Consider the following 56,032-nt stretch of genomic DNA (forward strand, 5'->3'; position numbering starts at 1 on the left):
CCCCTACCGCACCGAACTGCCCCTGCGGGTGCTGACCGAGCCGGACTGGGACCCCTTTCTCGACGCGGTCGCCGCCCGCCCCGGTCACCTGGCCGCGCTGCGGTTGCCGGGGGTGCTCGGTGATGCCGGTCGAGCAGGTCGCGATTCTGGCGACGTTCGGTGTGGTGTGGGCGGTGCTTTCGGTTGGCCACAATCTGGCGGATCACGTGTTCGGGCAGAGCGACCACCAGGCCGCGAACAAGGGAGCCCCGTCAGCGGCTGAGGTTGCCGACGGAGTGAGCCCGCGACGAGGCTGGGGCTCCTGCCTGGCGCACGTTGCCCAGTACCACCTGGTCATGGCGGTACTGGTTGCGCTGGCGTGGCTGGCCCTCCCGCTGTCCCTGTCCTGGACTGGGCTGGTGGCCGGGCTGATCGTCTCGGCGGTGACGCACGCGTTCTTCGACCGGCGGTGGCCGGTGCGCTGGTTGTTGCAGCACACCGGCTCGCCGGACTTCGCGGAGCTGAGGGCGGCCGGGATGAACGGGATGTACTTGACCGATCAGGCCCTGCATCAGAGTGCGCTTCTGGTGTCCGCGCTGCTGATCACCCGTCTGTGACCTGTGGATTCTGATGAGGAACCACAGGAATGCCGAGCGAGACGGGGCTGGTCCGCTGGATGCGTCGGGCCTGGTCCCGCTTGCTTCGCAGGAAGGTGAGGGTGAGGTCGAGTCCCTCGACCTCACCCCGCCAGTCCTCGTCGATCGCTCGACGGCGGCGAGTGACGAGGTCCTCCTCCAGCTCATCGAGCCGGGGCAGCATCTTCGGGTTGATGCTCAGCATCGGGCAGCGGACGCACGCGTGTTCGTGAGCGCAAGGGGTGCCGTAGGGCCGACCGCAGGAGCCCAGCTCGACGCGCCGCTTGTCGAAGTGGTCCTGGAAGTCGTCCCACTCGGTGGGGGTGGGCTCGCGGTATTCGTCTGCGGGCCGCTCGGCCCGGCGCTGGGCAAGGAACTGCTGGTAGTGGCTGATCACGTCTTCTTCGAAGACCGCGACGTAGCCGCGGGTGGTCTGGATGTTCAGGTGACCGAGGAGTGCGGCGCCGATATGAATGGGAAGCCCGTTGTTGACCAGCTCGGTCGCGAACAGTCTGCGGAAGTCCTGGGGCGAGAACTTGATGTCCGCGAACTCCGGGTGAGTGGTGGACGCGAGTTCCTCGGTGGCCCGGCGGATCATGCGCCAGACGCTGGTGGTCGACATGCCGCGCTGAGTGCCGCTGTGAAGGGTCTGGAACAGGAACGGCATCTTCTCGCTCCAGACGCATTCGTGCAGGTCGTAGCGCTGGCAGACCGGGACGGTGCCGTTCTCGTCGCGGTGGCGGCGGATGACCTGGGCCAGGACGTGGAACAGCTCGGCCGACATCGGGATGACGCGTTCGCGGTCGCTCTTGGAGGGGCTGACGACCAGCAGGGCCACGACCTCGCCGCTGGGCCGCTGGTATTGCCGGATGCTCAGGTGGGTCAGCTCGACCAGTTCCTCGGCTCTCAGGCCGGCCAGCCGCAGGGTCTCGATGATCGCCCACTGCCAGAACGCGAGGTTCTCCAGGACGGAGATCCTCATCAGTTCGCCGGTTGTGCGGTTGACGGCCCGGACCGGGGGGCGGGCGTGCTTCTCCTGGGTGGAGACCCGCAGCCAGGTCGTGCCCTCGAAGGTGAACTCCTCGCCCTCCGGGACGTTCTTCGCGGTCGTCATCATGTCCCGCAGCCGGTGCCAGGTGTCGTTGACGTGCTGGGACAGGATCGGCAGCAGCGGCTGGCGGGCCCGGGTCCGGCCGGCGGTCCGTTCCTGGATCTTGCGTCTGCGCAGGTGGAACCAGCGCAGGTCAGAATCCCGGACCGGGTTCGGCGCCACCCAGACCGCCCAGCGTTCCGGCTCGGCGACCGCCCAGGTGTGAAGGTCCAGATAGAGGGCTCGGACGGCCAGCAGGGGGGCATCGACGGCCAGGCGGGGCTTGCCGTTGGGCAGCACCATCAGCCATTCCTTCCACTGCTGGAAGGTCTCCTCCGAGAGGTGCAGGTCCGTCTGGTCTGGGTTGATCTCCTCGATCTGCTTCCACCACAGCTTCGCCAGGTTGTGAATGACGTTCCGGCGGGTGGAGTAGTCCTGTCCGACGCATCGGCGGTGGAGGTAGTCGACCAGGAGGTCCCGGACGGCCTGGTTGCGCAGGCGGAGGCGGTCCACGAGTTCCTCGGTCGTCTGCTGTCCGCGGGTGACCGCCCCGCGCAGGGTGCGGGGAACGGACTCGGGGAAGTGGCCCATGTCGTGCAGGATCGGCCAGGCCAGCGTCCCGGAGAAGGACCCCGACCGGATGTCCTCGCCGGCCAGGCCGTGGGTGCGGCATTCGACGGCGTAGTGCAGCAGGGCCTCGGCCGTCAGGTCGCGGAACTCGATCCCGAACACGGTCAGCGCGGAGACGACGTCGAGCCGGGCCTTGGCCTGGCGGGGCACCGAGACGGGAACGGCCTCGGTGCGACGGGCGAACTCTTCCAGCTTCGGGTCCGCGGCCAGGCTGCGGAACCAGATCGCGTAGCGGGGGAACTTGTAGGACTTCAGGCCGAACAGGCTCGGCCGGACGACTCGCGCGGCGAAGAGCAGGGCGACCCCGGCAAGGACGATCTGCCTGAACGAGTTCGACCGGCCTTCGGCGATCACGGTGGCCGGGCGGTCCCGCTCGTTGAAGCCTGCTGCCTCCCATCGCTCCTGCCAGGTCTGGCCGGGGAAGGTGTCCAGGTGGGCGAGGAGGTGTCCGACCCCGCGGCGGAAGTCACTGACCCGCGAGGGGCCGACGTCTCGCTCGAAGTGGCGGCAGATGGCGTCGACGACGTCCTGGGCCGAGGCACGGGACAGGTCTCCGAGCGGCTGCGGCGGGCGGGCCGGGATGGGCGGTGGCGCCGGGAGGATCGCCGTGGGCGCGAGGACGATCCGTTCCTCGGGCGCCGTCTCGGCGGTGTGCCGGTGGACCCGGTTGGTCGTCGGGCCCTTGATGCGGAAGCTGTTGCCGACCTTACTTCCCGGCACCGAACACCGCCTCGACGTCATCGGAGGCGTACTTCTGCGTCCAGGCGGTGGGCTGCGGCGGGCGGCTGTAGTGCTCGGCGAGCTTGTCGATCAGGTCGTCCAGGCCGACCGTCGTGTAGAGGGCGGTGGTGGTGATATGCGCATGTCGCAGGATCGACTGCACTTCCACCAGCGTCAGCTTCGGGTCCCTGGCCATCCGCGTCGCGGCAGTGTGCCGCAGATCGTGGAGGGTCCAGTTCAGCCCGAGTTTCTCGTCTGCCCGCTGGATGATCCGCCGGGCCGCCCAGTAGGTCAGCGGCCTGGACTCACCTCGTCGGGTCCGCCAGATCACACCGCCCGCATCCGGCAGGCCGCCTTCCTCCAGGTAGACGGCGAGGTAGGCCAGGGCCTCCGGGGAGACCGGAACTGGCTGCCGTTCCCGGGTGCCTTTGGAGATCACCCAGAGCTGTCCCTTGGTCCAGTCGATGTCGCCGAGCTGGACGCCCAGCAGTTCCGAAGCGCGGGCGCCGGAGGTGACGTAGCAGGCGAGCAGAGCGCGGTCCCGGGCGCATCGCATCTGGCTGAAGAGGTCGTTCCACTGCTGGTCAGGGATCGCCTTCGGCCTACGGACCGGAACTTTCGGCCGGAGCCGGCCACGGCGGAACTGGCCCCGGATCTCGTCCGGTGCCCGGTGGGCGAGCGAGGCCCGGCGGGCTCGGTTCTCCGGGACCGGATTGATCGCGGGCCCGCGGCCGTAGTGCAGGTGGAAGGCGTAGAAGCCGTGGATCACCGACAGGTTGTGCGCGATCGTCGCCGGTGCGTAGCCCGAGCGGAGCGTCTGTTTGCCGGTCTTCGGGTTCACCGTCCCCGCCGCGTACTGGCCTTGACGCCGCTGGCGCTGCGGATTGCCCGCAGACCTGAGCCAGCCCACCAGAACCGCGGCCTCCGACTCGGTGGCTTGCTCCCACCCGGTGTCCACGGCCCACAGCACGCGAAACCAGCGAAGCAGATCGTACGCGTAGCTCCGGCAGGTCAGCGGGCTGACGTCGCCCAGCATCCGGTCCAGCAGATAGCTGCTGACCGATGGGATCGGCCGGTCAGCCCCGTCGATCACCACCCACGGAAGCGAATCTCTCTCCCCGGCGACCACCACCCCGATCTGGGGCAGCCGTACACGCCCATCCATTACGTCCCTATGAACCCTGGAGGTCTCATGTCGCATCACGCCGCGATCTTCGACAGCCCCCATCGCCAAGTCGATTCGATCACCAACCGGACATCGACGCCCGGTTCGAGCGGCTCTACGGCTACCTCAACGACGACCTCACCCGACGAAGGCCGACCATCGGCCTGGCACTCGAACTCTGCGGGCTGCCCGCCGCGAGCTCCGGCCGCTTCCGGTTCTCGTCGTCCGCCCCGCNCCGGCAGGTCAGCGGGCTGACGTCGCCCAGCATCCGGTCCAGCAGATAGCTGCTGACCGATGGGATCGGCCGGTCAGCCCCGTCGATCACCACCCACGGAAGCGAATCTCTCTCCCCGGCGACCACCACCCCGATCTGGGGCAGCCGTACACGCCCATCCATTACGTCCCTATGAACCCTGGAGGTCTCATGTCGCATCACGCCGCGATCTTCGACAGCCCCCATCGCCAAGTCGATTCGATCACCAAGTTGGTGCAGTCAATTGACCAGTCCTGGCATCTGCTGTGGCTCGGTGTCGCCGCGCTCCTGATCGCAACCGTCTAACCCACTCCACCGCTGGAAGGAACCCCATGAAGATCTTCGGATTCGTCCAGGACAAGACGACCGGCACCACCCACCGCGCTCCCCTGCCCGACGACGTCCAGGAGCGGGCCGAGACGGTCACCCTCAGCGGCGGCCAGTCCTGGACCGACGCCAAGGGCCGCACCTACACGACCGGGTCTGACGAGGACTGACCCCCGGGCACGACCTCTCCGCGGCTCACTGCTGCGGCCGGTTGCCTCCCCTGCCCGTCCAGCCCTCTCGTGGCTGTACGGGCGGGGCCGAGGGGAGCCGGACTCCCGGACGACTCCATTGCTGTGGACAGGTACCGCACGGCGGGTCCGGTGTTGCAGCGCCGGACCCGCACCCCACACACCCCATAACGGCCGCAGCCCCGGTGCTGGAACACCGGGGCTGCTCTTCGGGCCGTTCCTCTCTGGAAGGAACACACCCAATGAAGCACATCGTCACACTTCAGGCCGCTGTTACGGTCCCTCCGCCCGGCGGCGGGCCGTCGGCTGCTGATCTGGCTGCGATCGAGCGGGAGATGCCGCTCATCTCGGCGGAGGTCGAGTTGCTGGACGTGCAGATCGCGTTGCTGGACCGGGCTCCGTCCGAGCTGGACGAGCGCCGCATCCGCCGGGCCCGGAACCGGGTCATGGCGGCCCGTCGGGACCTGACCAACCGCGCCGAGCCGCTGATGGGCGGTGCCGCATGAACCTGATCGCTTTCTGGTTCCTGGCCCTGGTCTGCATCGCCGTAGAGGTCCTGGGCCTGGTCATCGGCCGTCAGGACGTCCACTACGCCGGGGCCCTGGCTGCGGCCGGTGTGGTCGCCGTGCACCTCCTCCTCACCCGTGCGGAGGGACGTCATGAGTAACACCGGTCTGGATGAGGCGGTCAGGGATCTGCTGGCCGCTGTCGTCGCCGCCCTGGATCTGCCCCTGCCGACGATCGACGCGGCGGACGAGCGTGCTCACCACCGTCTCCTTGAGCTGCGTGCTCTGGACGTGCGCGTCGTGCTCGACGTGCTGGCCCGCTCCCCGCACTACCCGGGGGCTGTCGCGGATAGCGCGGCGGAGGTTCGGCGCCGCACCGAGAGGGAGCCCATCGACTACGCCCCGTTCGTGCTCCGCGAGGAAGAGGCGACGGGATGAGTACCTACGCCGAGGAGATGCGCGCGGCCCGGGCCGCCGATGCCGAGCAGCGCCGTATCGACCTGACCGCCGCCGACAACCGCCGTATCGAGCGGGAGAAAGCGGCAGACGAGCGTGCGGCACGGCTCCGCGCTGAGAAGCGGGCTGAGAAGGACCGGGCCAGGCAGGACCGGGCCGCGCGGCGAGCGGCCCGCGGCGCGGCACTGACCGCGGGCAACGTGTACCGCAAGGGCACCCTCGCCCTGGTCACCGCGTCCGCGCTGGGATCCCTGCCCGCGCAGGTACTGCACTTCGTCAGCATCTCCCCGATGCTGCTCCCGCTCCCGTTGGCGATCGAGGGAGCGGCGTGGGTGATGGCGGCCGGTGTCGCCTACGCCGACGAACGTCATCTGCCGGGCTGGGTGCGCTGGTTCCTGCGGGCCCTCGTGGTCGCCGCGGCCGGGTTCGCCGCGTCCGTCAACTACGACTACGGCACGCACCTTCCGGGCCTGTCCGAGGCGAACGCGCGGGCCGCAGGCGTCGGGCTAGCGGCGGTGACCCTGCTCGGCCCGGTCCTGTTCGAGATCCGGCAGTGGGTGACCACCCTCTCGGCGGCCTCCGGTGACGCCGAGGACAGGGCGCGGCGCAAGCACGAGCGCACGCGCCGCCGCCAGCACCGCTCGGTTGCCCGGCTGGCTGACCGGCTGGTGTCCGCCGCGCCGTTCGGCGAGGTGTCGTTCGAGGACGCGTTCACCCGCGCGTGGGAGATCGAGACGGGCACGGCCACCCCTGGCATGACCCCCGCGCTTCACCGGCGCGCGGCCCGGTCGAACGCCGCTCTCGCGCAGGCCCGGCACCCGTCCGCGGGGCGGTCCCGGGCGGGAGCGTGGTGGGGGGGCCGGTGGCGGGGCACCCCGGTGCCGGTGCCCGCCCTGGTGTCGCACCCTGCCGAGGGTGCCCCGGATGCCGCTCCGGAGGTGACCGAGCCCCCGGCCCCGGCCGAGGTCCCGTCTCCTGCCCCCGAAGCGGTATCCACGCTGGTCATCTGCGGTGACCGGCAGGTGTGGCCCCTGGTGGTCCCCCCGCTGGACACCGATGAGGGGGTGCCCGATGACAAGGGCGGGAGGTTGCCGACCGACGCGGCAGCGTCCGTGATCCGTGCCTGCTGGATGACGGGCACCCCGGTTCCGGAAACCGCCCGCCAGGCCACCCGCAGCACCTCGTACGTGAAGAGGGTGTTCAAGCGCCTGGAGACCGACAGGGGCCCGCGGCCCTCACCCGGCCAACTCGCCCTCGTCCCCTCGGAGGAGTCCGCGTGAGCAACCTGCGCATCGGGTCGGTCTGCAGCGGCTACCGAGGCTTGGACATGGCCGTCGAAGCCGTCTTCGGCGGGACCACCGCATGGGTCTCCGACATCGACCCCGGCGCGAACCGCATCCTCGCCCACCACTGGCCGGACGTCCCGAACCTCGGCGACATCACCACCACCGACTGGTCCGCCGTCGAACCGGTGGACATCTTCTGCGGCGGCTACCCCTGCCAGCCGTTCAGCCTCGCTGGCCACCTGAAAGGAACGGATGATGAACGACACATCTGGCCCCACATTGCCCGTGCCCTTGGGGTTCTACGACCCCGACTCGCAATCTTTGAGAACGTCGCAAACCACCTTCGACTTGGGTTTGCCGACGTCCTCGCCGACCTTGCCCGCCTCGGGTTCGATGCGGAGTGGCGCCTTGTACGTGCGTCGGAGGTCGGCGCTGCCCACCAACGCAATCGGCTCATCGTCCTTGCCTGGTCTACCGACGCCGCGAGCTCGGGACGGAAAAGGGAAGGGCTACCCGGATGGCCTGCCGTCCGTGGTGTCGCTACTGCCGACACCGACAGTGTCCGAAGCAACAGGTCCAGGGCATGCGGCGGATGGCGGAATGAACCTGAGGCACGTCATCTCGCTCCTGCCCACGCCGCGGGCGTCGGAGAACGAGAACCGACAAACGAAGCGGACTCCGTCACAGATCGCGGGGACGCACGGCAAGTGCCTGGCGGCCGAGGTCTGCGAACTCCTGCCGACACCGGTCGTGGCGGACGCACGGGACACGGCGAACTTCAGGCCGGACGGGACGCCGTACGGCCAGGGGTACGGCAAGACGCTGACGGATGCCGCACGGCTCCTGCCGACGCCGACAGCGACGCCGTACGGGAACAACCAGTCGGACAGCCCCGGCGCAGCGGTACGGCCATCGCTGAACTCCCTTGCTCCGTCGCTTCTGGCCACGCCGCGGGCGACGGACGGGGAGAAGGGCGGGCCGAACCAGCGTGGGAGCAAGGGCGATCTGACGTTGCCCTTGGCGGCGCACCGAATTGGGGCGGGTACGGCCCGGCGATCGCCCGGTGGGAGCACGTCCTCGGACGCCCCGCACCGAGCCCAACTAACGATCTGGGACGCCTGAACCCAGTCTTCGTCGAATGGCTCATGGGTCTGCCCACCGGCCACGTCACCGCCGTCCCCGACCTGTCCCGAACCGCACAGCTCAAAGCCCTGGGCAACGGCGTCGTCCCGCAGCAAGCAGTGGCCGCACTACGGCAGTTGGCTGCCCGCCAGGAGCCCGAAACCCGGCTGCCCGAGGCCGCCTGACTCCTACAGCCCCGGAACACGCCGTGAGGGCGCCGGATCGAATCCGGCCCGGGGCACTCACCAGCACAGCCCGCGCCGACGCCGCTTCCCGCCGTCGGCGGCTCATCCCTGCCCGCATCCGAGGAGACCTTTGTCCCGCGACCGTGACAACGAGTTCATCGCCTACATGCAGGCGTTCGAGGCGTCCACGACGCACCTCGGAGCCTGCACCGCCTGCCAGGACGACCAGCCCTGTGACGTAGGCGAGCCGGTCCACTCCGAGTTCATCGCCCGTCAGGACGCCTGGACCAACCGCGTCCGGGCCGAAAGGAAGCAGCCGTGAACAACCTCCCCATCCCCGAGCCGGTCCGGGTGGTGCAGCTCCCGGACGGCACCTACACCTACACCGACCACCTGCCCGCCCCGCAGGTGCCGCCGCAGCAGATCGTGCAGCACATCCACCACGCCCCGCCCGACCGCACCGTTCAGCGCGTCGCGCTCGGGTCCGGAGTCGGGGCCGGCGCGGTAGCCGCGGGCGTGTACTTCGGCCCGCTCCTCGTCGGCGCCCTGACCGCCATCGCCGCCAACCTCGCGTTGCTGGCGTTCCTGGCCGTGGCCCTGGCCTGGGGCGTCGTGACCGTCGTGAAGTCGGTCGGCGGCACGGACGGCCAGGCCGCCGCCAAGTCCCTCACCAAGACGCGCCGCTGACCGGAAGGAATCCCGCATGTTCAAGGCAGGCGACAAGGTGCTGATCGTCGCGTGTGACGACGACCCGCGTGCGATCGGCAGGACCGGCCGCATCGTCGACGAGATCCCGCCCGGTCCGCTGACCGAGGGGCGATGGACGGTGGACCGGATCAGTTGGCTGATCGCTCCCGTGCTGTGCCACACCCACGAACTGCGGCTCGCCTGACGGTTCCCTGTCCGCCCCGGTCACCCCGGGGCGGGCGGGGAGCCGGACAGTCCGGCCCGCCCGAGGAGGACACCGTGGAGAGCTACACCCGAGCCGAGAAGCGCGAGCGTGCCCGCCTGTTCCGCAAGGGCTTCCGGCAGGCCCTCGCGGACTGCGTCGACCCGAAGGTCGAGAAGGCGATCGAGCGGATCGACCAGCGGGCCGCCGAGCGTGGCGCCCAGGAGTTCGCCGCGCTGCTGAAGGTCCAGGCCGACGCCCGTCAGGCCGTCGCGAACGCCAAGGCCACCGAGCGGACCGCCACCCGTGAGGACCGGGCCGCCGCCCGCCAGGCCCGCAAGACCGCCGAGGACCACTTGCGCCGCGCCGAGCGGGCCGTGGCCCGTGCGGAGAGCTGAAGACACCACCCCCGCGCCCGTGTCGTCGGGGCGGCCGGACCCGGCCAAGGAAACCGGCCGCCCCTCACCTCAACCCAGACAACGGAGAGGCACGTTCATCATGACCGAGACCGTCGAGACCATCCGCTACACCGCCGACGTCGTGTGCATCCGGGGGCGCGACGTGCTGCTGATCGAGCGGGGTTGGGACCCGCACGCCGGGATGCTCGCTCTCCCGGGCGGGCACGTCGACCCCGGTGAGACCTCCCGTGCCGCCGCGGCTCGTGAGCTGCTGGAGGAGACCGGGGTGCGCGTCGACGCGGACGGCCTGGTGCAGGTCGGCGTGTGGGACGAGCCGGACCGTGACCCCCGGGGCCGGTACATCACCGCCGCCTACGCGATCGTCGTCCCGGACGACACGACTGCCCAGGCCGGGGACGATGCCGTCGACGCGCGATGGGTACCGCTGGACGCCCTTCCGCAGCTGGCTTTCGACCACGGAGCGATCGTGACGGCCGCGTGGCGGCAGCAGATCGCCGCCGGGTACGCCCGCCAGGTTGAGGCGGAGACCAGCGAGGGCCGGTGCCCCGCCGCGCACCCGTCCGACCCGAGCGCCTGCCCCGGACCGGTCGCCGTCACGGTCGTCGACCGGACCGGGGCAGGGGTGGACGGGTGCGAGCACCACGCCGCGCGCATGCTCGCCAGCCTCACCGGCGCCCGCGTCTACCCCCTGACCCCCGCCGACGGCGACGCGGCCATCCGCACCCACACGGCTGCCGCCGCCCTCCCGCCCTACGCCTGGCGGCAGCCCATCACCCGCTAACCCACCCGATCCAGGCAGGAGTACACCCGATGACCGAACTCGCCGTGGGGGCCGACATGGGCACCCTGCACCACCTCGACGACCACCGCCCCGCCCAGCCGTCCACCGCCACGCCGGTGTCGCTGGTCAAGAACACCCCGGACACCGCGACCGCCCCGGCCGAGCACAAGGTGGAGGCGGTGGACCGGGCGGACAACCCGCTCGCGGACTGGCTGACCGTCCCCGACGTGCCGGTCCTGCCGGTGTGGGCCCGGTCCGCGGCGTCCGTGAAGGCGAACGCCGCCGCCCTGGTCCGGCTGTCGTGGTGGCACGCCCGCTACCACGGTCTGCGGACCCCGAAGTACCTGGTGAAGACCGTGCTGCTGGCGGCCCGTGGTTTCTTCCGTGCCACTGTCGGCCTGTGGCCGACCCTGTCCGCCCAGGACCACAGTGCGGCGGTCAAGGCCCTGCGCGCCCAGGTCAAGACCCGGCCGGAAGACGTCGAGCTGGCGACCCGGTTGCAGATGGCCCACGCGGAACGGACCCGCACCCGCCGTTGGCGGTTCGGGGCCGCCGCCGTCGGGGTGGCCTCGGCCGCGATCGGCTTCATGCTGGTCGACCCCGCGGTCCAGGCCGGAATGGCCACCGCCGTCGTCACCCCGCTCGCCTACCTGGGCCGGGGCAAGGAAACCCGCCTCTTGGACCAGGCCGTCCCGCCCCTGCGGATCGACATGTCCGCCCAGCAGCTCAACGACGCGCTCCGCGCCGCCGGTCTCCTCAAGAGCGGCAAGGGCGACGAGGAAGGACCGCGCGTTTCCTGCTCGATGGGCCCGGTCCGTGACGGCCGCGGCTGGGCCGTGATCTTCGACCTCCCCCGGGGCGGCGGCAAAACCGCCTCCGACGTCCTGGCCAAGCGTGAGGTCATCGCCCAGGAACTCGGGGTGGACGAGATCCAGGTCATCATGTCCCGCGTCCGCGCCGCCAAGGGCGGCAACGCCGGCCGCGTCTCGATGTGGGTCGCGGACGATGACCCCTACCTCGGCACGCCGAACCCGTCCCCCTTCGAGACGGCAGAGCGGTTCTCCATCTGGGAGCCGGTCCCGTTCGGCCAGGACGCCCGCGGCGTCCGCGTGAACATCCCCGTCATGTGGCAGTCGATGTTCTTCGGCGGACTCCCGCGCCGCGGCAAGACGTTCTCCCAGCGACTGCTCACCGCCGCCGGGCTCCTCGACGCGTACGTGCGGCACTACGTCGCCGACGGCAAGGGCGGCGCGGACTGGATGCCCATGAAGGCCGTCGCACACCGCCTGGTCATGGGCGCCGAGGACGACGCGATCGAAGCCCTCAAGGCCATGCTCGCCGAACTCCTCACCGAGATGGAGCGCCGGTTCGCCCTGCTGCGGGATCTGCCTACGTCGGTCTGCCCCGAGGGCAAGCTGACCCCGGACATCGTCGCCAAGTACAACCTGCCGGTCATCTTCGTCACCATCGACGAGTTGCAGGAGTACTTCACCGCGATGGAGAAGGAGGATCGCGAGCAGGTCATCAACGACCTGTGCCGCATCGCCCGCCGCGGCCCGGCCGCCGGGTTCATCAGCAACTTCGCGAGTCAGCGGCCCGACGCCGACAGCGTTCCGACGAAGCTGCGGGAGATCATCACCATCCGCTACTCGACCCAGGTCGTCGACCGGGCCAGCAGTGACATGGTGCTCGGCAAGGGAAAGGCCGCCCAGGGCGCCGACGCCTCCGTCCTGTCCGAGGAGCACAAGGGCGTCGGCGTCCTCGTCACCGGTCCGGCCTCGTACGTGACCGTGCGGGCGGACTACCTCGACGGGCCAAGCTTCGCCGCCCTGTGCCGCAAGGGCCGCACCCTGCGCGAGGCGGCCGGACAGCTCACCGGGGAAGCCGCCGGCGACGTCACCGCCGCCGCCGACGCCGCCGGGATCACCGTGCCCGCGATCGTGTCCGACGCGCTGGAGGTGATGCGGCACAGCCCGCGCATGTTCACCACCGACCTGATCAACGGACTCGTCAACCTCGACGAAGACGTCTACGGCGACTTCAACGCCGAACAGCTCGCCGCCGAGCTGGAGGCCGCCGGAGTGAAGCGCACCAGCAAGCAAGTCAAGATCAGCGGAGCCAACGGAGCCGGGTACCAGCGGCGCGACATCGAAGCCGCCGTCCCCGCCGAAATCCTCCTCAGCACCGGCAGGTAAAGGGCACCCCCACTACCCGGACCCCACCGAACAACCCCTCCACCACCCGTTCCGCAGCCTCCGTGAGGGGCTGCGGAGTAGAGGGGGCCCTTTACCCCGGTCATGGGGCAGGTAAGGGCCCCTGACCTGCAAGGTAAGGCCGGTAAAGGGGGGTGCCCGCCACCCGCCCGCACCCCTCCACAGGCCGGAATCCAGCACCCACACCCCTGAAGGAATCCCATGCCCTACACCCCTGAGCCCGAGTCGATGCCGTGCGGTGAGTCCGGCTGCTACTGCCACGGCGCCGGCCCCGAACACGACCAGTGCGCGTGCGGCTGCGACTGCCCCCGCTGCTGGGACTGCCTCCAGAAGTCCGACAACTGCGACTGCTGACCACCCCGACGCACCAAGGGCGGCCCCCATCTCACGCCAATGAACCGGGGCCGCCCTCATCCAGCACAACTCAGAACTGGAGACCCCAGCATGACTCAACCCACCCCGATCCGGCGAGACCATCGCCGGTCCGCCCTCGACCTGGCGGCAGCCGACGTGCCCGTCCTGCCCCTCCGCGCGGGCAAGCGCCCGGTCGGCAACTGCCCCGACTGCACCGGGAACGCGTGCGGCGGGCGCCCGAACATGAAGGCGCCGGGCTCCTGCCAGTGCCCGCGGCCGTGTCACGGCTGGGCCGCTGCCACCACCAACCCAGCCGTCCTCCGGTCCGCTGCGTGGGCCGAGGCGTGGCGGGAGGCGCACGCGGTCGCCTACCACCCCGGCGGCGCCCGGCTCACCGTCGTCGACCTCGACAACGCCGACGCGATCACCTGGGCCCGCCAGGCACTGCCCGCCACCCGGACCGTGCCCACCACCCGCGGGGAGCACTGGATCTACCTGGGTGCGATGCAGTCCGCGAACGCGGTCCGGCCCAGCGTCGACATCAAGTCCTGTATGCAGTACGCCCGGTGGCTCGGGCCCGGCACCGGCACCATGACCCACCTGCCGGACGCCGTGCGCGCGCTGGTCGTCAAAGAGCCGTCTCCGGTCCGGGCCGCATCGCACGCCGTCACGGCGCCCGTGCCGGCCGGTGGCGGGGAGTGCCGTCACCGCACACCCACCTACCTGGACCGGGGCATCGCCATGGCCGAGCAGCGCATCACCGAGGCCCGCAGCGCGGTGCACAGCACCGTGTACCGGACGTTCCTCGCCGTACTGTCCGCCCACGGCCGGTGCGGCTGCCTCACCGAGGCGCACATGGACCGCCTGTTCGCCGCCGCTCAGGCCAAGGGCGAGGGCCCCCGGCACTGCGCGGTTGCCTGGTCCAACGCCCGCGCCGCGCTGGGGATGTGAGCCATGTCCGAGGACGAGAAGACCCCGGCCCGCGAAGTCATCACCGACTACGCGCAGGCCCATTTTAGGTACTTCCGCACCATCGACGGGGCCGTCTACGCCCAGCGCAACGGCCACCCCGTCGCCCGCCCCATCCGCTCCCAGGGCACGACCGGTAGCCACCGCCAGGAACTCATGGTCGGCCTGTTCAAGGACGGGCTTGGCGTCTTCAACGGAACCGCCTTGAAGGAGGCACTCGACTTGATCGAAGCACTCGCGCTCACCGAGGATGTCCAGCCCGTCCACATTCGCGTCGCCCCCGGGTTCGACGGCGCGACGTGGCTTGACCTGGGCCGCGACGACGGCAAGTCCGTCCGCATCCACCCCACCGGCTGGGACATCCTCACCCCCGACCCCCGCGAGGTCTGCTGGCGCCGCACCCAGCTCACCGGCGAACTCCCCCTTCCGGCCAAGGACACCGACGGCAAGGGCATCGATCTGCTGATGCGGCTGTGCAACTTTACCGATGCCCGCGCCGAGAGTCTCGCCCTGGCCTGGCTGATCGGCTGCCTCGGCCCCGACGTGCCGGTCCCCGCTCCCTTCCTCACCGGCCCGCAGGGCGCGGGCAAGTCCACCGCTGGCAAGATGCTCGTCCGGATCATCGAGGGCATGAGCGGCGACCTCCGTCGGGCCCCGAAGGACGAGGAGAACCTGATCACGGCTGTGGCCGCCGGATGGGTCACCGGCCTGGATAACCTCTCCCACCTCGGCCCGGACCTGTCCGACCTCATGTGCTGCATCGTCACCGGCGCCGAGAACATCAAGCGCGCCCTGTTCACCGATGGCGACGTCGTCCGCGCCCGCTACCGTCGGCCGATGCTGCTGACCGGCATTGACGTCGGCGTCATCCGCCCCGACCTCGCCGAACGCCTCCTCCCCCTCCGCCTGGAACGCCCCCGGGTGCGGCGGACCGAGGCGGAGCTGTGGGCCGACTTCGCCAGGAACCTGCCCGTGATCCTCGGGTCCGTGCTCGACCTGGCCGTCAAGGTCCGCGCGACCGAGGCCGACATCCCCACCGACCTGCGCATGGCCGACTTCGCCCACCTGTGCGCGCAGCTCGACGCCGCCGCCAGCATGGGCGCGCTGGACGCCTACCGCGCCAGCCTGGACGACCTCAACGACGACGTCATCGAAGGCGACCTCCTCGCTCAGACCGTCCTCAAGCACGCCGCCGACATCGACCCGGGCGTGGAGGTCCGGATGACCTCCGCCGAGTGGCTGCACGGCCTCACCCAGCTCTACACCGGTGAGGACTTCCGTCCCCTGCCCAAGGGGTGGCCCACCACCGGCAAGGTCCTCTCCGACCGCCTCAAGCGCCTCCAGCCCGTCCTGGCCGCCCGAGGCGTCCTTGTCGACTGGGGCCGCACCAAGCTCGCCCGCTACATCGAAATGACCCGGCCCAAGCCCCCGCAGGACGAACAGCGCCAGGTGTTCTAGCCCCCGCGCCACGCGGCCCGCCGCACAAGCAAGAGGAGCACCCCTCCCCGGCGCGGGAGGCGGTGCTCCTCTTGTTGTTCGGCGGACGCCGCCCAAAGAACGCGCCGCGACGCGACTCCGCATTCACGCCTTCCAACGCACTACCACAACAGACACCCCTCTCTTTTTTCCTAAGAAAGGGAACGCTGCGTCACCTGCGTCACCAGACGGCCCGAAACACTCCCTGAGCTGCTGCAACGAGGGTGACGCAGAACAACTTCGCCTGCGTCATCCTGCGTCACCTGCGTCACCACGCGCGTCACCGATGACGTATGCCTGCGTCACCGATGACGTACCCCCACGCCTCTGCGTCACCGCAAATCCGCAGCTCAGCACCCGCGAATGACGCAGATGACGCGGTGACGCAGAAATCCGCACCTCGGACAGGCGCGGCCCGGACCACCCCCAAAAGACTCGCCCCTGGAGGCCGCAGTGAGTTCTGCCCTGCCCACCACTCACCGAGCACTCACTGTCCCGGAAGTTATGGACGCGCTCGCCCTCAGCCGGTTCAAGGTCTACGACCTCATCCGCTCACGTCAGCTCAAGAGCATCAAGATCGGCCGATGCCGCAGGGTGCCCGCTGACGCGCTCCGAACCTTTATCGACCACCAGTTGGAGGACGCTGCCTGATGGCACGCAAGAGGAATCCGAACGGCGCCGGCAGCATCTGGCAGCGCAAAGACGGGCGATACGAAGCCCGGGTGTACGTTCCCCAGCCCGACGGCACGCGCAAGCGCAAAACCGTCTACGGGTCCACTTGGGATGAGTGCGACGCCAAGCGACAGGAGTTGGTCCTGCGGGACCGCCAAGGCGTCCCCACCCCCACCCGCTCGGCCAAGCTCTCCGAGTGGTTGCCGTACTGGCTGGACGAGTTCGTCAAGAACGACCGCAAGAAGACGACGTACGCCAAGTACGAGACGCACGTCCGCCGCTACCTGATCCCGCACATCGGCCCCAAGCGCCTGGAGACCCTGGGTGCAGCCGACGTGCGCCGCATGCTCACAGCAGTAACAGCACAGGCGTCGGCAGCCACAGCCAAGGAGTCGCACCGCGTCCTACGCAGCGCGCTCACGGCCGCATGCCGAGAGGAGCTGATCAGCCGGAACGTGGTCAAGCTCGTTCCTGCCCCTCGGGTGCAGTCTCGGGAGCTCAAGCCGTGGGATCTGGACCAGACGACAACCTTCTTGGAGGCTGCGAGGAAGGACCCGCTGTACGCGGCGTTCGTGCTGGCTGTGGCTCTCGGACTGCGGCGAGGAGAGGTCCTGGGGCTGCGCTGGTCAGACATCGATCTGGAGCGTCGCACTCTCACCGTGCGCAACCAGATCCAGCGGGTCCAGAAGGAGCTCTATGCGGACTCCACGAAGAACCGGCGTACCCGTGCCATCCCCGTCCCGCTCATGTGCGTGGCCCCATTGCGTTGGCAGCGCCTACGACAAGCCGCACAGCGCCTCGCGGCAGGGCAGGCGTGGCATGACAGCGATTACGTGTTCACGACTCGCACCGGTCGCACGATCGAGCCGAGAAACCTCAGCCGTTCGTTCGAGCGCATCACAGAGGACGCAGGGCTCCCCCGCATCAGGCTCCACGACGCCCGGCACGGATGCGCCACACTCCTATTCGCCGCAGGTGTACCGGCGCGCGTCGTGATGGAGATTCTGGGTCACTCACAGATCGCCGTCACGATGAACATCTACACCCACGTCTCCGACGACAATCGAAGAGAGGCGATGGGTCACATGGACCGCCTGTTGCGGCGTCGTCGCCCGTCCGACTGAGCGACTGCCGTCAAGAACTACCGTCAACGCCCCCGCAGCGGCTCGCTGCGGGGGCGTTCTGGCTGGTGGGCGCGGACGGTTTCGAACCGCCGACATCTGCTTTGTAAGAGCAGCGCTCTACCCCTGAGCTACGCACCCGTGGATGAACCAACAGGGTACATGGCCGATCGACCACGGTCACAAGCGGTCCCGAGCCGACCGGACGCGGGGCCTGAGCGGTCGTCCCGTCGGCAGTGGCGGCGCGGGGGACGGCAAGTGAGGCTTCGGGCCGGGGCCGGGGCCGGGGCCGAGGCCGGGGCCAGGGCCGGGGCCGGGGCCGGGGCCGGGGCCCAGGTGGTGGGGGGGTTATCCCCACCCCGATCATGGTGGCCGACCGGATTCCGGCGGGTGGGGTCGCCTACGTACGGTGAGGTCACACCGTTGGGGACCACCCGGCGTAACCATGGGGGATGGAACATCGTGACAGTCCGCACTCGTGCTCTCATCGCGTCCGGTGGGGCCCTGCTCCTGGGGCTCGCCGTCAGTGGCTGCGGAAGCTCGGATCCCGGTGACGCGCCCGCCGAGCACAAGTCGTTCGCCCTCGGAGGGGCAACTGGAAAGGCGCTGACCATCGACGCCACCAACACGACGCTGGAACTCACGCCCGCCGATGTGCGCGAGGTAGAGGTGACCCGGCGCGTCGACGGCTGGGTGTTCGCCGGGAGCGGGCCCGAAGCGCAGTGGGGGCTGCGGGACGGCACACTGACCCTCCGGGTGAAGTGCCGGGCCCTGATCAGCGACTGCTCCTCGCGTCACCAGGTGAAGGTGCCGCGTGGCGTGGCGGTGACCGTCGAGGGCGGCAACGGGAAGATCACCGCGTCCGGCTTCGACACGCCCCTCAAGCTGCGCAACAACAACGGCACCGTCACCGTCCGGGACTCCAGCGGGCCGCTCTCGTTGGAGAGCCACAACGGAACCGTCGACGCGGAAGGGATCTCGGCGGCGTCCGTCTCGGCGCAGTGCGACAACGGCAGGATCCGGCTCGGCTTCGCCTCCGCCCCGGACCTCGTCAAGGCCCGCAGCCACAACGGGAGCATCACCATCGGGCTGCCGGGCGGTTCCGTGAAGTACGCGGTGAGCGCCACCGCCCACAACGGAAGGACCTCGGTGGACGTGCCGCGCAGCGACGACAGCTCTCATGTGGTGGAGGCTCGGAGCAACAATGGCCGGATCACGGTTCGAACCGCGAACTGATCGGCCCGTGTGTTCGTCCATACCTGGTGGGACAATGTACCGGGCAGGGCGGAACGGCACGGGAGAGGGATGTGACGGCGACACACGCGCGGCCGCTGGCGAGAGCGGGTGGGGATTCCGCCGTCGGTGACACCACCACCAAGGGCACCACCGCCCGGCGTTCGAACTCCAGGAGTTCCGCCGCCGCACGTTCCGGGGGCAGGGCTCCCGGAACGCTCAGGGACGTTCTCGCGCTGGCTCTGCTCCCGGTACCGCTGCTCGCGGCGGCCCTGCCTGCCGCGTTCGCCGGCGGGGGCACGAGGCGTTGGTTCGGCGGGCGCGGCGGGAACCAGCGCGCCGACGCGCAGGCCGCGAAGGACGCCGCGGCCGCCGCCTTCTACGAGCTGGACACGGCCCAGCGCGATCTGCGGATCTCGATCGAGACGATCACCGCCGTCGACAGTTCGCCCGACGCGCGCAAGGCCGTCGACGACTTCGACGCCCTCGGTCGGCGGATCGACGAGGTCAGCCACCGGTACATCACCGCGGTCGACGCACACGATCTCGACCGGGACGATCTGGAGCCGGCCGTCGCCGCCAGGGCCAGGACGGAACTGACCGCGGCGAAGGACGACCTGGTCCGGGTCAAGGGCGAGCTGGACCGGTTCGCGCGGGGCCTCGGGCCGCTCCTGGGCAAGGCGGAGACGCAGCTCGCCCGGCTCGCGCCGGCCGTGGAGCGGGCACGGCAGGCGCTCCTCGGTGCGAGCAACGCTCTCGACGCGGTGCGGGCGTCCGCGCTGCGAGCGGACGACCTCGCCGCACGGCTGGCGGCCCTCGCCCCCGAGCTGACCAGGCTCAACGAGGGCGCCGGGCGACACGGTGTCCAGGAGACCCTGCAACGCGCCGACCGGGTGATGCGTGATGCCGAGGCGGTACGTGCCGACGCGGACCGGTTGCCCGCACGGGCCGCGGAGATCGACCACCGGCTGGTGTCGCTGCGTACGCGCGCCCAGGCGCTGACGACCCGGGCGGCCTCGGTGGAGCCGGTGCTGAGCGAATTGCGGCGGCGTTTCTCGGCCGCGTGCTGGCAGGACCTCCAACCGGTCCCCGAGCAGGCGGCGGGCAACGTGCGGCAGGCCGAGGAGAAGCTGAAGGAGGCCACCCGGGCGCGGGACGAACAGCGGTGGGCCGACGCCACCTCCCGCCTGAGCACGGCACGCGCACTGCTGAACGCCACGGACGAGGCGGTGTCCATGGCCGGCGACCGGCTGAACCGGCTGAACGACGTGGCCAAGGATCCGCAGCAGGAGATCCAGCGGACCAGGTTCACGATCAGGGACGCCCAGCGTCTGGCCATGGCCGGACGCAACACCCCCGATCCCCGGCACGCCCGCCCGCTGGACGACGCGGTGGCCCGGCTGGAGCGCGCCGTCGCCGGACTCGACGAGCACCACCCGGACTACTGGCACTTCCTCACCGAGACCGAGGCGGTACGGCGCACGGCCGCGCGGGTGGTCTCGGAGATCCGCGAGGAGCGCGGCGCGGGCGCCTGATCCGGACCATCGGAGAGGCGCCTCCCCCGTCCAGCCCGTCCGGCCCGTCCGACCGTGGTTCCCGTCCGCCCAGGGCTCCGTTCAACCGGGGCCCGGTGGTCCGACGGGGTCCGGTGCGCGCGCCGCCTCACGCCCTGGCGCCCTCCCTCGCGCCCCCGTGGCCTCCGGGGGCATACGTGCCCTTCTGGATGCGCACCCGTGCTGATGTACACCTGTGCTGATGTGCACCCGCGCCACCCTCGGCGGATCCTGGGAGTACGTCTGAAGGAGGCACCCAAGGAGGCCGACATGGCCACCCACGCACTGCACGCCACCGGACGCCGGAATCCTCGACGCCGCCGCCCGGGAACCACCCGGTTCGACAAGCACCTCCCGGTCGATTACCGGCTCAACCGCGTCTACCGGGTCGGGGCCGGGCTGATGGGACTGGTGCTGCTCGCCTTCGGGATCCTCGGGCTGATGGACAGGATCGGCTTCTTCAACACCGGAGGCGCCACCGTCGCGGGCCTCAACACGAACGGGGCGCTCAGCGTCCTGTCCATCTGCGTCGGTCTGCTGCTCTTCGCCGGAATGGTCGTCGGCGGCAACTTCGCCTCGACGCTCAACATGATCCTGGGCGTGGCCTTCATCCTCAGCGGCTTCGTCAACCTCGCACTGCTCGACACCCGCTTCAACTTCCTCGCCTTCCACCTCCAGAACGTGCTGTTCAGCTTCGTGGTCGGCCTGATGCTGATGATCTTCGGGATGTACGGGCGGGTCAGCGGCGGGCTCCCTCACAACAACCCGTACTGGCGGGCCCGCCACCCGGAGGAGGTCGAGCGCGAGCTGCGGGAGAGCCGGAGAACGGCGACGATGCCAAGCGTCCACCGCCCCTGACGCACACCCGCACGCCCTTCCGCTCGCTTTTCCGCACGCCTCTCCGTGTGCCCCGTACGCCTGCCCGTGCACCCGCGCCCGCCACCGTCACGGGCCGGAGCCGAGTCCGACCGCCGTCGGCGGGTGCCGGATAGCCTGGGGGCATGCCTCGTTACGAGTACCGCTGCCGCTCCTGCGGAGACACGTTCGAACTCAGCCGTCCAATGGCCCAGTCCTCGGACCCGGCCTCCTGCCCCGCCGGGCACTCCGACACCGTGAAGCTGCTCTCCACCGTCGCCGTGGGAGGGTCGTCCGCCAGGTCGGCAGCACCTGCCGCCCCGTCGGCGGGCGCCGGGGGCGGAGGCTGCTGCGGGGGCGGCTGCTGCGGCTGAGCGCGCTTCGGCGATGCGGTGACACAGCGACGGGGCGGGGGCGCGTGGTACAGCCCCCGCCCCGGATCCGCCCCAGGCCCCCGTTCTCCCGCGTCCGCCCCGGCCCCTAGCGCCTGCGGGAGAGGCTCAGCCCGTCGGACACGGTCAGCATGACGCTGTCCATCCGGGGATCGGCGGCCACGTGATCGTTGAACGCCTGGATCGCCGCCGCACTGCCGGTTGCCCGCGGATCGGTCACCAGACCGTGGAAGAGCACGTTGTCCGCGACGAGGAGGCCACCCGGCCGCATCCGGGGCACCAACTCCTCCCAGTACGCGATGTAGTTGCCCTTGTCCGCGTCCAGGTAGGCGAGGTCGATGTGCGGCTCGGCCGGCATCGCCCGCAGCGTGTCGAGCGCGGGGGCGATACGGAGGTCGATGCGGTCGGCGACTCCGGCCCGCTCCCACGCCTCACGGCCGTAGGCGGTCCACTCCTCCGAGATGTCGCAGGCGATCAGCAGCCCGTCGGCGGGCAGTGCGCGCGCCATCGCCAGGGCGGAGAAGCCGGTGAACGTGCCGACCTCCACGATGTGCCGGGCCCCGGTCAGCCGGACGAGGAAGGCGAGCAGCGGGGCCTGCTCCTCGGCGGACTGCATGCCCGCCTGCTCGGGCAGACGGGCGTACGTGGTCTCGACCAGTTCCCGCTGCACCGCGTCGAGCGGCGGGTTGTGGGCCAGCATGTACGCGTACAGCTCGTCCGTGATCTTGGTCTCGTTGCCCTTGGTCATCACGCGCTCCTGTTCGGTCCCACTGTTCGGCCCCCCGGGTCCTGGGCCTCCCGGACCCCGGACCCCGCCCCCGAGGCTCTTCCGGGCTCCCGGAACTCCCCCGGGCCTGATTCTCCCCGGGCTGCGGATCTTGCCAGGGCCCGTGTGTCCTCCGGGCCCGGCTCTCCGGATCTCCGTGTCCCCCGCGCCGTGCCCCCCGACCGGCGCAGCGCACAAGCGGTGCCGACGCACGCCCCGATACCAGCGCACGCCCCGGAACGCACGCCCGGTTCAGCATGCCCGGGTGCCGGTGCACGCCCCGGCTCGATGCTCGCCCGGCGTCAGCGCACGCCCCGGTTCAGCGCATCCGCTCCGGACGGGGCCCCGGGAGGAGGTCCGGGCCCGAGGCCCTCAGGAGATGCCGCAGGATCGCCTCGCCCGCGGCCACCCCGTCCTCGGCCGTCACCTGGACGTGCGGGGCATTCCAGCCGGCTTCGGCGAGTTCTCCGTGGGCCGGACGCCAGGCGTGGTCGGCGGCCAGGAGCAGATCGGCGTCGAGGAGGCTGTCACCGGCCGCGAGGGTGCGCGTGGCAGCCGTGCGCCGGGCGACCTCGCGCATGGCGGCGCTCTTGGTGAGCGGGGCAGGTACGGCGTAGATCTTGCGGCCCTGGAGAGAGACCGTCCAGCCGCGGCTCCCCGCCCACTCCCCCAGCTCTTCGACCCAGCCGTCGGGCAGCAGCGAGCGTTCCACGACGAGATACGCGAAGAGGTCCTCGGCCACGCGTTCCTTGAGCACCCACGCGGGGTCGGCCGCGGCCAGGAGACGGGCGCGGACCTCGGCGAGCGAGGCCGACTCGGCGGCGAGCCTGCGGGAGACCCGGGCCTGCCAGTCGCGGTCGGACTCTCCGTCGACGAGAAGGTGCCCGCCGTTGGCACAGATCGCGAACCGGGGTGCGGGGCCGGGGAGGCGGACGCGCCCGTACTGCTCACGGGTACGGGTGGTCGTGGGGACGAAGACCGTGGTGCGGGCCAGCTCGTCGAGCAGCGCCGCGGCCGTCTCGGTCAGGTAGGAGAGGGGCTTGCGCTCGTACACCTCCACGCAGAGCAGGCGGGGGGCCTCGGCGTCCGGCACGGCGAGCCGGAGCGCCGCCGCGGAGTAGATCAGGGTGCGGTCGAGATCGCTGGCGACCAGTGTCGTGGCGGCGCGGGACGTGTCCGGTGCGGTCACTTCGGCTCCACCGCCCTGCCGTTCGCGCCCGTCGCGCCCCGCGTGTACTTCGGGTGGATCAACCCGACGCAGGTGTACGGGAGTTCGTCGACCTCCTCGATCGGCACCCCGCGCTGCCGCGCCAGCAGCCGGATGTGGTCGAGGTCCGCACCCGCGCCGCGCCTGGCGAGGATCTTCCACGGGACCCGGCGCAGTAGCACGCGGGTGGTCTCGCCGACGCCCGGCTTGACCAGGTTCACGTCATGGATGCCGTGCTCCTCGCTGATGCGTTCCACCGCGGCCCAGCCCTCCCAGGTGGGGGTCCGGTCGGCGGCCGGCAGCGCCGCGACCTCCGCGTCCACGGCGTCGGCGACCTCGTCGAAGCACGCGGTGACGGTGTCGAGGAAGTGGCCGGACACATCGCTGTCCGCGAGTTCCCGGTAGAACTTCGCGCCGTGGAATTCGTCGGGACCGACCAGGTCGGAGCGGAGGACCGTACGCGAGACCAGCCCGGAAACAGTGGAGTTGAGGCAGGCCGACGGGATCAGGAAGTCCTCGCGGGTGCCGTAGGTGCGCACGCAGCCACCCGGGTCGGCCAGGACCGCGATCTCCGGGTCGAAGCCCCCGGAGCCACCGGCCCGCACGACGCCCTCGGCCTCCTCCGGCCCCTTCGTTCCGTCGAACTCGGCCAGGGCCTCGGCGAGTTCGCGGGTGATCGCCCCCTTGCCGGTCCAGCCGTCGACGAAGACGACGTCGGCCGGGTCGTGGTGGGCGGCCAGCCAGCGCAGGGCGTTGGCGTCGATGCCTCGGCCGCGCACGATGGAGACGGCGTAGTGCGGCAGGTCGAGGCCGTGGCGATGGCGGGCCCAGCGGCGCATGAGGATGCCGACCGGGGTGCCGGCCCTGACGAGCGAGACCAGGACGGGGCGCGGGGTGCGCTCGGCGAGGACGGTCTCGGTGACGGTACCGACGGCACGGGCGACACGGGCGGCCGACACCTCCAGCGCCGCCTTGAACAGGCTCTGGTACTGGTCGGACGGCTGGTACTCGACGGGCAGCGACTCGGCGTAGTGCGCGCCACCGCTCTGTATCGCCTCCTCGCGTTCCTCGACCGGCGCCTCCAGTTCCACATGCGAGAGGTCCTGGAGCAGCCAGCCGACCTCGTCCGGCGCGTAGGAGGAGAACGCGGGGCCGCGGAGGGGCTCGGGCAGCACGGTGGGGGGCTCCTGCCGTTCGGAGACGTGTGGGTCGGACACGTACGGGTCGGGTGAATCGGGCACGTACGAGTCGGGGGCGCCCGGGTCGAAAACGTGCGGGTCGGGGGCGTGCGCAGGGGTGCACGGCCGGGCGTACGAGGGGACGTACGACGGGACGACGGCGAGCAGGACACGGTCGGTGTGGGCGGCGAGCCGCGCCAACAGGCCGTCGGGGGCGTGGAGTTCGGGTGTGTCGGCGGCGGAGTCGACGGTCACGACCACGGCGTCGAACCCGGCGCCCGCGACGTTGTACGCGTACCGGTCGCCGGGCCCGTCGGCCGGGTTGTCGTGGGCCGGGAAGACCAGTCGGCTGCGTATCGCGTAGCCCGGATCGTCCACGGCGAGGACGGGGGAACGCGTGGTCGTCGAGTAACGCGTCTCGGCGTCCGTGCGCTCCTCCAGCGCCGCGGCCAGTCGGAGAGGCGCGTACATCAGCTCCTCGAAGCCCAGGACCAATACGCGTCGGGCTCCGCCCAGTGCGGCTGCGACACGGTCGGCCATGGCCGGGAGCGCCCGTTCCAGGGCGGCCCGGTGGGCGGGGGTGAATCCATGGCGCCCGCCGTCGGGCACACCGGCCGGCCACCGGAGGTCGACCCGGGTGCACGTGCGGCGCTCCGTCCCGACGACCGCCGCCGGACCGGGAGAATCCGCCTCCGGACCGGGAGAATCCGGCTTCGGACCGAGGGATCCCGCCGCCGGACCAGGAGAATCCGAGTCCCGGTGGAGGGAGTCCGCCTCCGGACCTGAGGATTCCGCTTCCAGGCCGGGAGACTCCGCCTCCCGGCCGCCGGAACCGGCCTGCTCCTGCGCGGCGACCAGCGCACGGCCCTTCTCCAGGACACCGTCCGGGAGCGTGACCGTGCCCGAGCACCGCGCCACCAGGTCGACGCGCGCGCCGATCTCCGCGGCGAACGCGGCCAGCCGTACCCGGTCGGCGGGTGAGCGCATGTCCACCAGGGCCACGACGACGTACCGTCCGCGCGGGTACCGCTCGTGCAGGGCGCGGATGGTGTTGAGCACGGTGTTGCCGGTGGAGAACTCGTCGTCCACCAGCACCAGCGGCGCATCGGCGACCGCACTCGACTGCTCCGCGACCGCGTCCGGCGCATCGGCGACCGCACCCGGTGCCTCGCCGTCGCCCCGGCCGCCCGCCAGCAGGGCGGGGTCCTCCGGGAGCAGCAGATGCGAGGTGGCGTGCGAGTGCGACTCCTCGAAGCCGCCCGCCCGCGCCACTCCGTCGACCGGTCGGCGCGTCGAGTGGAGGTACGGAGCCACGCCCAGCCCGTCCGCGACCGCGTGCCCGAGGCCGGTGGCCGTCTCCGCGTAACCGAGCACGACGGCCCGGCGCGCCTCGGCCTCGCCGAGAAGTGCGCGCACCCGTCGGCCCAGCTCGAATCCGGCGCCGTACACCACGGAGGGCTTCTGCGGCACGTGCTTGCCGAGCACGTTCGACACGAGCAGATGGGCCCGCTTGGGGTTGCGGCGCAGGGCGAGGCCCAGCAGTTCCCGCAGTTCCCGGTCGCCGTCGGGCCTCCCGTCACCGATCAGTTCGACGCCCAGTCGTTCCGTCACCCAGCTGCCCGACCACACCATGTCCGTCGTCCGCTCCTCGCCCGCGGCCCTCATTCCACGACCCCCGCGGCCAGCAGCTCCACGAAGCCGACGTCCTCTCTTGCCACGCCGAAGACCTCCGCGCGCAGCAGGGTCCGCTCGGCCCAGGCGCGGTGCGGCTTCACCTCGTTCATCTTGTTCGTGTACGCGGAGCGCATGACGCCGCCGCCGTCGCGTTCCGGCCGCAGGATGTCCTGGGCGTCGCTGAACTCCTCGTGACTGACCACCGACAGCGCGTGCACGGGCGCGACGTGCGACGGATGGATGCAGGTCTTGCCGAGGAGGCCGTTGGCCCGGTCCAGCTCGATCTCACGCAACAGACCGTCCAGGTCGTGCTCGATCAGCGCGGTGCGCAGCTCCTCGGCGCGGCCCTCCAGGAAGGGGCTGCGGCGCAGCTGTGGTTTGAACATGCGCTCCTGGAGCCGGAAGTACTCCCACACCGGTCCGGTGATCGTGAAGCCCGTGCCGTCCGCCCGGCCCAGCACGTTGACGACGTCGGCGATGACGGCGCCGACGATCTGTACGTCGTAGGCCGTCATGTCGGGCGGTCTGCGCAGCCCGTACGCCGAGCAGAAGTCGGTGACGCCGAGCCGCAGCGCGAGCACGCGTTCGCGGTACTTGTCGACGGTGCGGGCTATTCCCCGCAGTGTTTCCCGACGCGTCTCCAGGTGCAGCAGCTCGGGCGATTCGAGAACGGGCATCGCGAACAGCCGCCGCCCGCATGCCTTTTCGGCCTGGAATACGGCCTCCATGAAGGGCGCGCCACGCTCTTCCGTGAACTTTGGAAGTACAAATCCAGACAACAACCGGACGGCGCTGCCGAGCCGGCGCACCAGGTCGACGACCTGGCCCGGTTCCCGGACCCGGATGAAGAGCAGGGGCAGCTCGGCGCCTCGCGCCTCAAGGTCGGCGAACTGCCTGACCAGGTTCTCCTCGGCATCGACGACCTCGGAGTCGTCGATCGAGTCCTCCAGGCAGAGCACCATCGACACGACTCCGCGCGCGACCTGCTTGATGATGTCGTCGGCGAGCCTCGGTCTAGTGGCGGGGCTGTACAGAGTCGCCCCGAGAGCGGCCGAAAGCACATGGGCGGGCGAATCCGCCCCGAAGACGCAGGGCTCCCGGAAGAACAGCCTCTCTCGGACCGCGGGCGCAACGTGCCCGAAATGACGCATTTATTTCCCCCGTACTGCCTGACCGGCCGAAGAACACATGGCCGGTAATAGTACGTACGGACGAGTGTCAAGAGTTCCCCGTGGGCATGAACTCCAGGTAACTCGTCCATATACCGACCACGCGGCGTACGGCGAACGGCCTGGTTCCGGGCCGCCCCGCAGACACCCGGTGCGACCCCCGCGTTGTCCGCGCGGGCAGCCAGAAGGCAGGATGACGGGCATGACGCACGCGATGGTGAAAGGCTCGAACGTCCCTCTGGACGCCATGGCCGTACGGGCCGTGCTGCGCTGGACACCGGGCACCGGGGTTCCGGACGTGGACGCCTCGGCCCTGCTGCTGGGAACCGACGGACGCGTGCGCTCGGACGAGGACTTCGTCTTCTACAACCAGCCCCGCCACCCCTCCGGCCTGGTTCGACGGCTGCCGAAGCGCAGTGTGCCCGAGGGGCTCACGGACAGTATCGAGGCCGATCTCACCGCGCTCGACCGCTCGGTGGACCAGGTGATCATCGCCGCGTCCTCCGACGGCGCCACCTTCGCCCAGGTGCGCGATCTGCGCATCCTGCTGTACGACACGGCGGGCACCGGCGAGGAGCCGCTCGCCGTGTTCGACGTGCGCCCGGAGACCGGCGAGGAGACGGCGATCATCTGCGGGGAGCTGTACCGGCGCGGCGATGGCTGGAAGTTCCGGGCCGTGGCGCAGGGCTATCCGACCGGACTGGTCGGCCTGGCGACCGCTTTCGGCATCTCGGTCGACGAGACGGAACCCGCCCCGGCCCCCTCGGTGTCCGCGGTCACGTCCCCGGCGCCCTCCCCGATAGTGGCGTCCCCGCCCATGGCCCCGCCCGTTCCCGCTCCCGCGTTCCCGCCGCCCGTGCCCGCGTTCCCGCCCGCCCCGGCGCCCGGCCCCGACGCGCAGGTCACGGTCCAGCACCAGCAGCCCGGATACGGCTATCCACAGCCCTCGATGGCCCACCCGGCCCCGCAGCCGGTCGTCCCTCCACCCGCCTACGGGTATCCGCAGGCGGGTGCGGCCCAGGCCGCCCACGGCTATCCGCAGCCCGCCCCGGCCGCGGCGCCCGCTCCCGACCCGCACTTCGTGCTGCCCCCGCAGGGACCGCAGTTCGTACGGCAGTGACACGGCGCTGGAGCGCCGCGCACCCGGCACCAAAACACCCGGCGCCGGGATGTCCCGTCACGGACCGGTCGCGCCGCCCCGGTACGGACCGGCCATGGTCCGGCATCTGTGCTCGGGTCCAGGACGTGCAGCCGCGCACGGCTCTAGTGCCGTGACCGGCAAGGTTTGCCCGGAAGGAGCGGCGTCCGGTGCGTGCGATCGCAAGGCGGCCGAAAGCCCTCGGATGGGGTCTCCCCTGCTCGAACGAAGTCGAGAGCTTGGGGAAGGGCTACGTGGGCTCTCGGCCAACGCCGCGAGCGTGCGTGCCGGGCGGTGCGACGGGGCAAACGTTGCCGGGAGCGGCACTAGGGTCCTGGGCCGCGGGCGTGTGCCGCTCTCAGGTCCGGGACTTGTAGCCGCGCCCCCACTGCATGCCCCAGCCGTACATGCGGTCCAGCTCCGACTGGAAGCCGTACACGAACTTCACCTCGCGCCGCACGACGAACTCGTCCTTGGAGTTGTCGACCGTGAACACCGCGCAGGAGCGCGCCTCCGGGGCGTGCTCGTCGAGTTCGATCTCGATCTGCGGCCCGTTGCCGGGGTAGAGCGTCACCTTGGCGTGCGTGCGGTCGAAGGCCGGCGTCTGGTCGTAGATGTAGACGAAGAACAGCAGCCGCTTGAAGTGCTCGCGCTGGTCGAGATTGACGTAGACGGTCTCGCCGGACGGCGCCCCGAAGCGGTCGTCCCCGCTGAGCCGTATGTACGGCGGTGCGTTCAGGTCGCCCAGGAGGTCGCCCAGAGGCTGGACCACTCCCCTGGTGCCGTCCTTCAGCTCGTACATGCAGCCCAGGTCCAGGTCCACGTTGACCATCCCCTGGGTGTGCGCCTGGACGACATCGGGCTGGAACATCTTCAGGGGGCGCAGCAGCCTGCCGCTCTGCCGCGATCTGCCTTCTATGTCGGACGTGCGCATCCGCCAGGAGAGGTTGACCCGCAGATTGCCGTTCAGCGCGCCGTTCTTGGTCAGCGAGACCGTGGCGTTCCGCTTGGAAAGCACGATCGAGCTGGTCAGCGCGTTGCCCGACTCGAACTGCGGCTGCCGCCCCGGCCATAGATTGTCCAGGAACCCCATCCCCAACCCCCACGTCTCTCGGTTCTCTCGATCGGAAGTGCCCCGGCCCGTGCCCCGGCCCGATGGTGATGGCCGTCCCATGCCGCGCACGGTCCGCACATCACCGCGGGGCGGGCCGCCGGGCCGGCTCCGGATGTCTCCGGAGAACCGTCGCCACGCGGACCGCCCCGCTGAAAGCGTTCCTCATTCCCCACCGGGTCACACCCCGGATTTCCCCACCGGGTCACGCCCGGCCGGGAATTCCCCACCGGATCGCACCCGGACTCCCCGGCGGATCGCACCGGGGCGGGGCTCCCCGCCCCGGTCGCGCCGGAGCGGGGGCTCCCCTTGAGGTCACACGCCGGACGGGACTTCCGTCCTGGATCCGGCCTCGTCACTCCCGCCCGCGGCCGCCAGCGCCTTGTTGCGCCGGACCGAGGACCAGAAGGACCAGCCGATCAGCAGGACACCGACCAGACCGGTGATGAGCTCGTGGATCTGGTACTGGATGGTGACGAGGAGGATGACGGCCAGCGCGCCGATGGCGTAGTGGGCGCCGTGCTCCAGGTAGACGTAGTCGTCGAGGGTGCCCTGACGGACGAGGTAGACCGTGAGCGAACGGACGTACATGGCGCCGATGCCGAGGCCCAGGGCCATCAGCACGATCTCGTTGGAGATGGCGAAGGCGCCGATGACACCGTCGAACGAGAAGGACGCGTCGAGCACCTCCAGGTAGAGGAACATGAAGAACGCGGCCTTGCCGGAGAGCGCGATCGCGGAAACCTTCTTCCCGCTCTTCCGTGCCTCCTCCTCGGCCTCGTGCTCCCGCTCCTCCTCTTCCTCCAGCCGGTTCTCGAAGAAGCCCGAGAGACCGCCGACGATGAGGTACGTGATCAGACCGGCGACCCCGGCGAGCAGGACGGTCTCCGCCTTGTCGGCATGACCGCCGCCGTGCTGGTGCGCGTTGGTCGCGAAGGTCATGGCCGAGATCAGCAGCACGATCAGCGCGATGCAGACCGACAGCATGTCGACCTTGCCCAGCTTCGCGAGCGGGCGCTCGATCCAGCGCAGCCACTGGATGTCACGCTCCTCGAAGATGAAGTCGAGGAAGATCATCAGCAGGAACATGCCACCGAACGCGGCGATCGCCGGGTGGGCGTCCGTGACCAGTTCCTGATAGCGCTCGGGCTGGCTGAACGAAAGGTCGACCGCCTCGATGGGACCCATCTTGGCGGTGACGGCCACGATCACGACGGGGAACACCAGTCGCATACCGAAGACGGCGATGAGCACACCGATCGTGAGGAAGATCTTTTGCCAGAAGGCATTCATCTTCTTCAGGATTCCCGCGTTGACCACCGCGTTGTCGAAGGACAGCGAGATCTCCAGGATGGACAGGATCGCCACCACACCGAAGGCTTCCCACCCCCCGTAGAACACCGCTGCGACCAGGCCGAGCGCGGTGACCGCGAACGACCAGCCGAAGGTTTTCAGAAGCACTGGCTACCCCATCGTGTGTGAAACGGGTCTCCCCCGGCTTGAACGGGGCTCCCCCGCGCCGTGCGCGGCTTTACGAAACGTTGACCCCAAAGTCTAGAGCGATCCCACGCAACCCGGACGCGTACCCCTGACCTACGGCACGGAACTTCCATTCGCCGTTGTACCGGTACAGCTCGCCGAAGATCATCGCGGTTTCCGTCGACGCGTCCTCGGTGAGGTCGTAACGCGCGAGTTCCTGACCGTCCGCCTGGTTGACCACGCGGATGTACGCATTGCCGACCTGTCCGAAGGTCTGCCCCCGGCTGTCCGCCTCATGAATGGAGACCGGGAAAATGATCTTGTCGCAGTGCGCCGGGACCTGGGTGAGATTCACGATGACCGACTCGTCGTCGCCATCGCCCTCGCCCGTGAGATTGTCACCGGTGTGCTCCACGGAGCCGTCGGGGCTCTTGAGGTTGTTGTAGAACACGAACCATTCGTCGCCGAGCACCCGGCCCGACTGGCACAGCAGCGCGCTGGCGTCGAGGTCGAAGTCGGCGCCGGTGGTGGAACGCGCGTCCCAGCCGAGCCCGACCAGCACCTGGGTGAGGTTGGGTGCGGCCTTGGAGAGGGAGACGTTGCCTCCCTTGGCGAGCGTGACGCCCATGGTGTGGTCCTCCCCGAGTCGATGAGTCGATGAAACCGTCTGTTGAACCTGAATCGACTGCTGAGCCCGTCCGGCGCCGCACCGCGTGCGGCGCCGGACGGGCTGCGTGCCTGGGTGAACCGGGCCGCTCCCGGCGGACCGACCCGGTCTCGTGCCTGTTCGACCGCCGCGCCTCGAACATCCGAGCCCTCACCTCGGACGCCGAGAACCCGGAGGCCGGACGTCGGCACCCCCGGTGTCCGGGGCCTCGGACGACGAGGCCCCGGATCCCGGGATCTCAGACGTTGACGCCGAAGTCCTGCGCGATGCCGCGCAGCCCCGAGGCATACCCCTGGCCGATGGCGCGGAACTTCCACTCCGCCCCGTGGCGGTACAGCTCACCGAAGACCATGGCGGTCTCCGTGGACGCGTCCTCGCTCAGGTCGTAGCGCGCCAGCTCGCTGTTGTCGGCCTGGTTGACCACGCGGATGTACGCGTTACGCACCTGGCCGAAGCTCTGCTGGCGGGTCTCTGCCTCGTAGATCGAGACCGGGAAGACGATCTTGTCGACATCGGCCGGAACGGCGGACAGGTTGACCTTGATGACCTCGTCATCACCCTCGCCCTCACCGGTGAGGTTGTCACCGGTGTGCTCGACGGAGCCGTCGGGGCTCTTGAGGTTGTTGAAGAAGACGAAGTTGCTGTCGTTGCTGACCTTGCCCTGGGCATTCGTCAGCAGGGCGCTGGCGTCGAGGTCGAAGTCACCACCGGTGGTGGTGCGGGCATCCCAGCCCAGACCGACGATCACGGCGGTCAGGTTGGGCGCGGCCTTGGTCAGCGAGACGTTGCCGCCCTTGCTGAGGCTGACTCCCACGAGTCCTCCCATTGGTTTCCTTGGGGGCCGGCGGGCGCCGGCGCCTCCACGTTGCTTGGCATCCGATCAACGAGTGGATCCTAGTGACCGGTTCCCGGCCGGAGCAGGCTTTTGGCCGGGTTGGAGCGGATCCACCGGTCGCCGGTCGGGCGGACCGGAGCGCTCCGGTGGATCGCGGTGCTGCGGTGCATGGGACGCCCCGGTGGCCCGGAGCACCCGTGGGATCAGAGCGCGTCGAGCGCCTTGATGTAGTCGTCGAGGTCACGCGCGTCGGGCAGGGCGTTGACCACGGTCCAGCGCACCACGCCCTCCTTGTCGATGATGAAGGTGCCGCGCACCGCGCAGCCCTTCTCCTCGTCGAAGACGCCGTACGCACGCGAGGTCTCGCCGTGCGGCCAGAAGTCCGAGACCAGCGGGTATTCGAGACCCTCCTGCTCGGCGAAGACCCGCAGGGTGTGGATGGAGTCGTTGGAGACGGCGAGCAGCTGCGTGTCGTCGTTCACGAACTTCGGCAGCTCGTCGCGGAGCGCGCAGAGCTCACCCGTGCAGACGCCGGTGAAGGCGAACGGGTAGAAGAGCAGCACGACGTTCTTCTCGCCGCGGAAGTCGGAGAGCTTCACGGTCCGGCCGTGGTTGTCCTTCAGCTCGAAATCCGGGGCCTGGGTGCCGACCTCGATCGCCATGAGACGCGTCCCTTTCGCTACGTTCACCGGGCTGGGCTGTCCGGGTGACCCCAGCCTACGCAGACCTCGCGCCGCCCCGTGCACGACCGGATAAGGCAGTCGTACGACGTGGCCGTACGACGAAGGTCCCCCCTGCGGCCGCTGCCGGTGGGGGGACCTTCATGGTTCGGGCGCGTCGAGCGCCGTTCAGCGCTTGCCGCGGGCCGCCTTCGGCGTGACCAGACGGCTGCCCGTCCAGTCCTTGCCCACGCTGATGCTCTTGGTCTGGGAGAGACCGGCGGTCTGCGCGGCCTCGTTGATGTCGCTCGGTTCGATGTAGCCGTCACGGCCGGTCTTCGGCGTCATCAGCCAGACCGTGCCGCCGTCCTCGATCAGACCAATGGCATCCACCAGCGCGTCCGTAAGGTCGCCGTCCTCGTCGCGGAACCACAGCAGAACGGCGTCGGCGACGTCGTCGTAGTCCTCGTCGACCAGATCCTGACCGATCGCGGCCTCAATGCCCTCACGGAGCTCCTGCTCGACGTCGTCGTCGTAGCCGATCTCCTGGACCACCTGTCCGGGCTCGAACCCCAGGCGTGCTGCCGGGTTGGTCCGCTCCTCCGCGTGGTCCGCGGTCGCGCTCACGGGTTGCCTCCTGATCATGTTTCGGAAAATGCTTCGGCCACGCACGTGCGCGAGGCATTGGCCGTAGTCCACACGGGAGTGGCGGATCGCGCAAGTACCCAGCGTGCGAGACCGCCTAAACGAGGACGTTCCCTGCCACGTCCCCGCGGTGTCGGCGGCCTCCCTGCGGGGCCCGGCGCTACCGTCCACACCCTTTACGTCCTTCCACAGCTTATGCCGTTTCGGTCCGCCATTCGGATTCGAACATCCTTTGGGAACGCTTAGGCGGCTTGGGCGTATGGTTTCCGTTTGCGGCGACCCGTCCCCCGCCATGGGCGCGATGTCTCGTGAACACAAGGGGTTACCCCTCGGTAGAGATGACGTTTGCGCCCTTGCGGTACACGATGGTGATGGCGTACTGGCACCACCTCCCGGGGGCACGTTCTCCCGTGACCGGCCCCGTAGAGCAGCACCGAACAGCGAAGGAACAGCGTGGCTTCCGGATCCGATCGCAACCCGATCATCATTGGCGGCCTGCCGAGCCAGGTCCCGGACTTCGATCCCGAAGAGACCCAGGAGTGGCTCGACTCGCTCGACGCCGCCGTCGACGAGCGAGGCCGTGAGCGGGCCCGTTATCTGATGCTTCGGCTCATCGAGCGCGCGCGAGAGAAGCGTGTCGCCGTGCCGGAGATGCGCAGCACGGACTACGTGAACACGATCGCCACGAAGGACGAGCCGTTCTTCCCCGGCGACGAGGAGATCGAGCGCAAGATCCTCAACGCGACCCGCTGGAACGCGGCCGTGATGGTGTCGCGCGCCCAGCGCCCGGGCATCGGGGTCGGCGGCCACATCGCCACCTTCGCCTCCTCCGCCTCGCTCTACGACGTGGGCTTCAACCACTTCTTCCGGGGCAAGGACGACGGCCTGGGCGGCGACCAGATCTTCTTCCAGGGCCACGCGTCCCCGGGCATCTACGCCCGCGCCTTCCTGCTCGACCGGCTGAACGAGGCGCAGCTCGACGCGTTCCGCCAGGAGAAGTCGAAGGCGCCCAACGGTCTGTCCAGCTACCCGCACCCGCGGCTGATGCCGGACTTCTGGGAGTTCCCGACCGTCTCGATGGGCCTCGGTCCGCTCTCCGCGATCTACCAGGCGCGGATGAACCGGTACATGGAGGCGCGCGGCATCGCCGACACCTCCCGGTCGCACGTGTGGGCGTACCTGGGCGACGGCGAGATGGACGAGCCGGAGTCGCTGGGCCAGCTCTCCCTCGCCGCCCGCGAGGGCCTGGACAACCTGACCTTCGTGGTCAACTGCAACCTGCAGCGGCTCGACGGCCCGGTGCGCGGCAACGGCAAGATCATCCAGGAGCTGGAGTCGCAGTTCCGCGGCGCCGGATGGAACGTCATCAAGCTGGTCTGGGACCGCTCCTGGGACCCGCTGCTCGCGCAGGACCGCACCGGCATCCTGGTCAACAGGCTGAACACCACGCCGGACGGGCAGTTCCAGACGTACGCCACCGAGTCCGGCGCGTACATCCGCGAGCACTTCTTCGGGGACGACCCGCGGCTGCGCGAGATGGTCAAGGACATGTCCGACGACCAGATCCTGCACCTGGGGCGCGGCGGTCACGACCACCGCAAGGTGTACGCGGCGTACGCGGCGGCCAAGGCCCACAAGGGCCAGCCGACGGTGATCCTGGCGCAGACGGTCAAGGGCTGGACGCTGGGGCCGAACTTCGAGGGCCGCAACGCCACCCACCAGATGAAGAAGCTCACGGTCGAGGACCTCAAGCGGTTCCGCGACCGGCTGCACCTCCCGATCAGCGACAAGCAGCTGGACGAGGGCTACCCGCCCTACTACCACCCGGGCCGCGACTCGGAGGAGATCCAGTACATGCACGACCGCCGCAGCAGTCTGGGCGGTTACGTCCCGACGCGTGTGGTGCGTGCGAAGCCGCTGGCCCTGCCCGGGGACAAGACGTACGCGACCGCGAAGAAGGGTTCGGGTCAGCAGTCGATCGCCACGACCATGGCGTTCGTCCGCATCCTGAAGGACCTCATGCGGGACAAGGAGATCGGCAATCGTTTCGTGCTGATCGCGCCCGACGAGTACCGCACCTTCGGCATGGACGCCTTCTTCCCGAGCGCGAAGATCTACAACCCGCTGGGTCAGCAGTACGAGTCGGTGGACCGCGATCTGCTGCTCGCGTACAAGGAGTCGCCGCAGGGCCAGATGCTGCACGACGGCATCTCGGAGGCCGGTTGCACGGCGTCGCTGATCGCCGCCGGGTCGGCGTACGCCACGCACGGCGAGCCGCTGATCCCGGTGTACGTCTTCTACTCGATGTTCGGCTTCCAGCGCACCGGCGACCAGTTCTGGCAGATGGCCGACCAGCTCGCACGCGGCTTCGTGCTGGGCGCGACCGCCGGTCGTACGACGCTGACCGGTGAGGGTCTCCAGCACGCCGACGGCCACTCCCAGCTGCTGGCCTCGACCAACCCGGCGTGCGTGGCGTACGACCCGGCGTTCGGCTACGAGATCGCGCACATCGTCAAGGACGGTCTGCGCCGGATGTACGGCGGGACCCCTGAGGAGAACGAGGACGTCTTCTACTACCTCACCGTCTACAACGAGCCGATCCAGCACCCGGCCGAGCCGGAGAACGTCGACGCGGAGGGCATCCTCAAGGGTGTCTACCGCTTCAAGGCGGCCGAGCGGGGCGAGATCCCGGCCCAGATCCTGGCGTCCGGCGTGGCCGTGCCGTGGGCGGTCGAGGCGCAGCGGATCCTCGCCGAGGAGTGGAACGTCCGGGCGGACGTCTGGTCGGCGACCTCCTGGAACGAGCTGCGCCGCGAGGCCGTGGAGACGGAGCGGCACAACCTGCTGCACCCGGAGGAGGAGCAGCGCGTCCCGTACGTGACGCGGAAGCTCTCCGGCTCCGAGGGACCGTTCGTGGCGGTCTCGGACTGGATGCGTTCGGTGCCGGACCAGATCGCGCGCTGGGTGCCCGGTGCGTACCAGTCGCTGGGCGCGGACGGCTTCGGCTTCGCCGACACGCGTGGTGCGGCCCGCCGGTTCTTCCACATCGACGCGCAGTCGATCGTGCTCGCGGTACTGACGGAGCTTGCGAAGCAGGGCCGGATCGACCGGTCGCTGCTGAAGCAGGCGATCGACCGGTACGACCTGCTGGACGTGACCGCGGCCGACCCGGGCGCGGCCGGCGGCGACGCGTAGGCGCGACGGAGGTCGGGCCGAGAGCGACCGAGGGGCGGCGGGGACCGGACGGGTCCGCGCCGCCCCTCGGCGTGTCGGGCCGTGGCGGGTCATGTCCGGTCAGTTCTCCCAGACCTTGAACGCCCGGACCTGGTACGGGGACCGGGGCACCCAGGTGCCGCCGCCCGGGTAGGTCTCGAACTCCCCGGTCTCGGCGCATTCCGCCGACTGGTACGTGGTGACCGGGCGGCCCGTGCGGTTGACGAGCGCCTGGATCCTGGCGCCTGCCCGCAGCGGGACGCAGCTCTCGATGTCGACGGTGGACAGCTCGTGGATCTGCCGGGCTCCGGTGAAGTCCGGTTTCTCCCAGAGGCAGAGCTGGCCGCTGTCGCAGGTCCCGAGCCGGACGGGCGCGGAGCGGGCGACGGGCCGTGAGTCCGGCGCGTGCGCGACGGCGGCCTGCGGGATCAGTGCGGCAGCGGCGAGAGCGGTGGCAAGAGCGGTCGTACGCATCGTGCGTGTCGTACGCATGGAAATCGACCCCCGTGGTCGTGCGATTCGTTTGTACGCACCCTGACCTGCGGGGTGAGGCCCGGGAAAGAGGCCGCGGGGCACACCACCCGGATAGGCGACAGCCCCGCCGGAACGGTCCGACGGGGCTGTTGTACGCGGTGTGTTGACGGTGCCGGGCCTGTCGGCCCGCCGACGCGTCGGGGGACGGTACGGGCGGTCAGATGTGGCCCACGCCCGCACCCGCCTCGGCGTTCTGACCTCGCTTGGCGAGCGTGGCGACCAGTGCGGCGGCCACGGCGACGACGCCGGCGACCGTGAATGCCGTGCTCATGCCCGACACGAACGTGTCATGGGCGACATCGGTGATCTTCTGCGCGATCTCCGGCGGCATGTTGCCGGACACCGGCGGGATGCCGACCTCGACGGCCGCGGACGCCTGGTCCAGCTGCTGCTGGCTGAGCGGCGGAAGCTGCGCGGCCTTCCAGTTGTCGCCCAGGTTGGAGTCGACCTGCGAGGCCATGACCGCGCCCAGCACCGCCGTACCGAGGCTGCCGCCGACCTGCATGGCGGACTGCTGGAGACCACCGGCGACGCCGGACAGCTCCATCGGGGCGTTGCCCACGATGACCTCGGTGGCGCCCACCATCACCGGGGCGAGGCCGAGACCGAGCAGACCGAACCAGATCGACATGGTCAGGGTGCCGGTGCCGACATCCAGGCGGGACATCCCGAACATGGCGACCGCCGTGCACACCATGCCGCCGACCAGCGGAACCCGCGGGCCGAACTTGGTGATCATCGCGCCCGCGACCGGAGAGGCGACGATCATCATGCCGGTCAGCGGCAGCAGGTGCAGACCGCTGTCGACGGGGCTCAGACCGTGCACGTTCTGGAGGTAGAACGTGACGAAAAACAGCCCGCCCATGAAGGCGAAGGCCATCAGCACCATCAGGACCGTGCCCGCGGACAGCGGCAGCGACCGGAACATCGCCAGCGGGATCAGCGGCTCCCTGACGTTCTTCTGGGAGATGGCGAAGACCACGAACAGAGCCACGGCACCGCCCAGGAAGCCGAGGGTCTTGTAGTCGCCCCAGCCCCACTCGGAGCCCTTGATGAGCGCCCAGATCAGGCAGAACATCGCCTGCGACAGCAGCACGATGCCGCCGATGTCGAACGAGCGCGGGGCGTTCTCGGCGCGGTGGTCCTTGAGGATCACCAGGCCCAGCAGGAGCGCTATCACCCCGACCGGCACGTTGATGAAGAAGACGGACTGCCAGTTGACGTGCTCGACGAGCACGCCGCCGAGGATCGGACCGCCCGCGGTCGAGGCGCCGATCACCATGCCCCAGATGCCGATCGCCATGTTCAGCTTCTCGGCCGGGAAGGTGGCCCGCAGCAGGCCGAGCGCGGCGGGCATCAGCAGGGCGCCGAAGAGGCCCTGGAGCACCCGGAACACGATCACCAGGGCGACGCTGTCGGAGAGTCCGATGGCTCCCGATGCCGCGGCGAAGCCCACGACGCCGATCAGGAAGGTCTGGCGGTGACCGAACCGGTCACCGAGCTTGCCCGCGGTGATCAGGGACACCGCGAGGGCCAGCATGTAGCCGTTGGTGATCCACTGGACGTCGGCGAGCGAGGCTTTCAGGTCGTGCTGGATGGCCGGGTTGGCGATCGCGACGATCGTGCCGTCGAGCGCGACCATCATCACGCCGATGGCCACGGAGAAGAGCGTCAGCCAGGGGTGGCCGCGCAGCCCCTTGGCAGGTGCGGGACCGGCGGTGTCCCGCGGCTCCCGCGACGCTTTTTCGACGGTGGTCTGACTAGTCATGCCGGGGACACTAGTGTCAGCCTCTGACAGTTGACAAACCATTTCACTAGTCGGTAACTGTCACGTAGCTCACAGGTAGGCTGAGCTGGCCAAAAGCAGGAGAAAGAGGACCACTTCAGTGACCGAGGGGCAGCGGGCGGCGCGCCCTGCCGAGCCGCGCGAGAGTCCGGCGCACGGGCCGCGCGAGCACCCGGCCGGGCGGAACGGGACACCGACCGGGCGGGGGCGGCCCCCGGAGGGACCGGGCGAGCGCCCGGCCGGGCTGCGCGAACGGAAGAAGCGCCGCACCCGGGACGCCCTGCTGCACGCCGCACTCGACCTCTTCACCACGCAGGGGTACGAACAGACGACCGTCGACGAGATCGTCGATGCCGTCGAGGTCTCCCAGCGCACCTTCTTCCGCTACTTCGCCAGCAAGGAGGAGGTCGCCTTCGCCATCCAGGAGATGGTGGAGTCGCACTTCCTCTCGGAGCTGCGCCGACGGCCCGCTTCGGAGGCGCCGTTCGAGGCCATACGGCGCGCGGTCCTCTGCGCCTGGAACAGCCTCGGTGACACGATCGAGGCGATCATCACGGTCGAACTCCACATGCGCACGTACCGGATGATCGAGTCGACACCGTCGCTGCTCGCGGCCCACCTGCGGCGCAGCATCGACCTGGAGAACCAGATAGCGCTGCTGATCGCCGAGCGCGAGGGCCTCGACGTGGAGAAGGACCCCCGGCCCAGGGTGGCCGTCGCGGCGTTCTGCGGGGTCATGCGGGTGACGGGCCAGCTCTGGGGCCGGGGACGGGACGCCAGCGTGGAGTCGCTGCGCGTGCTGACGGAGCGGTACCTGGACCAGCTCGGTCCGGCGTTGGCGGGGAACTGGCGATCGGGTGCGGGCACGCGCACGGGGGCTGAGGCGGGAACCGGTACCGGTCGCACATCCGGCTGACGGCACGTCCGCACGGAATCCGGCCCCTGGCCCGCCCCTGCTCCCGTCGGCACCATGAGCTCCCGCCCGCTGCCCGAGTCCTGATGCCCCGGTGCCTCGACGCGCCGACGCGCCGACGTCCTGATGCCCCGACGCGCCGACGTCCTGGCGCGCCGATGTGCCGTACGTCTCGGCGCACCGCATGACCGACTTCACAACGGCCCCGCCCCGACGGTCACGTGCGACGCCCCGGAGCCGCTTCCCGGGCCCCTCGCGCACCTGAGCGTGTGCGAGGGGCCAACGCAGCGTGAGGCGGGCGGACTTGAATTCCCGACAGTCGGGTGATGTGCGTCACCCTCTGCACGGGCGCCGTGGCACGTCTCCTAATGTGGGCAGGAGTGACTTCCTTCGACTCCTCTCCCCCCCTCGCCACCTGGCGTGCGCTGCTCGCCGTCGCGGTGGTGTTCGTGATGCTGGCGACCACGGGCTGGACCGCCGTGCGCCACCAGAGCCCCGACGAGCCCCGCGCGGCCGCGCTCGCCGCCTGGGCCCGGGGCCGCCTCGCGGGACACCCCCTGCCGGACGCCGACGCATCGCCGCACCGCGTGGCCCGGTTCTTCGCCGCGCTCACGGCCGAGCAGCGCACCGCCCTCGCCGACAGATACCCGCTGGTCGTGGGCAATCTGAATGGCGTCCCGGTCACCCTGCGCTACCACGCCAACCGGCGGGCCCTGACCGAGGCGCGAGCGGTCGAGGGCAAGCGCGTGCACGACGTCCGGCTCTCCCCCGACGGCCGGGCCGAGGCGCTCCGCCGGATGGACCGCTTCCGGTCGATGCTCGCGGGCGGCCGGCACATCCTTGCCTTCGACCCGTCCGGGAAGGGGCGTGCGGCGGAGGTCTTCGGCGACCTCGACCGGGCCGAGCGGATCTCCGTGGTCGTCCCCGGCGTCGACACCAACCTGCTGACCCTGGAACGGCCCGCGCCCAAGGTGAACGCCGCCCCGGTCGGCATGGCGAAGTCGCTGTACGCGGCGGAACGCGCCGCCCGCCCCGGCACCCGTACCGCCGTCATCGCCTGGGCCGACTACACCGCGCCCGCGGGCATCGGCGTGGACGCGGCCCTGGGCAACCTCGCCGAACGCGGTGCGGTGCGGCTGAAGTCGCTGGTGGACGCGCTGCCCGGCGGGTCCCCCGTCTCGCTGTTCTGCCACAGCTACGGCTCGGTGCTGTGCGGTGTCGCGGCGCACGAACTGCCCGCCAGGGTCACGGACATCGCCGTCGCCGGCAGCCCCGGCATGCGGGTGGAACGCGCCGCCCAGCTGCGTACGGGGGCCAGGGTGTGGGCGACGCGGGACCACGGCGACTGGATCGAGGACGTGCCGAACCTGGAGTTCGGCGGGCTCGGACACGGAGCCGACCCGGTCGAACCCTCGTTCGGTGCGCGGGTCGTCGCAGCGGGCGACGCGGTCGGGCACAGCGGCTATTTCGAGCCGGGCACCGAGAGCCTGGACAACTTCGCGGCCATCGGCGTGGGCGCCTACGGTTCGGTGAGCTGCGCGGCTTCCGACCGCACCTGCCAGGCCGACGTCGCCCACGACCGGGCGGCCTGACAGGGATCCGACGGGCGCATCGCACCGTATCCGGCCACATATCGGGGCTTGCTCCAGGGGGGACGTGAGGGGCAAGTGCCGCATACGATGAGGCACATGGGTGATGTGCTGGCCGGAATTCATGCCACCTGGGAGTTCGACGACGACTCCGTGCTCATCCGCTTCGAACGGGGGATCCGCACACCGAAGCTCTTCCAGAGCCTGCGCGAGCGGCGTGTACCGCACGCGGCACTGTCTTCGGTGACGCTGGCCCCCGGCAAGCGGGGCACGGTGGTCCTGCGCGCGACGCCGAGACCGGGTGCCGACCCGCTGCTGGAGGCCGCCGCCGGGCAGCTGAAGGACAGCCACGACCCGTACCGGCTGGTGCTCCCCGCCGAGCGCGAGATGCTCGCCGAGTACTACGCGGACGAGCTGCGCGCCCGACTCGGCCCGGACGCCTCGGAGCCCGCCGACCGATTCCTGGTCGCGGCCCCGGAGGCGCCGATGCAGTTCAAGGCGTACGACGGCCGGGCCGGCTTCGACGGCGAGCGGGTCTGCTTCCGCTGGTTCTGGACGGGTGCCTCCACGGCGAAGTGGAAGGCCGGCGACCAGACGTTCCCGGTGGCGGAGCTGAGCGGCGTCGAGTGGCGTTCGCCGGACGTCTTCGACGGATATCTGCGGCTGCTGCCGCGCGGGGCGAAGGGCGCGGTCGCGGTGCCCGGCCCCGCCATGAGCACCCCCATGGGCGCGGTCACGGCCTCGGACGCGGGTGCGGATGCCGAGCCGGTGGCCGGTCCGTGTACGGCGTCCGGCGGCGCCCTGCCGACGGCCGCCGCCCGTCCCGCCCGCGCCGATCAGGACCCGGCCGCGGTGGTGTTCGGCCTCGGCTACGGTCCGGTGCACGAGTCGCTGCCGTTCGCCGCGGCGGTGCTGGAGTCGGTACGCCGGACGCAGCCCGCGCACCCGGCCCCGGACCCCGTCCTGGTCGGGGCGGGCCGGCGCGACCCGGCGGACATCGCGGAACGGATCCGCCATCTCGGGGAGCTGCATCAGGCGGGTCTGGTGACGGACGACGAGTTCAGCGCGAAGAAGGCCCAACTGCTCGCGGAGCTCTGAACGGACCGGGCGGCTCTCCCGTCGCCCCCGGAGGGGCGGGGCGCGGACGCGGGGAGGTACGGAGGCCGGCTCGCCCGTCTCGTTCTCCCTCTGTCATGCTCTCCGTGCGTCCCGCCCGTCATACCCTCGTACGAGACGGGGTGGCGGCGGATCGAAACCCCGGTATGACGCCATCGGGCGGGTCCGCTGCCTACGCTGATGCGGCCATGACCACTCCCCCGCCCCACGTCGAATCCGAAGCGCGCCACGGCCTGTCCGAGGCCCCGCGCGTCCCGTCCGAAGCGCCGCCCACCGTCGACGGCCTGGTGAGTGCCGCGCGCCGCAATCTGCGGCGGGTCGTCCATGACCTCGGTCATCCGTCCTCTCCCCCGGCACCCCTTCTGGCGAAGGCGCCCAGGCGTTGGCAGCGGCTGCTGCCCCACGCGGGCGTCCTCGTCCTCTTCGCGATCCTCTTCTCGGTCACGATCAGGGTGCTGACCGACGACTACGGGGTGGACGGCGGGCTCACCGGATTCCTGGCCGTCGCCCAGGCGGGGCCGCTCCTGATGCTGGCGCACCGGCCGTTGCAGGCATGGTGGATCATCCTGCCCGCCGACGTCCTGGGGGCGCTGATCCTGCTCCAGGAGCCGCCCGCCTCGTTCGACGTCTGGCCGTGGCCTCCCCCCACCCTGCTCGGCCATCTCTTCCTGCTGCTGGCGGTGGCCCTGCGCGAACCCCTGCGGACCGCGGCCTCGGTCTGGTCGGTGACGTCGGTGGCGGGCCTGGTGCTGCATCTGATCGCCCCGGGGCGCGACAACGGCAGCGCGGTGCTGCTGTCGATCCTCGGCGCGGTGTTCGCGGTGCTCGGCGCGGTGATTCGGGAACGGGGCGTCGCGCGGCAGCGGCTGGTCGAGCAGGAGATCATCAGCGAGGCGGAACGGGCGCGGCGGACCCTGCTGGAGGAACGCGCCCGGATCGCCCGCGAACTGCACGACGTGGTCGCGCACCACATGTCCGTGATCACGGTCCAGGCCGACTCCGCGCCCTACCGCGTCCAGGGGCTGTCCGAGGAGGCGCGCGAGGAGTTCGGCGCGATCGCGGCGAGCGCACGGGAGTCGCTGACGGAGATGCGGCGGCTGCTGGCGGTGCTGCGCAGTGACGGCACCGACGGCGAGCGGGCGCCGCAACCGGGGCTCGACCGGGTGCAGCAGCTGGTCGAGGCGACGGTACGGGCAGGGCTTCCGGTCGAACTGTCGCTGGCCGCCGTCCTGCCGGAGCTGCCGCAGGCGGTGGATCTGTCGGCGTACCGGATCGTGCAGGAGGCCCTGGCCAATATCGTGCGGCACGCGCCCGGCGCGCGGACCCGGGTGTCGGTCACGTCCGACGGCGGGCACCTGACCGTCCTGGTGGTCAACGGCCCAGCGGGGCAGGCGGGTTCGCCGCTGGAGACCAACGGCACCGGGCACGGGCTGGTCGGCATGCGCGAACGCGTACGGTTGACCGGCGGCTCGCTGGACACCGGTCCGCTGCCCGACGGCGGTTACCGGGTAGCCGCCCGCCTGCCGCTGAAGCACTCGGGTGAGCTGACGCCCACCACACCCTGACTCCGCCCTCGGAGGAACCTTGACCATCCGCGTGATCATCGTCGACGACCAGGCCATGGTGCGAGCGGGGTTCGCGGCGCTGCTCGCGGCGCAGAGCGACATCGAGGTGGTCGGCGAGGCGCCGGACGGGCGCCGGGCCGTCGACGTCAGCCGGGAGGTGAGCCCGGACGTGGTCCTGATGGACGTCCGGATGCCCGAGATGGACGGCCTGGCGGCGGCCCGCGAGCTGCTGAACCCGCCCGCGGGGGTGGAGCACCGGCCGAAGGTGCTGATGCTCACCACGTTCGACGTGGACGACTACGTGTACGAGGCGCTGCGCGCCGGGGCGTCCGGGTTCCTGTTGAAGGACGCACCGCCCTCGGACCTGATCGCGGCGGTACGGGTGGTGGCGTCCGGCGAGGCGCTGCTCGCGCCGTCCGTGACGCGGCGCCTGATCGCGGACTTCGCCCGGCAGGGCCCCTCCGGCGCGACCCGGAGCGGGCAGGCGCTGCGGCTGAAGGGGCTGACCCCGCGCGAGACGGAGGTGCTGGAGCTGATCGCGCGGGGGCTGTCCAACCAGGAGATCGCGGCACGGCTGGTGCTGGCCGAGCAGACGGTCAAGACCCACATCGGGCGCATCCTGGCCAAGCTGGACCTGCGGGACCGCGCACAGGCGGTGATCTTCGCGTACGAGGCGGGGCTGGTGGTGCCGGGCGAGGCATGAGGCCCCGGGGCCGGCGCGCCGGGCCGGGCTCCGGGGGCCCGGACCGACCACGGCTGTCCGGACCGGGTCCCGGGGTCCCCGGCCGCCCAGGGATTGCGGGACAGCCCTCAGCCCCAGGTGAGCGGGTCGAGATGGAGGTAGAAGCGCAGGCGGTCGTGGTCGAGGGTGATTCCGTACCGCTCGGCGAACGCCGCGTCCGCGGCCCGCGCCTCCTCCTCGTCGGCCCAGGTCTCCCGCGCGTTGGCGAGCAGCAGCGACAGGTCGGCGTAGCGGTCGGCCAGGCCGAGGCGGCCCAGATCGATGAAGCCCGACACGTCCAGGGTCCGGGGGTCGAGAACGATGTTGGGCAGGCACAGGTCCCCGTGGCAGACGACCGTGTCGGCGGCCTCCTGCTCGCGCCGCAGGTCGGTCTGCGGGACGAGGCGGTCCAGCAACTCCGCTGCGGGCGTGCGCTGTTGCTCGACGGGCAGGAACTCCGGGTGCACCGCGCCACGGGCCACGACGTCGCGTGCCCGGGCGATCATCCCGTCGAGGTCCCGGCGGAACGGGCACCGCCGTGCGGGCATCGCGTGCAGCGCGCGGACCGCGTCCGCGATGCGGTCCCAGGCGGCCCGCAGCTCGGCGGCGGACAGCCGGTCGGCGGATACGCCGGGAACGGTGCTGGTCACCAGGCAGGCGCCCGCGTCGCCGGAGCGCCAGTCCAGCACCCGTGGCCCCGGAATGCCCTGGTCGCCCAGCCAGGCGATCCGGTCGCGCTCCGCTCCCAGGTCGGCCGCCTCCGCGACGGCCACGCACTTGGCGTACCGGCCGCCGTCCGCGCTGCGGAACACGCCCGCTCCCGATTCTCCGGTGTCGACGGGAAGCCAGTCGTCCTCGCCGCCGCCCGGCGTCTTCGGCAACAGGGTTCGGGGGCCGGGGACTTCGCTCATGCCGACCACCTTAGGGCGGCCTCCCCGGCCCGCCCGGCCGAGCGGCTGCCCGGCCCGCCGTGCGCGGACCCGCCCCCCGGATCCCGAGCCCTCACCCGAGAGCTGTCCCGTTGGCCGGAGTGCTCAGCTCCTGCCTTTGGTCGCCGCGTAACTGACCATGAGGTTGCGGTAGTTCGGAATGTGCTCGGCGAGCAGGTTGCCCAGGCCCTCGATGTCGCGCCGCCAGTCGCGCTGGAGTTCGCAGGCGACGCCGAACCAGTTCATCAGCTGGGCTCCCGCGTGCGCCATGCGGATCAGGGCCGCGTCGCGCACCTGGCCGGTGAAGGTTCCCGAGGCGTCGGTCACCACGAAGACCTCGTAACCGGCCTCGAGCGCGGAGAGAACGGGGAAGGTCACGCAGACGTCCGTGACGACACCGGAGACGATCAGCTGGCGGCGCCCGGTCTGCTCGACCGCCCGGACGAAGTCCTGGTTGTCCCAGGCGTTGATGTTCCCCGGCCGGGGGACGTACGCGGCGTCGGGCAGGATCTCGCGCAGTTCCGAGACCAGCGGGCCGTTGGGCCCGTCCTCGAAGCTCGTGGTCAGCACCGACGGCAGGCCGAAGTACTTGGCGCAGTCCGCGAGCGCGAGGACGTTGTTCTTGAACCGGTCCGGCCCGAAGTCCTGGACGAGGGAGACCAGGCCGGTCTGATGGTCGATGAAGAGGGCGGCGGCATCGTCGATGGAGAGCCGCCTATAGGTGAAGCCGTTCTGGGCCGACATGGGGGCACTCAACTCCTGGGGAGGTGACCGTGCCGCACGACGGCACCGTGCGGCACGGCCACTCACGGTTCGAGAAGCCCGGTCCGGGTCGGACCCGGTCCCGGGCACCTGGCGGTCTCGCTCGACGACCAGTAGAGGGCGCCGGTCGGCCCCCTGCAACCGGAGGACCGGCGCTCTCCGCCTCCGCCCGCGCCCACCGGGACGGGCCCCGCGCCCCGCCGACGCCCCGTGCGGGCCCCGCCGGAGCGGCCCCGGGGCCCTACCTTCCCGCCTGTGCGAACGGGCCTCGGGCCGTCCCGTACCGGCTACCGCTCGCGGGCCGTGGCCGTGTTGCTCATGTCCGGGTAGCGGTCGCCCGCCACCTGTCCGGCGATCGGCTCCAGCAGCGCCAGTTCCTGGTCCGTCAGTGTGATCCGGGTGGCTCCCACGTTCTCCAGCAGACGGCTGCTCCTGCGGGTGCCGGGGATCGGGACGACGCTCAGGCCGTGCACCTGGGCACGCTGCTGCACCCAGGCGAGGGCGATCTGCGCGGGCGTGGCCCCGTGCACCTGGGCGATCTCGCGCACGGGCGCCAGCAGCGCGGCGTTCGCCTTCGCGTTGTTGCCGGTGAAGCGCGGCTGGTGCCGGCGGAAGTCGCCGTCCGGCAGGTCCTTGGCCGCGTCCGTGAACGCCCCGGTGAGGAACCCGCGACCGAGCGGCGAGTACGGCACGAGGGCCACCCCCAGCTCGACGGCGGCGGGCACGGCGCTGCGCTCCACGTCCCGGCTGAAGAGCGACCACTCCGACTGGAGTGCGGCGATCGGGTGCACCGCGTGCGCCTCGCGCAGCTCGGGCCCGGTGACCTCGCTCAGTCCGAGGTGCTTGACCTTGCCCTGCCGGACCAGTTCTGCCATCGCTCCGACGGACTCGGCCAGTGGGACGAGGGGATCGCGGCGGTGCATGTAGTAGAGGTCGATGACGTCGGTGCCGAGCCTGCGCAGGCTGTTCTCGACGGCCTGCCGGATGTACGCGGGGTCGTTGCGCACGCCCCGGTAGTTCGGGTCGTCGTCCCTCCGCTCGATGGCGAACTTCGTGGCGAGGGTGATCTCGTCCCGGTGCGCCGCGACGAACGGGGCCAGGAACTCCTCGTTGGCACCGCTCCCGTAGACGTCGGCGGTGTCGAACAGCGTGACGCCCGCCCCCAGCGCCGTCTCCAGCGTCTCGCGCGCGGCAGCCAGGTCGGTGTCCCCGTAGAACTCACTCATCCCCATGCAGCCGAGTCCCTGCACGCCGACCCGCGGGCCGCCGTCGCCGAGCTCCACCGTGGCGATCTTGTCGTCAGTCATCAGGCACAGGGCCTTTCCGGCGCCCGTCGGGCACCCGCGTAGAAATCGATCTTGTGGTCGAGGACGGCGAGCGTGTCCTGGAGTTCCGCGATCCGCGCCTTCACGTCGCGGCGGGTCGCCTCCAGCAGCTCCTGCCGTTCCTCGAAGGTGTGCTCGCCCTCGCGCAGCAGCTCCGCGTACCGGACCATGTCGGCGACCGGCATCCCGGTCAGTCGCAGCTTGCCGACGAACGCCAGCCAGTCCAGGTCCCGGTTGGTGAACCGGCGCTGCCCGGTGTGCGACCGGTCGACATGCGTCATCAGCCCGATCCGCTCGTACCAGCGCAGGGTGTGGGCGGTGAGCCCGGTGAAGGCGGCGACCTCGCCGATGGTGTAGCGGTCCTGCCCGTCGGGGCGCGGGTAGGCCTTGGGGGCCGACGCGCGGACGTCCGTCCTCGTGGAAGTGGTCTCCATCGCCGTCATGCCCTCCACGCTAAAACCCTGGAGTGCACTCGAAGCAAGCGCGGTACGGGGACGGGTTGCGGCGGCGGTGCGGGCCTGCTCCGGGCCGCCGCGGCCTTCCTTCCCCGCTTCCCTCGCCGGCGCCGGGGACCACGGCCCCGCACAGGCTCCGAACGCCCGCCCATTACGCTCGTAGGCATGCAGAGCCTGGCGATGACCGACAACTGGCCCGTCCCCACCGCGGCGGCTGCCGTCGTACGAGCGGACGGCACCGTCGTCGGTACGCACGGCCCGACCGCGCACCGCTTCCCGCTCGCCTCGGTCACCAAGCCGATCGCGGCGTACGCGGCGCTCGTGGCGTACGAGGAGGGCGCGGTCGAGCTGGACGAACCGGCCGGGCCCGAGGGGTCGACCGTACGGCACCTGCTCGCGCACACCAGCGGGCTCGCGTTCGACGAGCACCGGACCATGGCCGCGCCCGGCACACGCCGGCTCTACTCCAACGCGGGCTTCGAGGTGCTGGGCGACCACATCGCCAAGGCCGCCGACATCCCGTTCCCGGAGTACGTGCGCGAGGCGGTGCTGGAGCCGCTGAGGATGACATCGACGACGGTGGACGGCTCACCCGCGAAGGACGGCGTCTCGACCGTCGACGACCTCGTACGGTTCGCGGCGGAGCTCCAGGCGCCCCGGCTGCTCGACCCGCGCACGGTGCTGGACGCGCAGAGCGTGCAGCACCCCGGCCTGAAGGGCGTGCTGCCCGGCTACGGGCACCAGAACCCCAACGACTGGGGGCTCGGCTTCGAGATCCGGGCCCACAAGTCGCCGCACTGGACGGGTGGTTCGTCCTCGCCCGCGACCTTCGGGCACTTCGGGCAGTCCGGCACCTTCCTGTGGGTCGACCCGGTCGCGGGCGTGGCGTGCGTCGCCCTCACCGACCGGGCCTTCGGCCCGTGGGCGGTGGACGTGTGGCCGGCGTTCACGGACGCGGTGCTCGCGGAGCTGCGTGCCGGTCGCTGAGGGACGGGCGATCTCCGGTGGCGGCGGTGTGGAGGCGGGCGGCACGGTCGTCGGCACGACTTTCCCGCCCGGCTCCGTCCTCGGCCTCGACCGGGCGAGGAGCCGGCCGTCTTCGAGTCCTTCACGGCCGTCACGGACCACCCGCACCGGAATAGTCGTGAACCACTCCCGCTCGTGGATCGGATGACCGACCATCGATTCATGCGCACACACGATCGACAGGGTGACGCCGCCCGTCCCGCCCGCACGACCACTGCCCCGGTACCGGCGACCGGTCCCGCAGTCGCCACCGCCCCGGTCGCCACCGCACCGATCACGGCCGCCCCGGTCGCCGCGTACGGTGACGCACACGGTGTTGCCCACCCGGACTTAACCGGCCCGCCCACCGCCCTCCCGCTCGACGTGCTGCAACGTTCCCTCGGGAACGCCGCCGTGGCACAGATGCTGGAGGCGCGGCGCCGTGCCCGGGAGGGAGCGGCCGGGGAGCAGGAGCCCGCCGCGGTGCAGCGCTCCTCGGTGCCGGACGTGCTGCGCTCGCCCGGGAAGCCGCTGGCCGGGGCGGTCCGCGCGGACATGGAGGCGCGGCTGGGCGCCGACTTCTCGGACGTACGGCTGCACACCGGCGCCGCCGCACAACGCTCCGCGGCGGAGGTCGGCGCCCGCGCGTACACCTCCGGCAGCCATGTCGTCCTCGGTGCCGGAGGCGCCGACCGGCACACCCTGGCCCATGAGCTGACCCATGTGATCCAGCAGCGCCAGGGTCCGGTCCTGGGCACCGACAACGGCTCCGGGCTCAGCGTTTCCGACCCGTCGGACCGCTTCGAGCGCGCCGCGGAGGCCAACGCCCGACGGGTCCTGTCCGGCCCAGCCCCCGCCGTGGAGGCGGTCCCAGCGGAGACGGCCCACGTACAGACGGCGCCCGTGCAGCGGGTGCCCGCCCGGACGCACGCCCACGGGCAGGTCGCCGTGCAGCGCGCCGAGGGCGGCGAGGCCCTCTTCGACCACGCGCAGTACTACGCGAAGGCCGGATGGCAGGACTCGGCCGAGGAGTTCGAGAAGCGGCTCGGCGCGTACGCCTTCCGTGACGCTCGGGCGCTCGCCGCCGCCCGGACGACCGTGGCACGGCTCAAGAAGCTGCTCATCGCCTACGCCCGCACGGCGCACAAGTCCACGGCCCTGGCCAACAAGTCGTTCTTCCTCAGCGACACGACCAGTGGCGGCCAGGTGGGCGAGAGCATGACCACCGACCAGATCAACGCCTTCTTCTCCCGTGACGGCAACCTCCGCGAGCTGATGACGGCCCTGTACAACGCCGCGTACTACAACACGACGGCCCCGGACGGGGGCGCGGGCAAGCTGTCGCTCAAGGAGATCCTGAACGGCATCATCGGGCCCACTCCACAACTGGCGTCCACGCTCGGCATGAACGAGGAGGAGCTGAAGAAGCACTCGGCGTTCCTCAACAGCTCGACCCGGGCGCTGATGGAGGCGGCGGCGAACGTCAAGGGCAAGGGCTACAACTACGCCAAGGACCCGTACGCCTTGGGCAACATCCTGGCGCAGTCCGAGTCGGAGACCTTCGCCGGTGACACCCTGGAAATGATCAACAGCCAGGCTCCCCGGCAGAAGCGCGACGACGCCGACCGGGACGCCCACCGCAAGACCCCCCGCGACTACGAGGACCGGGGCGCACCGCTCAGCACCCGTGAGCTGGAGTTCGCGGGCAAGCCGGGACCGGACGACAAACTCCCCTGGATCGAGGGCACCGCCTACTACGAGATCAACCAGGCGTCGAGTTGGGCCAAGTCGAGCGCCGCGCGCGGCATTCCGGTCGTCGCGGGCATGTCGGGCACCACGACCCGGATGATCAAGACCTTCCAGTGGATGGACGTGCCCGGGGTGGACGCCTTCGACTACCGGATGGCCGTGATGGGCTGGATGCTGCCGTCCTGGGACCACTCGCTCTACGAGATCCTGCGCGGTTCCTGGGCGGCCGGGGTCAAGGGCCCCAAGGAGTCGGTGCTGCGGGCCGAGAGGGGCGCCGCGCTGATGTACCAGAACATCGCGCCGTTCACGGAAGAGGAACTGCGCCAACACGTGTGCGTCGGCGGGCACTTCCCGCACGAGCTGATGTACGTCACCGAGGCCGGCAGGCCCCGGGACGTGGACCCGGCGGCCGGCGGCTTCATGGAACCGGGCGTGAACGCGGCCCAGGACGCCCAGCAGAAGTACCGGACCTTCGACGAGGCCGACACCCACCCCGATCCGCGCATCGACCAGTGGAAGCTGAACAACGGCGTCACCTCCGTCAAGGACGTCACCAAGACGTTCAAACCCGCCCACGCCACGGCCCTGATGACGTACACCGGCGGGGCACACGCGATGATCAACGCGGCGGTGCGCAGCCGGCTGCTGCCCGAGGGATACGCGCCCTACGGCACCGCCGGATTGCTCACGTCCGGCGCCGAGTCGTTCTCCCTCGCGCAGATCAAGAGCAAGCTGCGGTGGGCCGCCACGAATCCGGACGAGAACGTGCCGACGGTCACCGAGGACCCGGTGATCGAACCGCAGCTCGCGGCGGCGCAGGGCACGGACGCGGCCGCCAAGAAGGCGGCGATGGCCGTCATCGACGCGCGGATCGACGTCATCGCGCCGCCGCTCTTCGAGGAGCTGAAGGCGCACGCCGACATGACGATGGAGGCCCTGAACCGGCTGCCGCCCGTCACCGGCACGGTCTACCGGGGCGACTGGAACATCGGCGGCGACGGAGCGGTCACCCAGCTCGGCAAGTACGCGGCGGTCAACTACCGTCCGGGAACCATCTTCACGACCTCCTTCGACAGCACCAGCAGGGAGGCGGACGTGGGGATGGACTTCATGCGCGACCAGCGGGTGGACGGCGCGGCGCGCCACCGGATCTTCCTCGAACTGACGCTCACCGGCAAGTACGGCCGCGACATCGACCCGTTCCACCAGTACCAGGGCACCGAGGCCGAGGTCCTGCTCATGCCGGGCGCGCGCTTCAAGGTCACCAGCAGCGAGTGGGAGCACGACCCCGACCACCGGACGGACCGGGGCGGCAGCGACTGGTACGAGCACGTCAAGGCGACGGAGGTGTGAGAACCGGGGCGGTCGCCTTCGCCGCACGCACGGAAAGGCACTCGAACCACACCGTCTTCCCCGCGCCGTCGCGGCGCGACTCCGCGCCCCAGCGGTCGGTGACGGCGTCGACGAGGACCATCCCCCGCCCGTCCTCGGCGAGCGCCTCACCGACCGTCACGCACGGCAGTTCGGCGCACTCGTCCGCGACCTCGACGCGCACGCCCCCGTCCGGGAGCAGGAAGATGAACGTCTGACAGATGCTGCCGGGCACGTGCCGTACGACGTTGGCGATCAGCTCGGTGAGCGCCAACTCCGCCGCGTCGGCCACGTCGAGAAGCCCCCAGTTGGTGAGGTACAGGCGCAGGATCTGGCGCAGATGCCGGGCGGAGTGCTCGCTCATCGCGAACGCGGCGCGGTAGGTCGGCTCCAGCGGGTCCCCGGTTCGGGGGTCGGTTGCGTGATTCACGTCACCAGAGTGCAGTGGTGTGACTACGGTCGGCCACGTACGGAAACGAACGCCGCGAGGCGTTGAACGCCGGAGGAGCCGCCCGCCGTGGCCAACATCCAGAAACTCGACCCCTGCGCTTCCCCGTTGGACTACTACGGCTCGGAGTTGCGCCGCCTGAGAGAGGCCAACAACCTCAAACAGGGGCAGCTCGGCGACATCATCTTCTGCACGGGTTCGCTGATCGGCCAGATCGAGACGACGAAGAAGGTCCCCACCCGCGACTTCTCGGAACGGGTGGACGCGGCGCTCGGCACGGACGGGGTGTTCTCCCGGCTGATCGGACTGGTCCTGCGCAGCCAACTGCCCACCTGGTTCCAGCCGTACGCCGAGATGGAGTCGTGCGCGTCCTACATCTCCACGTACCAGGCGCAGTTGGTGTACGGGCTGTTGCAGACAGGGGATTACGCGCAGGCCGTACTGGCCACCGGCATGCCGAACGACCTCGACAACCAGGTGGCGGCCCGACTGGAGCGCCAGCGCATCCTGGAACGGGAACGGCCGCCGCTCACCTGGGTCGTGCTCGACGAGGCCGTGCTGCACCGGCCGATAGGAGGCCGTGAAGTGATGCGGAAGCAACTCCAGCGACTGTTGGACCTCGCTCACCACCGTTGGGTGCGGATCCAGGTGCTGCCCTTCGCGGCCGGTGAACACGCTAGCCTGGACGGCTCGTTCACCACGATGCGCTTCGACGACGACCCCGACGTCGTCTACACGGAGGACATCGTCTCCGGCCATATGACCGCCAACCCTGACACCGTCAGGGAGGCCGCGCGCCGTTACGCTCACTTGCAGGCCGCAGCCCTCTCCGTCGAGGCTTCGGCGGCCCTGATCGCCCGCGTGATGGAGGAGCGTTATGGAGACCCGGCCCGACTTGAGGAACGCGCGATGGCGTAAGTCCAGCTACAGCGGAAGCACCGGCGGCGAATGCGTCGAGTGCACCGTCGTGGGCGGTGCGACCTGGCGCAAGTCCAGCTACAGCGGCACGAACGGCGGCGAATGCGTGGAGGTGGCAGACGGCCTCCCCTGCGCCGTACCCGTCCGCGACAGCAAGAACCCCGACGGCCCCGTCCTCACCATCGGAGCCGGTGCCTGGCAGTACTTCGTCGACAGCCTCCGCTGAACACATCGCAAGCGCGCGACGGAAGGGGCTCGGGTGACCAGCGGTCACCCGAGCCCCTTTCTCGCAAGGGCAGTGACTGATCATTTCGGAACGAGGCTTGAAGCCGCCTCAAGCGGATGAGGCCGCAGGCGAGTTGGGGCAGACCGAAGTGAAGGCCGACGCGTATCTCATAGCGGGTCCGCAGTCGTTTGACTCGGCGGAGTCAGACGAAGTCGGCTCGACGACCCAGCGGTCTTTTCCAGGCCGGAACCGTGGGCGATGCCCTTGCGGGCGCTCTTGGGACCGCAGATGCATTCCACCGCCCCACCCACAGCCAAGCTCTCACCGAAATCATTCTAAAATGATCAGCTATAGAAACGGCCTGACATGGAGAACCGGATAGGATTCGCACGCGGCGCCGATTCGAATAAGTACCACAAGAAGAAACAAGAAGAAGGGGACACCCCGTAGGGCGTCCCCTATTCAGCAGACTTCACCCTCGGCGAACTCAGTGAATCCGGACCGAAATGACCTTGTGGACATGCCCGGGGTTCCACACGTTCCACTTCTGAAGGGTGACGGTGTCGAGCCTCGGGTTGTTCATGTCCTTCTGGTACTGGAGGGTCACGACGTTGTTCCCTGATTCGACCCAGTTGACGCCGTAAATGGCGACGGGCATGGATCCGGCGTTGGCGAAACAGAGCGTGTCACGGCCGTCGTTATTGTGGATCGCCAGGTAGCCACGCTCGTTGCAGGCCGTACGGTTGATCAAGGCGCCGACGCCCGAGGAAGGCGCGGCCGCGACGGGAACGGCTGTGGCGACCAGCGCAGCCACAGAGGCGGCAGCGACACCGACGAAACGACGCACGGACAGCTTCATTTCTTCCCTTTCTCCTACGGTTCAGGAGCCCCTACTCTCGCACGCGCAGCGGCCACCCGGGAGTGCGCCTCTCAGCCAATTTCACGTGCCAACGACCCCTTTTTCGGCCTCCGGTCGAATCTTGGCAGTCGGTGGCACCGCAGCGGGTCCTCCAAGAAACGAAATTTCGACCAAGGGAACCGTTTCCCCAGACTTTTCGAGCACTTGTTCAACTGGCCGATATTGACGTGTCCGGTTCCGGCCTTTGCTCCCTCACCTCCCCCCTACGGCAGCACGCCGGGAGATCGGTTCTCGCCCGTGGCACCATCTGCTTGAGGCTTCGCGCATTGGAGGATCGCTATGCGGACCAGTCACGGCCTGACCGGAGCACGGTGGCGGAAGTCGACGTACAGCGGCACCAGCGGTGGCGACTGCATCGAGTGCACCGTCACCGGCGGTGCGGCCTGGCGCAAGTCGACGTACAGCGGAAACACCGGCGGCGACTGCGTGGAGGTGGCCGACGGCCTCCCCTGCGCCGTCCCCGTCCGCGACAGCAAGAACCCCGACGGCCC

Annotated in this window: 56 protein-coding genes, 1 tRNA gene and 3 pseudogenes (1 of these 60 cut by a window edge); 38 read left to right on the plus strand and 22 right to left on the minus strand. The window is 70.4% G+C overall.

The window, feature by feature from the left end; translation table 11 throughout:
• Positions 1-122: 122 nt before the first annotated feature.
• Positions 123-596 carry a hypothetical protein gene (locus AMK22_RS21260; RefSeq protein WP_199883285.1) on the plus strand — a complete coding sequence of 158 codons (474 nt, stop codon included), beginning with the start codon at positions 123-125 and terminating at the stop codon, positions 594-596.
• Here AMK22_RS21260 and AMK22_RS21265 read toward each other — a convergent pair.
• Positions 583-3,054 (minus strand): tyrosine-type recombinase/integrase, encoded by a 2,472-nt coding sequence (locus AMK22_RS21265; protein WP_242434083.1) that lies wholly within the window; start codon positions 3,052-3,054, stop codon positions 583-585. The two genes, AMK22_RS21260 and AMK22_RS21265, sit on opposite strands and share 14 nt — an antisense overlap.
• On the minus strand, positions 3,041-4,219 hold the full coding sequence (locus AMK22_RS21270; protein ID WP_338014182.1) for a tyrosine-type recombinase/integrase: 1,179 nt from the start codon (positions 4,217-4,219) through the stop codon (positions 3,041-3,043). Before AMK22_RS21270 ends, AMK22_RS21265 begins: the two co-directional genes overlap by 14 nt.
• A gap of 86 nt (positions 4,220-4,305) precedes the next feature.
• Here AMK22_RS21270 and AMK22_RS42400 point away from each other — a divergent pair.
• The 21 genes and pseudogenes from AMK22_RS42400 to AMK22_RS21345 all read left to right on the plus strand — a co-directional run.
• A pseudogene (locus AMK22_RS42400) lies at positions 4,306-4,453 on the plus strand (hypothetical protein); the annotation flags it as partial.
• Positions 4,454-4,643: 190 nt separating this feature from the next.
• Positions 4,644-4,778, plus strand: a complete 135-nt coding sequence (locus AMK22_RS41840; protein WP_274535434.1) for a hypothetical protein — start codon at positions 4,644-4,646, stop codon at positions 4,776-4,778.
• A 26-nt stretch (positions 4,779-4,804) separates the two neighbouring features.
• Positions 4,805-4,969, plus strand: a complete 165-nt coding sequence (locus AMK22_RS39575) for a hypothetical protein (RefSeq protein WP_158072069.1) — start codon at positions 4,805-4,807, stop codon at positions 4,967-4,969.
• Positions 4,970-5,229: 260 nt separating this feature from the next.
• Entirely contained in the window at positions 5,230-5,493 is a 264-nt protein-coding gene (locus AMK22_RS21280; protein WP_073787286.1) for a DUF6284 family protein, read from the plus strand.
• Positions 5,490-5,654, plus strand: coding sequence for a hypothetical protein (locus AMK22_RS39580; protein WP_158072070.1), 165 nt, complete (start codon positions 5,490-5,492; stop codon positions 5,652-5,654). Before AMK22_RS21280 ends, AMK22_RS39580 begins: the two co-directional genes overlap by 4 nt.
• A complete protein-coding gene (locus AMK22_RS21285) occupies positions 5,647-5,931 on the plus strand; it encodes a hypothetical protein (protein WP_073787288.1) in 285 nt (94 codons plus the stop codon). Before AMK22_RS39580 ends, AMK22_RS21285 begins: the two co-directional genes overlap by 8 nt.
• On the plus strand, positions 5,928-7,229 hold the full coding sequence (locus tag AMK22_RS21290; RefSeq protein WP_073787290.1) for a hypothetical protein: 1,302 nt from the start codon (positions 5,928-5,930) through the stop codon (positions 7,227-7,229). The genes AMK22_RS21285 and AMK22_RS21290 overlap by 4 nt, the downstream gene beginning before the upstream one ends.
• Positions 7,226-7,705, plus strand: a pseudogene (locus tag AMK22_RS42095) (DNA cytosine methyltransferase); the annotation flags it as partial. The gene AMK22_RS21290 and the pseudogene AMK22_RS42095, both read left to right, overlap by 4 nt.
• A 130-nt stretch (positions 7,706-7,835) precedes the next feature.
• A complete protein-coding gene (locus AMK22_RS42100) occupies positions 7,836-8,357 on the plus strand; it encodes a hypothetical protein (protein WP_338014184.1) in 522 nt (173 codons plus the stop codon).
• Positions 8,358-8,380: 23 nt separating this feature from the next.
• Positions 8,381-8,542, plus strand: a complete 162-nt coding sequence (locus tag AMK22_RS42105) for a hypothetical protein (protein ID WP_338014183.1) — start codon at positions 8,381-8,383, stop codon at positions 8,540-8,542.
• Between the two features lie 130 nt (positions 8,543-8,672).
• On the plus strand, positions 8,673-8,864 hold the full coding sequence (locus tag AMK22_RS21300) for a hypothetical protein (protein ID WP_073787292.1): 192 nt from the start codon (positions 8,673-8,675) through the stop codon (positions 8,862-8,864).
• On the plus strand, positions 8,861-9,229 hold the full coding sequence (locus tag AMK22_RS21305) for a DUF6251 family protein (protein ID WP_073787294.1): 369 nt from the start codon (positions 8,861-8,863) through the stop codon (positions 9,227-9,229). The genes AMK22_RS21300 and AMK22_RS21305 overlap by 4 nt, the downstream gene beginning before the upstream one ends.
• A gap of 16 nt (positions 9,230-9,245) precedes the next feature.
• Positions 9,246-9,434 (plus strand): hypothetical protein, encoded by a 189-nt coding sequence (locus AMK22_RS21310; RefSeq protein WP_073787296.1) that lies wholly within the window; start codon positions 9,246-9,248, stop codon positions 9,432-9,434.
• A gap of 74 nt (positions 9,435-9,508) precedes the next feature.
• Positions 9,509-9,829: a hypothetical protein gene (locus tag AMK22_RS21315; RefSeq protein ID WP_073787298.1), complete on the plus strand. Its 321-nt coding sequence runs from the start codon at positions 9,509-9,511 to the stop codon at positions 9,827-9,829.
• Between the two features lie 100 nt (positions 9,830-9,929).
• On the plus strand, positions 9,930-10,631 hold the full coding sequence (locus AMK22_RS42405) for an NUDIX domain-containing protein (RefSeq protein ID WP_443333310.1): 702 nt from the start codon (positions 9,930-9,932) through the stop codon (positions 10,629-10,631).
• Positions 10,632-10,660: 29 nt separating this feature from the next.
• Positions 10,661-12,826, plus strand: a complete 2,166-nt coding sequence (locus AMK22_RS21325) for an FtsK/SpoIIIE domain-containing protein (RefSeq protein ID WP_073787300.1) — start codon at positions 10,661-10,663, stop codon at positions 12,824-12,826.
• A gap of 219 nt (positions 12,827-13,045) precedes the next feature.
• On the plus strand, positions 13,046-13,198 hold the full coding sequence (locus AMK22_RS39585; RefSeq protein WP_158072071.1) for a hypothetical protein: 153 nt from the start codon (positions 13,046-13,048) through the stop codon (positions 13,196-13,198).
• Positions 13,199-13,288: 90 nt separating this feature from the next.
• Positions 13,289-14,149 carry a DNA primase gene (locus AMK22_RS21330; RefSeq protein WP_073787301.1) on the plus strand — a complete coding sequence of 287 codons (861 nt, stop codon included), beginning with the start codon at positions 13,289-13,291 and terminating at the stop codon, positions 14,147-14,149.
• 3 nt (positions 14,150-14,152) lie between these two features.
• Positions 14,153-15,625, plus strand: coding sequence for an ATP-binding protein (locus AMK22_RS21335; RefSeq protein WP_073787302.1), 1,473 nt, complete (start codon positions 14,153-14,155; stop codon positions 15,623-15,625).
• 471 nt (positions 15,626-16,096) lie between these two features.
• Positions 16,097-16,294, plus strand: coding sequence for a helix-turn-helix domain-containing protein (locus AMK22_RS21340; protein WP_073787303.1), 198 nt, complete (start codon positions 16,097-16,099; stop codon positions 16,292-16,294).
• A complete protein-coding gene (locus tag AMK22_RS21345; protein ID WP_073787304.1) occupies positions 16,294-17,439 on the plus strand; it encodes a site-specific integrase in 1,146 nt (381 codons plus the stop codon). The genes AMK22_RS21340 and AMK22_RS21345 overlap by 1 nt, the downstream gene beginning before the upstream one ends.
• A gap of 63 nt (positions 17,440-17,502) precedes the next feature.
• On the opposite strand, the gene AMK22_RS21350 is transcribed toward AMK22_RS21345, so the two are convergent.
• Positions 17,503-17,577, minus strand: a tRNA-Val gene (locus tag AMK22_RS21350).
• Positions 17,578-17,898: 321 nt separating this feature from the next.
• On the opposite strand from AMK22_RS21350, the gene AMK22_RS21355 reads away from it, so the two are divergent.
• The 4 genes from AMK22_RS21355 (at position 17,899) to AMK22_RS21370 (ending at position 21,451) form a co-directional block, all read left to right on the plus strand.
• The gene (locus AMK22_RS21355; RefSeq protein WP_073787305.1) at positions 17,899-18,672 is read left to right on the plus strand and encodes a DUF4097 family beta strand repeat-containing protein; all 774 of its coding nucleotides are present in this window, start codon (positions 17,899-17,901) and stop codon (positions 18,670-18,672) included.
• A 71-nt stretch (positions 18,673-18,743) separates the two neighbouring features.
• Positions 18,744-20,204 (plus strand): hypothetical protein, encoded by a 1,461-nt coding sequence (locus tag AMK22_RS21360; RefSeq protein ID WP_199883288.1) that lies wholly within the window; start codon positions 18,744-18,746, stop codon positions 20,202-20,204.
• 288 nt (positions 20,205-20,492) lie between these two features.
• Positions 20,493-21,080 (plus strand): DUF4383 domain-containing protein, encoded by a 588-nt coding sequence (locus AMK22_RS21365; RefSeq protein ID WP_079186317.1) that lies wholly within the window; start codon positions 20,493-20,495, stop codon positions 21,078-21,080.
• 143 nt (positions 21,081-21,223) lie between these two features.
• Complete coding sequence (locus AMK22_RS21370; protein WP_073787306.1) at positions 21,224-21,451, plus strand: FmdB family zinc ribbon protein; 228 nt, start codon at positions 21,224-21,226, stop codon at positions 21,449-21,451.
• A gap of 106 nt (positions 21,452-21,557) precedes the next feature.
• On the opposite strand, the gene AMK22_RS21375 is transcribed toward AMK22_RS21370, so the two are convergent.
• The 4 genes from AMK22_RS21375 to AMK22_RS21390 form a co-directional block, all read right to left on the minus strand.
• Positions 21,558-22,217, minus strand: a complete 660-nt coding sequence (locus tag AMK22_RS21375; protein ID WP_073787307.1) for an O-methyltransferase — start codon at positions 22,215-22,217, stop codon at positions 21,558-21,560.
• A gap of 337 nt (positions 22,218-22,554) precedes the next feature.
• Complete coding sequence (locus AMK22_RS21380; protein ID WP_073787308.1) at positions 22,555-23,424, minus strand: HAD family hydrolase; 870 nt, start codon at positions 23,422-23,424, stop codon at positions 22,555-22,557.
• Positions 23,421-26,285, minus strand: a complete 2,865-nt coding sequence (locus AMK22_RS21385) for a phosphoribosyltransferase (RefSeq protein ID WP_073787309.1) — start codon at positions 26,283-26,285, stop codon at positions 23,421-23,423. The genes AMK22_RS21380 and AMK22_RS21385 overlap by 4 nt, the downstream gene beginning before the upstream one ends.
• Positions 26,282-27,445 (minus strand): HpcH/HpaI aldolase/citrate lyase family protein, encoded by a 1,164-nt coding sequence (locus AMK22_RS21390; protein WP_073787310.1) that lies wholly within the window; start codon positions 27,443-27,445, stop codon positions 26,282-26,284. The genes AMK22_RS21385 and AMK22_RS21390 overlap by 4 nt, the downstream gene beginning before the upstream one ends.
• Before the next feature lie 220 nt (positions 27,446-27,665).
• On the opposite strand from AMK22_RS21390, the gene AMK22_RS21395 reads away from it, so the two are divergent.
• Positions 27,666-28,583 (plus strand): TerD family protein, encoded by a 918-nt coding sequence (locus AMK22_RS21395; RefSeq protein WP_073787311.1) that lies wholly within the window; start codon positions 27,666-27,668, stop codon positions 28,581-28,583.
• Between the two features lie 376 nt (positions 28,584-28,959).
• Here AMK22_RS21395 and AMK22_RS21400 read toward each other — a convergent pair whose 3' ends face one another.
• From AMK22_RS21400 to AMK22_RS21425, 6 genes are all read right to left on the minus strand, one after another.
• Complete coding sequence (locus tag AMK22_RS21400) at positions 28,960-29,694, minus strand: TerD family protein (RefSeq protein WP_073787313.1); 735 nt, start codon at positions 29,692-29,694, stop codon at positions 28,960-28,962.
• Positions 29,695-30,027: 333 nt separating this feature from the next.
• A complete protein-coding gene (locus AMK22_RS21405) occupies positions 30,028-31,173 on the minus strand; it encodes a DUF475 domain-containing protein (protein ID WP_073787314.1) in 1,146 nt (381 codons plus the stop codon).
• A gap of 70 nt (positions 31,174-31,243) precedes the next feature.
• Entirely contained in the window at positions 31,244-31,819 is a 576-nt protein-coding gene (locus AMK22_RS21410; protein ID WP_073787316.1) for a TerD family protein, read from the minus strand.
• A gap of 277 nt (positions 31,820-32,096) precedes the next feature.
• Entirely contained in the window at positions 32,097-32,672 is a 576-nt protein-coding gene (locus AMK22_RS21415) for a TerD family protein (RefSeq protein ID WP_073787518.1), read from the minus strand.
• Positions 32,673-32,896: 224 nt separating this feature from the next.
• Positions 32,897-33,355, minus strand: coding sequence for a peroxiredoxin (locus AMK22_RS21420; RefSeq protein ID WP_073787318.1), 459 nt, complete (start codon positions 33,353-33,355; stop codon positions 32,897-32,899).
• A gap of 186 nt (positions 33,356-33,541) precedes the next feature.
• Positions 33,542-33,979, minus strand: coding sequence for a DUF3052 domain-containing protein (locus AMK22_RS21425; RefSeq protein WP_073787320.1), 438 nt, complete (start codon positions 33,977-33,979; stop codon positions 33,542-33,544).
• A 471-nt stretch (positions 33,980-34,450) separates the two neighbouring features.
• Between AMK22_RS21425 and aceE the strand changes: the two genes are divergently transcribed.
• On the plus strand, positions 34,451-37,192 hold the full coding sequence (aceE, locus tag AMK22_RS21430) for a pyruvate dehydrogenase (acetyl-transferring), homodimeric type (RefSeq protein WP_073787322.1): 2,742 nt from the start codon (positions 34,451-34,453) through the stop codon (positions 37,190-37,192).
• Between the two features lie 99 nt (positions 37,193-37,291).
• Here aceE and AMK22_RS21435 read toward each other — a convergent pair whose 3' ends face one another.
• Positions 37,292-37,684, minus strand: coding sequence for a peptidase inhibitor family I36 protein (locus AMK22_RS21435; protein WP_073787520.1), 393 nt, complete (start codon positions 37,682-37,684; stop codon positions 37,292-37,294).
• 217 nt (positions 37,685-37,901) lie between these two features.
• Complete coding sequence (locus tag AMK22_RS21440; RefSeq protein WP_073787323.1) at positions 37,902-39,512, minus strand: MFS transporter; 1,611 nt, start codon at positions 39,510-39,512, stop codon at positions 37,902-37,904.
• 262 nt (positions 39,513-39,774) lie between these two features.
• On the opposite strand from AMK22_RS21440, the gene AMK22_RS21445 reads away from it, so the two are divergent.
• The 5 genes from AMK22_RS21445 to AMK22_RS21465 all read left to right on the plus strand — a co-directional run bounded on the left by AMK22_RS21445 (position 39,775) and on the right by AMK22_RS21465 (position 45,416).
• The gene (locus AMK22_RS21445) at positions 39,775-40,446 is read left to right on the plus strand and encodes a TetR family transcriptional regulator (RefSeq protein WP_073787522.1); all 672 of its coding nucleotides are present in this window, start codon (positions 39,775-39,777) and stop codon (positions 40,444-40,446) included.
• Between the two features lie 377 nt (positions 40,447-40,823).
• Positions 40,824-42,035 carry an alpha/beta hydrolase gene (locus tag AMK22_RS21450; protein WP_073787325.1) on the plus strand — a complete coding sequence of 404 codons (1,212 nt, stop codon included), beginning with the start codon at positions 40,824-40,826 and terminating at the stop codon, positions 42,033-42,035.
• 96 nt (positions 42,036-42,131) lie between these two features.
• Positions 42,132-43,130 (plus strand): DUF4429 domain-containing protein, encoded by a 999-nt coding sequence (locus AMK22_RS21455; RefSeq protein ID WP_073787327.1) that lies wholly within the window; start codon positions 42,132-42,134, stop codon positions 43,128-43,130.
• Between the two features lie 206 nt (positions 43,131-43,336).
• Positions 43,337-44,713: a sensor histidine kinase gene (locus tag AMK22_RS21460; RefSeq protein WP_079186318.1), complete on the plus strand. Its 1,377-nt coding sequence runs from the start codon at positions 43,337-43,339 to the stop codon at positions 44,711-44,713.
• Between the two features lie 19 nt (positions 44,714-44,732).
• Positions 44,733-45,416, plus strand: coding sequence for a response regulator (locus tag AMK22_RS21465; RefSeq protein ID WP_073787329.1), 684 nt, complete (start codon positions 44,733-44,735; stop codon positions 45,414-45,416).
• A gap of 107 nt (positions 45,417-45,523) precedes the next feature.
• Here the strand turns inward: AMK22_RS21465 and AMK22_RS21470 are convergent, their stop codons facing one another.
• The 4 genes from AMK22_RS21470 to AMK22_RS21485 form a co-directional block, all read right to left on the minus strand.
• Positions 45,524-46,345, minus strand: a complete 822-nt coding sequence (locus tag AMK22_RS21470; RefSeq protein ID WP_073787331.1) for an APH(3'') family aminoglycoside O-phosphotransferase — start codon at positions 46,343-46,345, stop codon at positions 45,524-45,526.
• A gap of 123 nt (positions 46,346-46,468) precedes the next feature.
• Positions 46,469-47,107 (minus strand): isochorismate family cysteine hydrolase YcaC, encoded by a 639-nt coding sequence (gene ycaC, locus AMK22_RS21475; RefSeq protein WP_073787332.1) that lies wholly within the window; start codon positions 47,105-47,107, stop codon positions 46,469-46,471.
• A 305-nt stretch (positions 47,108-47,412) separates the two neighbouring features.
• Entirely contained in the window at positions 47,413-48,432 is a 1,020-nt protein-coding gene (locus AMK22_RS21480) for an aldo/keto reductase (protein ID WP_073787334.1), read from the minus strand.
• Positions 48,432-48,893, minus strand: coding sequence for a MerR family transcriptional regulator (locus AMK22_RS21485; protein ID WP_073787336.1), 462 nt, complete (start codon positions 48,891-48,893; stop codon positions 48,432-48,434). The genes AMK22_RS21480 and AMK22_RS21485 overlap by 1 nt, the downstream gene beginning before the upstream one ends.
• Positions 48,894-49,070: 177 nt before the next feature.
• On the opposite strand from AMK22_RS21485, the gene AMK22_RS21490 reads away from it, so the two are divergent.
• Positions 49,071-49,892, plus strand: a complete 822-nt coding sequence (locus AMK22_RS21490; RefSeq protein ID WP_073787338.1) for a serine hydrolase domain-containing protein — start codon at positions 49,071-49,073, stop codon at positions 49,890-49,892.
• Between the two features lie 201 nt (positions 49,893-50,093).
• Positions 50,094-53,012 (plus strand): eCIS core domain-containing protein, encoded by a 2,919-nt coding sequence (locus AMK22_RS42410; protein WP_079186326.1) that lies wholly within the window; start codon positions 50,094-50,096, stop codon positions 53,010-53,012.
• On the opposite strand, the gene AMK22_RS21500 is transcribed toward AMK22_RS42410, so the two are convergent.
• A complete protein-coding gene (locus tag AMK22_RS21500) occupies positions 52,993-53,460 on the minus strand; it encodes an ATP-binding protein (RefSeq protein ID WP_242434084.1) in 468 nt (155 codons plus the stop codon). The genes AMK22_RS42410 and AMK22_RS21500 overlap by 20 nt on opposite strands.
• 87 nt (positions 53,461-53,547) lie before the next feature.
• On the opposite strand from AMK22_RS21500, the gene AMK22_RS21505 reads away from it, so the two are divergent.
• Together AMK22_RS21505 and AMK22_RS21510 are read left to right on the plus strand one after the other, a co-directional pair.
• Positions 53,548-54,396 carry a helix-turn-helix domain-containing protein gene (locus tag AMK22_RS21505; RefSeq protein WP_073787339.1) on the plus strand — a complete coding sequence of 283 codons (849 nt, stop codon included), beginning with the start codon at positions 53,548-53,550 and terminating at the stop codon, positions 54,394-54,396.
• Positions 54,356-54,622, plus strand: coding sequence for a DUF397 domain-containing protein (locus tag AMK22_RS21510; RefSeq protein ID WP_073787341.1), 267 nt, complete (start codon positions 54,356-54,358; stop codon positions 54,620-54,622). Before AMK22_RS21505 ends, AMK22_RS21510 begins: the two co-directional genes overlap by 41 nt.
• A 94-nt stretch (positions 54,623-54,716) precedes the next feature.
• On the opposite strand, the pseudogene AMK22_RS41100 reads toward AMK22_RS21510, so the two are convergent.
• A pseudogene (locus tag AMK22_RS41100) lies at positions 54,717-54,903 on the minus strand (IS5/IS1182 family transposase); the annotation flags it as partial.
• 206 nt (positions 54,904-55,109) lie between these two features.
• Positions 55,110-55,481: a beta/gamma crystallin domain-containing protein gene (locus AMK22_RS21515; RefSeq protein WP_073787343.1), complete on the minus strand. Its 372-nt coding sequence runs from the start codon at positions 55,479-55,481 to the stop codon at positions 55,110-55,112.
• A 339-nt stretch (positions 55,482-55,820) separates the two neighbouring features.
• On the opposite strand from AMK22_RS21515, the gene AMK22_RS21520 reads away from it, so the two are divergent.
• A protein-coding gene (locus AMK22_RS21520) for a DUF397 domain-containing protein (RefSeq protein ID WP_073787345.1) crosses the window boundary here: on the plus strand, positions 55,821-56,032 show its 5' portion. 55 nt of this gene lie beyond the right edge of the window; 212 of the gene's 267 nt are visible here — the first part of the coding sequence; its start codon is at positions 55,821-55,823; its stop codon lies beyond the right edge, outside the window.

Origin of the sequence: Streptomyces sp. CB01580 (assembly GCF_001905795.1) — a bacterium.
In the GTDB taxonomy this organism is placed as follows: Bacteria; Actinomycetota; Actinomycetes; order Streptomycetales; family Streptomycetaceae; genus Streptomyces.

Excerpts from the sequence above, each read along its gene's own strand:
- AMK22_RS39585 (WP_158072071.1), top strand. The coding sequence starts at position 13,046 with ATGCCCTACACCCCTGAGCCCGAGTCGATGCCGTGCGGTGAGTCCGGC.
- AMK22_RS21455 (WP_073787327.1), top strand. The coding sequence starts at position 42,132 with ATGGGTGATGTGCTGGCCGGAATTCATGCCACCTGGGAGTTCGACGAC.
- AMK22_RS21290 (WP_073787290.1), top strand. The coding sequence starts at position 5,928 with ATGAGTACCTACGCCGAGGAGATGCGCGCGGCCCGGGCCGCCGATGCC.
- AMK22_RS21410 (WP_073787316.1), bottom strand. The coding sequence starts at position 31,819 with ATGGGCGTCACGCTCGCCAAGGGAGGCAACGTCTCCCTCTCCAAGGCC.
- AMK22_RS21390 (WP_073787310.1), bottom strand. The coding sequence starts at position 27,445 with ATGCGTCATTTCGGGCACGTTGCGCCCGCGGTCCGAGAGAGGCTGTTC.
- AMK22_RS21490 (WP_073787338.1), top strand. The coding sequence starts at position 49,071 with ATGCAGAGCCTGGCGATGACCGACAACTGGCCCGTCCCCACCGCGGCG.
- AMK22_RS21310 (WP_073787296.1), top strand. The coding sequence starts at position 9,246 with ATGTTCAAGGCAGGCGACAAGGTGCTGATCGTCGCGTGTGACGACGAC.
- AMK22_RS42105 (WP_338014183.1), top strand. The coding sequence starts at position 8,381 with ATGGGTCTGCCCACCGGCCACGTCACCGCCGTCCCCGACCTGTCCCGA.
- AMK22_RS21515 (WP_073787343.1), bottom strand. The coding sequence starts at position 55,481 with ATGAAGCTGTCCGTGCGTCGTTTCGTCGGTGTCGCTGCCGCCTCTGTG.
- AMK22_RS21325 (WP_073787300.1), top strand. The coding sequence starts at position 10,661 with ATGACCGAACTCGCCGTGGGGGCCGACATGGGCACCCTGCACCACCTC.
- AMK22_RS21335 (WP_073787302.1), top strand. The coding sequence starts at position 14,153 with ATGTCCGAGGACGAGAAGACCCCGGCCCGCGAAGTCATCACCGACTAC.
- AMK22_RS21260 (WP_199883285.1), top strand. The coding sequence starts at position 123 with ATGCCGGTCGAGCAGGTCGCGATTCTGGCGACGTTCGGTGTGGTGTGG.
- AMK22_RS39575 (WP_158072069.1), top strand. The coding sequence starts at position 4,805 with ATGAAGATCTTCGGATTCGTCCAGGACAAGACGACCGGCACCACCCAC.
- AMK22_RS21440 (WP_073787323.1), bottom strand. The coding sequence starts at position 39,512 with ATGACTAGTCAGACCACCGTCGAAAAAGCGTCGCGGGAGCCGCGGGAC.
- AMK22_RS42410 (WP_079186326.1), top strand. The coding sequence starts at position 50,094 with ATGCGCACACACGATCGACAGGGTGACGCCGCCCGTCCCGCCCGCACG.
- AMK22_RS21285 (WP_073787288.1), top strand. The coding sequence starts at position 5,647 with ATGAGTAACACCGGTCTGGATGAGGCGGTCAGGGATCTGCTGGCCGCT.
- AMK22_RS42100 (WP_338014184.1), top strand. The coding sequence starts at position 7,836 with ATGAACCTGAGGCACGTCATCTCGCTCCTGCCCACGCCGCGGGCGTCG.
- AMK22_RS21460 (WP_079186318.1), top strand. The coding sequence starts at position 43,337 with ATGACCACTCCCCCGCCCCACGTCGAATCCGAAGCGCGCCACGGCCTG.
- AMK22_RS21395 (WP_073787311.1), top strand. The coding sequence starts at position 27,666 with ATGACGCACGCGATGGTGAAAGGCTCGAACGTCCCTCTGGACGCCATG.
- AMK22_RS21330 (WP_073787301.1), top strand. The coding sequence starts at position 13,289 with ATGACTCAACCCACCCCGATCCGGCGAGACCATCGCCGGTCCGCCCTC.
- AMK22_RS21485 (WP_073787336.1), bottom strand. The coding sequence starts at position 48,893 with ATGACGGCGATGGAGACCACTTCCACGAGGACGGACGTCCGCGCGTCG.
- AMK22_RS21375 (WP_073787307.1), bottom strand. The coding sequence starts at position 22,217 with ATGACCAAGGGCAACGAGACCAAGATCACGGACGAGCTGTACGCGTAC.
- AMK22_RS21480 (WP_073787334.1), bottom strand. The coding sequence starts at position 48,432 with ATGACTGACGACAAGATCGCCACGGTGGAGCTCGGCGACGGCGGCCCG.
- AMK22_RS42405 (WP_443333310.1), top strand. The coding sequence starts at position 9,930 with ATGACCGAGACCGTCGAGACCATCCGCTACACCGCCGACGTCGTGTGC.
- AMK22_RS21470 (WP_073787331.1), bottom strand. The coding sequence starts at position 46,345 with ATGAGCGAAGTCCCCGGCCCCCGAACCCTGTTGCCGAAGACGCCGGGC.
- AMK22_RS21435 (WP_073787520.1), bottom strand. The coding sequence starts at position 37,684 with ATGCGTACGACCGCTCTTGCCACCGCTCTCGCCGCTGCCGCACTGATC.
- AMK22_RS21400 (WP_073787313.1), bottom strand. The coding sequence starts at position 29,694 with ATGGGGTTCCTGGACAATCTATGGCCGGGGCGGCAGCCGCAGTTCGAG.
- AMK22_RS21510 (WP_073787341.1), top strand. The coding sequence starts at position 54,356 with ATGGAGACCCGGCCCGACTTGAGGAACGCGCGATGGCGTAAGTCCAGC.
- AMK22_RS21270 (WP_338014182.1), bottom strand. The coding sequence starts at position 4,219 with ATGGATGGGCGTGTACGGCTGCCCCAGATCGGGGTGGTGGTCGCCGGG.
- AMK22_RS21365 (WP_079186317.1), top strand. The coding sequence starts at position 20,493 with ATGGCCACCCACGCACTGCACGCCACCGGACGCCGGAATCCTCGACGC.
- AMK22_RS39580 (WP_158072070.1), top strand. The coding sequence starts at position 5,490 with ATGAACCTGATCGCTTTCTGGTTCCTGGCCCTGGTCTGCATCGCCGTA.
- ycaC (WP_073787332.1), bottom strand. The coding sequence starts at position 47,107 with ATGTCGGCCCAGAACGGCTTCACCTATAGGCGGCTCTCCATCGACGAT.
- AMK22_RS21345 (WP_073787304.1), top strand. The coding sequence starts at position 16,294 with ATGGCACGCAAGAGGAATCCGAACGGCGCCGGCAGCATCTGGCAGCGC.
- AMK22_RS21280 (WP_073787286.1), top strand. The coding sequence starts at position 5,230 with ATGAAGCACATCGTCACACTTCAGGCCGCTGTTACGGTCCCTCCGCCC.
- AMK22_RS21385 (WP_073787309.1), bottom strand. The coding sequence starts at position 26,285 with ATGAGGGCCGCGGGCGAGGAGCGGACGACGGACATGGTGTGGTCGGGC.
- AMK22_RS41840 (WP_274535434.1), top strand. The coding sequence starts at position 4,644 with ATGTCGCATCACGCCGCGATCTTCGACAGCCCCCATCGCCAAGTCGAT.
- AMK22_RS21420 (WP_073787318.1), bottom strand. The coding sequence starts at position 33,355 with ATGGCGATCGAGGTCGGCACCCAGGCCCCGGATTTCGAGCTGAAGGAC.
- AMK22_RS21370 (WP_073787306.1), top strand. The coding sequence starts at position 21,224 with ATGCCTCGTTACGAGTACCGCTGCCGCTCCTGCGGAGACACGTTCGAA.